Below are 57,166 nucleotides of genomic sequence, written 5' to 3' on the forward strand. Positions count from 1 at the left end.
AGCGAGGGACAGACGGCGCTGATGCGGATCCCGGGGTGGGCCGGGGCGAGCGACCGGACGAGCCCGACCAGGGCGTGCTTCGACGCGGCGTACACCGGGTCTGTCGGACTGCCGATGACTCCGGCCAGGCTCGACGTCACGACGACGGAGGCGCCGCCGGGCAGGCATGACCTCGTTAGTGCAGGCAGCGCGGCCGCGAACACCGACATGGCCGCCATGACGTTGGTGACCAGGACGTCCCGGGCGCGGTCGAGATCGAGGCCGTCGACCACCGGGCCGGGCCCTGCCCGGCCTGCGTTGAGGTGGAGGTGGTCGAGGGTCCCCGTCGGCGAGCTGGCCGCTCGGACCGCCTCGACGGCTCCCTCGGGTGTCGACACGTCCGCAACCACGCCGCGGGGACAGGTGCCAGCACGTCCGAGGTCGGCCACGGCTCCGGCGACGGCCTGGCTGTCGACATCGGCGATGGTGACCTCCATGCCTCGATCAGTCATCGACCGGGCCACGGCGAGACCGATCCCGGAAGCCCCGCCTGTCACGAGGGCGGACGCCCCCGCGGTCACGCCCCGACCCCCTTCCCGGGCTTGGCCGGGTAGTCCGCGGAGCCCGGGACCAGTCCCGCCGAGCGGCTGTAGAGGACGCTGACGAGCAGGAGCAGGACGATGAGCGCGCCGTACTGCACGGCGTTGACGACGGGCACGACGTCGACGGGCAGCGCGTAGGCGATGACGACCCTGACGGCCGCGTCGAGCATCATCCCGACGCCCCAGATCACGGTGTGGACGCGCATGCCGCGACGGAACGCGGGCGAGCGTCCCCAGCACTCCTCCCAGAGTCCGCGCTCGACCGCGCCCATGAAGGTGGTGCAGAAGGTGAAGATGAAGGGCCGGGCGTTCCGCAGGGTGACGAGGATCCAGATGCCGACCGCGAGCGTGATCACGGCGTCGCGTGCCAGCGCGAAGCGGGCGTCGCCGGTGATCAGCGACGTGGCGACGGTGAGCACGATGACCGACAGCGTGAGTCCAGCCAGGGCGTCGACCGCCCGGTGGCGGACGACGACGTACAGCCCGTGCGCAGCGGGCGCCACCCCGCCACCGAGGAGGGCGAGCACCTGACCCACCCCGACGGCTCGGAGCAGGTAGTAGATGACGACCGGTGCGACGAGATCGATGGCGACGGCCGCCCAGGTCGACTGGCCGCCGGCATCAGGGTGCTCCGGGGTCGAGGTGCGACTCATGCTGGGTCCTCCTGTCGGACGGGGTCGTGATGGAGCTGCTCACGCGACGACGGCACGGGTGAAGGTCTCCACCAGCTCGTCGGCGTAGGCAGCCATGTCGAGGTCGGGCTGCACGGCCAGCTGCGGCGTCACGGCGTCGATCGCGGCCCGGATCGTCCGGGCCATCACGCGGGGGTCGAAGTCGCGCAGCTCGTCCGCCGCCTGCCCCGCACGCAGCAGGGCCTCGAGCGGTCCGACGACGGAGCCGACCTGGGTCTCGTCGTAGGCGAGTCGGCCGTGCTCGTCGCGGAACGACACGAAGATCTCGTTGAGCACCTGCACCTGGTCACGTCGGTCGGCCAGGAACGCGAGGTTGCCGCGGACGTACGCCGCCAACCGCCCGACGTGGTCGGGAGCAGCCTCGACGAGCCGCGCGATCTCCTCGCCCGCACCGGTGTAGGTCTGCTCGACCACCGCACGGACGAGCGTGTCCTTGGTGCCGAAGTGGTAGAGCACTACGCCCTTGCTCACCCCGACCGCCTCGGCGATGCGCGCCACCGAGGCCCGGGCGAAGCCCACCTGCGCGATGGTCTCGACCGTCGCGTCCACGATCTGCTGCCGGCGCTCACGCTCGATCCTGCTCAGCCCGTTCTCTGACCGCATGGTCAGACTTTATCCGAGCGGTTAGGTTTTTATCAACCATCCTCGCGAGCTGTCGACCGACTCCCGACGTTCACGACCAGCGCGGCAGCTCCGGGAGCTCCATGCCGTCGGCTCCCTCTCCGTAGGCCAGCCAGCCGGCCAAGAGCTCGCGGGTGCCGTGCACGTTCCTCCCGCCACCGTGGACGGTCCAGTCGTCGCCCTCCACCGTGGTCAGGGTCAGGCCGGGGACACCGTCGGTGAAGTCGAGGCGCCGGACCAGGGCATCGAGCGCGTCGCGCACCGAGTCCGGGTCTGCCTCGTCCAGTGACCACAGCGAGCTGACCGCCTCGTTGGCCAGCACGACCTCGGCCACACGCTGCGGCACCACCTGGTGCGGTCGCAGGTCCATGCCCGCGTAGGTGACCACTGCGTCCGGTCCCAGGTCGCCGAGCTGCTTGGCCGCCTCGACGAATGCACGGTGCGAGGCGCGGAAGCGGGCGCGTTCGTCGCCGTCGTTCGGACCACGGTCCGGCGCCGGCTGATCGAGGGCGGCGTACATGGCGTCGGCGAGGGCCACACCCTTGTCGGCCAGCTGCCCGACCACCTCGCGCCGAGGTGTGCCGTGGGCCGTGTCTGCGTCGAGCCGCTCGTCGCCCATCATCGAGATGACCGTGTCCAACATGTCGGTCTCGCGGCCGAGCCGCGACAGTGTCGAGGGCAGCATGGACTGGTGGGTCGTCGACGTCATCGGTTCTCCTTGGTCGAGGTCATGGCGGGTCCTTTCACGCAGGTCAGGTGGGCAGCGCCGAGATCAGGGCCGGTCGAGCAACCGGGTCACCAGGAGCCCGGCGACGAGTCCCCAGAACGCCGCACCGATGTTGGCGACCTCCAGCCCGCTGACGGTGACCACGAAGCAGACGAGCGCGCCCGTCGGACGTGCGCCGGAGAACGCCGCCACGAAGGCACCCTCGAGGGCGCGCAGCATCGCGAGCCCGCCCAGGGCGGCCACGAATGCGGCTGGGGCACCGAGCATGAGCCCGACCGCGCCCGGCGCGAGGAGACCGAAGACCACCGCGAGGACGCCGCACCAGATCGCCGCCGCGTAGTGCCGCGAGCGCTCGCCGGAGGCGGTCAGGAGGGCGTTGGTCGGACCGGTCAGGCAGGTCGAGACCGCCCCCACCGCGGCCGCCGGGAACGACACGACCCCGCACGCGATGGTCACGACGTTCATCGGGGGTCGGTGCCCGGCGCCGGTCAGCACCGCGAGACCCTGCCCGTTCTGCACCACGAGCACGGTCACGACGAGCGGTACGACGAGCTGGCCCACCGCGGCCCAGCTGAAGTCGGGTGTCGTCACGACGGGCGACGCGAGCCAGCTGCCGGACACGCTGTCGGGTGACATCGCACCGGTCAGCAGCACGACGACGACACCGGTGACGAGGGCGCAGAGGATCGGGGGCACCACACGGCCGATAGCCGGCACGGCTGAAGCGAGGACGAAGGCGGCGACCATCGCGCCGGCCAGGAGCAGGTCGCCGTCGACGGCACCGACGAGTCCGGTGCCGAAGGGCAGGAAGACCCCGGCGACCATCGCCATGACGACGGGCATCGGCAGCAGCCGCATCACCTGGTCGACCCGGCCGGTCAACCCGAGGAGGAGCACGACGGTCGCCGAGACGACGTACGCCCCGATCACCTCGGGCCAGCTCAGCGTGGCGAGCGACTGACCGACCACGACGGTGCCGGGGATCGTCCAGAAGAAGGCGAGCGGCTGCCGGTAGACCCACGACACCACCGCCGTCAGCAGGCCGTTGAGCACGAAGACCCCGAACACCCAGGAGGCGATCTGCTCCTGCGAGAGTCCGCCCTGCCGGCCCGCCGCGAGGATGACCGCGAGGGGTCCCGTCGCAGAGAAGATGATCGCGACCAGTCCGTTGACGAGCTGATCGCGGCCGAGGTCGCGCAGGACCTGGCGGCCGGACGGCGGACGGCACTGCGGTCGCTCCACCCGCCCGGGCAGCGGGGCGGCCGACGTCTGCACGCTCATGCGTCATCCCTCCAGGTGTCCGGGGGGAGCGTCGCCAGCTCGACGCGCGAGCGCACCCCGAGCTTGGCGTACACGCGGGTGAGGTGGAACTGCACGGTCTTCTCCGACAAGAACAGCTCGGCGGCGACCTCGCGGTTGCGCAGCCCGGTGGCCACCATCCCCGCGACCGCGCGCTCCTGCGGTGTCAGCGACTCGGCGGGCCGGTCGCGGAGCACGGCGCGCACGCCGCCCGCCTTGAGCTCGCGCTCGCACCGCTGCACGTACGTCGTCGCACCGAGCGCCAGCCAGTCCTCCGCCGCGGCCGTGATCACGACGTCGGCCTCGCGACGCTTCCCGGCGCGGCGCAGGGTCTGGCCGTAGGCGAAGTTCACCCGCGCTCGGTCGTAGACGAGCGGCAGCGGCTGCAGCGCCTCGAGCGAGGCTTCGAACGCCTGGCGTGCGGCCCGCAGGTCGCCCTGGGCTCCGAGCAACCGACCTCGGGCGTAGCCGAGCCGCGCCCGGGTCGAGCGGTGGCCGCGGTCGCGGGCCACGCGCTCATGGCGGTCGAGGAAGTCAGCCGCGCCGTCGAGGTCGCCCTGGACGACCAGGGCGTTGGCATGGACGTCGGCCCAGGGCCAGAAGCCGGGCTCGGCCACGTCAGGCCCGAAGGTGCCCTGGGCGAGCGGCGCCAGCGCCGCAAGCACGCCCGCGTAGTCGGCTGCCGCCTCGCACAAGGCGGCGCGGCCGAGGCACGCCGGCACCCGTGACACGGCGTACTCCCCGGCACCGTCCGTCACGGCAGCGCGGGAGCTGTCACGGGCGCGGTCCCAGTCGCCGCGCAGGGCGTGCACCTGGGTGAGCGTCCAGCGCAGCAACGGTTGGAGCAGGCGCACGCCGACGTCGTCGGCGAGGCCGACCGCGGAGCCGGCGACCTCCACGGCGCGGTCCCACTCCCCCGTCAGGAAGTGCACCCGGGCGAGCCATGCCCGGGCCCACAACGAGATCCGGACGGAGCCACCGAGGTAGTCGGTCGGTACCGCTCGCGAGAGCTCGGCGCGAGCGACGTCGACCTCGTCGGCGACGAGGTGCAGCCAGCCGGCGCCCATGCCGACCCGCTGCCCGACCGACCCGCCGAGCGAACGGCCCAGGAGCTCCCGGTAGCTGGCGAGTGCCTCCTCGACGTGACCTGTCGCCCCGAGGCCCAGGCCGCGGATGGCCTGGGCCTCGATGGCGGTGGGGTGGTCCGGGCCGACGACGTCCACCGCACGGTCGGCCCACGTCACGATGGCGGCGCCGTCGCAGCCGGCAAGAGCATGCAGCACGTGGCGCTGGGCGACGGTCGCCGCGACGACGGGGTCGCGGCGCGCACTGACGAGCTGCCAGGCGCGGTCGAGACGCGAGACGGCCTCCCCTGCGCGGCCCCGGAGGATCGCGAGGTAGCCGATGACGGAGTTGCGCATCGCGGACTCGGGCAGGCTCTCCACCTCCGCGAGGTAGCCGCTGGCGGCGAGCACGTCCCCGGCCCCCACCAGGGCGTCGACGGCGAGCAGCAGCCGCTCCGCCGCCCGGCCCGGATGCGCAGAGCTGCGGCGTGCGAGGAGGTAGAGGTGTGCCGCGGTGGACCAGGCACCGGCACCTGCGTGTCGTTGAGCGAGCGCGTGCAGCTCGTCGGCCAGCGCCGCGTCGGGCTCCCACCTCGCGGCCACGGCGTGCTCCAACCGGGCGGCCTCGTCGTCCACCAGGGTCGCGGCCGCACGGTGCAGCTCGGAGCGTCGCTGCAGACCCATCAGGTCGCGCACCGCCGCCGACTCGATCGGTTCGGCGAAGCTGACGGTCGTCCCGACGCCCACTCCCGTCCGCAGGAGCAGGCCGATCTCGACCGCAGCGTCGACGGCGTCGAGTGGCCGCTCGGCGCGGGCGACCGCGGCGGCCAGCGCGAGCGGGGCCTCGGGTCCGAGCACGGCGACGGCCTCGACCAGCTCGCGTGCGTCGGGGGGCAGCCGCTCCAGCGCCCCCGCCGTACGTCGCTGCACCAACGCGGGCGCGGGCAGGTCGGGTGCGACCCCCTGCCAGACCGACCGCGGCGACGACGCGACGAGTGCCTCGACGTGGGCGGGGTTGCCGTCGGTGTGGCGCACGAGGTGAGCAGCCACCGTGGCGCTGAGGGCGACCCCCTGGCCCGCCGCCAGCTCGCGCACCTCTGCTGCGGTCATCGGCGCCAGCCGCAGCACCAAGCCCGCTGCCCGGTCGAGCACCTCGTTCGCGGCACCACGGCCGCCGATGGTGCGGGTCGCGACGACCAGGACCCGTGCCTCCGGGTGCAGCCGGGACCCGGTGGCGAGCACCTGGAGCGACTCGGGGTCGGCGAGGTCGGCGTCGTCGACCAGGAGGACGGTGGCGGACCCACCGGTGCCGTCGAGATCACGCCACAGGTCGACCGCCTTCTCGACGACGTCGCGACCGGCCAGGTCGGTGGCGAGGCCCGCGTGGCGGAGGGTGGCGAGCGGCGAGCCCGCCTCCCAAGGCACCCCTGAGGCACGCACGACCCGGCACGTCGTGAGTGCGCTCGCGACCCGGTCGAGCGTGGTGGTCCGCCCCGCTCCCCGAGCGCCCTCGATCACCACGACGCGGGGCGTGCCGTCCGGGCCGTCGCGGCCGACCACCAGCTCGGTGACCAGCCGCACGACGTCGTCGGGGCGAGCGAGCTGGGCGGTCACGAGCGCAGGCTAGACCCCGTGCCAGCGGTCTCGAGGTCCTCGAGTCGACGGTCCTCCGTGAAGATGGACCGGCCGCGGGCCACGCCGCGCACCGACAGGGTCACCACGGCTCCGACCAGGCTGACGGCGGCGAAGATCTGGAAGGCGGTGCTGCCGCCGACGCCGGCGCCGACGAGGACGCCACCCACGACGGGACCAAGGATGCCGCCGAGGCGGCCGAAGCCGGCGCACCAGGCGACGCCGGCGGCCCGGGCCGAGGTCGGGTAGTAGTTGGAGACCAGCCCGTAGATCAGCACCTGGGTGCCGATGGTCCCGACTCCGGCCACGGCCACAGCGGCGAGCAGCACACCGAAGGGCAGGGCCAGCGGCATCAGCAGCAGCGCCACCGCCGCGAGCACGAAGGTGGTGGCGACGACCTTCTGGGCACCGGTGCGGTCGGCGACGGCCGAGGCGAGCAGGCCGCCGATGATGGCGCCGAGGTTGAGCAGGAGCAGGAACGCCAGTGCGTAGTCCTTGCCGTAGCCCTTGTCGCCCATGATCTGCGGCAGCCAGGTGTTGAGGCCGTAGGTGAGCAGGAGGCCGGAGAAGCTCATCAGGCCGAGCAGCAGGGTCGGCAGTGCAAAGCGACGCGAGGCGAGGGCGGCGTACCCGACCTTCTCGGGCTGCGCGTCGGTGACGACCCCCGCGCGGGCCTGCAACCACATCGGGGACTCCGGCAGCTTGAACCAGGCGACCGGCAGCAGGAACAGGACCGGCAGGGCACCGATCGCGAAGAGACCGCGCCAGCCGGCGACGTCGTCGAGGGCGATCGCGGCCAAGGCGGCCATGACACCACCGGCCGGGATGCCGCTGTAGACGATCGCGTTGTAGCGGTTGCGTCGGTCGGCTGGGGCGAACTCCGCGACGAGGGCACCGACGGTCGCGACGAGCGCACCGACCCCGATGCCGGTCAGGAAGCGACCGATACCGAAGGCCAGGACGCTGCTCGTCAGGGCGGTGAAGCCCATGCCGAGCGAGAACCAGGCGACGTTGACGAGCATGACCTTGCGGCGGCCGATCCGGTCACCGACCGCGCCCGCGGTGAGTGCTCCGACCAGGACACCGATGAGCGCCCAGCTGCCCAGCGTGCCCGCCTGCGCGGGGGTGAGTGCGCCGATCTGGCTCGCGTCGGAGAGGAAGGTCGGGACGACGGTGCCGTAGACGACCAGGTCGTAGCCGTCGAAGAGGAGGGCGACGAACGAGATGCCGACGACCCAGGGCACGGCCCGACGGGCGGCCTCGTCGGCGCCATGGACAGAGGTGGTGGAAGCGGGCATGACGGGACCTCCCAGGTCCTGGGTGTGGGTGATGGGTGAGGAAGCTCGGGCGACGTGGGGCTCAGCCGAGGTCGCCGCCGGCGACCGGCAGCGTGGTGCCGGTGATGTACGACGCCTCGCGCGAGGCCAGGAAGCAGATCGCCGCGGCCTGCTCGTCGAGCGTGCCGTAGCGCTTCATCAGCGACGACTCGACGGTCTGGTCGACGATGCGCTGGTACCACTCCTGCTCCTGCTCCGACTCCGGCGCGGGGCCGCGCGGCACGCGTCGAGGCGGAGCGTCCGTCCCGCCGGGCGCGGTGGCGACGACCCGCACGCCGTGCGGGGCGAGCTCGAGGGCCAAGGTGGCGGTGATGGCGTTGACGCCGCCCTTCGCCGCGGCGTACGGCACCCGGTGGACGCCACGGGTCGCGACGGAGGAGACGTTGACGATGGTGCCGCTGCCCCGCTCGACCATGTGCGGTGCGACCGCGCGGCAGCCCCACAGGGTGGGGAAGAGCGAGCGCGAGATCTCGGCCTCGACCTGCTCGGGCGGGTACTCGACGTACGGCTTGGCCCAGATGGTGCCGCCGACGGTGTGGATCGCGACGTCGATGCGGCCGTGCTGCGCGAGCGCCTTGGCGACGACGTCCTCGCCGCCCTCCCAGGTCTCGAGGTCGGCGACGACGGCGCTGGCGCCCCCGGAGGCCTCGAGGTCGTCGAGCTCGGAGGCGAGCGTCTCCACGAGGTCGGAGCGGTCGGCGAGCACGAGGGTGCCGCCCTCGGCCGCGATGCGGCGGGCCGTGGTCTCGCCGATGCCCTGGGCCGCCCCGGTGAGCAGGACGACCTGGTCGGCGAAGCGACCGGCAGAGACGAAGACGGGTCGCTCGCGGGCGGCCGTCTCGCCCATGGCGCGCCGCATCGTGACCTTCGAGCGCTCGGCGTGCTCGGTGATGAGCCGCCGCGCGGTCTCGCGGTCCTGGGCCTCGATCGCGTCGACGATCTCGACGTGGTCGGTCGCGCAACGCGGGTCGCACCAGGTGGCGTTGCGCAGCGTCTCGGCCATCTGCCCCTTCACGCCGAGCGCCTGGTAGGCCTGCAGGAGGTGCTCGTTGCCGGTCTGGGTGAAGAGGTAGTCGTGGAAGGCCGCGTTGGTCTCGGTGTACGCCGCGGCGTCGACGAAGCGGTCGCCCTCGACGTACGACAGCGTGGTCTCGGCCAGCAGCCGGTAGCCGGCGAGCTGCTGCGAGGTCAGCGTCCCGAGGACGAGCTCCAGGGCCCCGAGCTCCAGTGCCCGGCGGGCCTCGAAGACAGCGTCGGACTCGTGGACGCCCGGGTGCTCCTCGCCGATCTCGTAGCCGGCGGAGGTGACCGGACCACTCGCAGGCTCCGGCTCGGGTGCTCGCGCCACGAGCGGCTCGAGGGATGACTCCGGCCACACGGTCTGCCCGGCGATGGCCCTCGCGGCGGGAGCCTCCACCAGACCAACAGGGGCGTCGAGGTCGACGGCGTCGCCCTCGATGCGGACGGGCAGCACCACCTGTCCGGCGATGCGGCGCAGCGTCGCGACCCGGTCGTCGTCGCGAGCGGCCTGGTGCAGCGGGGCCACCTCGCGGGACCCGAGCACCAGCTGGCCGGCGATCGAGCGCGCCGACGACCCGGCCTCGCGCAGCTCGGTCGGGCCCGCGGAGGACGTCGTCACCGCGACGGGTGCCTGCGCGGCGTCGCGCTCCGGCTCGTCCTCCTGGTCCGCGGTCTCGACGACCTCGGGCTCGGCGTCGGGCTCCTCGACGTCGACCTCGTCGTCGGCGTCGGGCTCGGGCGCCGCGGCTGAGGACGGGTTGAACTTCTCGTAGTAGAAGCCGGTGGGCGTGACGCCCTGCTCGCCGAAGTGCGAGCGCACGGCCTCGACCATCGGTGGCGGCCCGCACAGGTAGACGGCGACGTCGCCGCCGTGCAGGTGCTCGTCTCCGATGAGGCTCATGACGTAGCCCTTGTTGGCCGCTGCGCTCGCCTCGTCGGAGACGCAGTGGTCCCAGGTCAGGTTCGGCAGCTGCTCGGCCAGGTCCGCGAGCGTGTCCAGCTCGACGAGGTCGTCGTCGGTGCTGACCCCGTAGACGAGGTGCGCCTGCCGCTGGCTGTCCTCCGCGACCAGCTTGCGCAGGATCGCCAGTATCGGGGCCAGGCCAGTACCACCCGCGAGCAGCAGGGCGGGGCGCTCCGCCTCCCGCAGGAAGAAGCTGCCGTGCGGGCCGGTGAAGCTGACCTCGTCGCCCACGGCCGCCGCCTGGGTCAGCCAGGTCGACATCAGGCCACCGTCGATGACCTTGACGAGGAAGTCGAGCTCGTCGGCCCCCGGCGCGCTGCTGAAGGAGTACGAACGGGTCTCGTCGCTGCCCAGGACGGCGATGTTGACGTACTGGCCCGGCAGGTAGGTCAGCGGCTTGCCGCCCGTCGGCGCCGCGACCGACAGCTTGACCGTCGTCGGCGACAGCCGCCCGATGCCGGTGACGGTCGTGGTGTGGGTGGCCGCCGCTGTCTTGGCCACGGCCGAGGTGCTGGCGATCTGCAGCACCAGGTCGCTGCGGGGCTTCATGCTGCAGGGCAGGCAGAAGCCGTCCTCCGCCTCGTCGGCGGTCAGCGCGTCGTCGATGTAGGTGCCACCGTCGTACTCACCGGACTCGCAGACCGCCTTGCACGTCCCGCAGGCCCCGTCGCGGCAGTCCAGCGGGATGTTGATGCGCGCCCGGTACGACGCGTCGGCAACGGTCTGGTCGTCCTCGCAGGTGATGAACCTGGTGACGCCGTCCTCGAACGCGAGGGCGACCTGGTGGCTCATGACGGCCCCTCAGAAGTGGTAGATGTCGACGACGTGGTGGATGTAGTCGTTCTTCAGCACCACGGTCTTGCGGCGGATGAGCGGGGACTCCCCGGAGAAGTCGATCGTGTAGAACGACGTGCCGTAGTACGGGTCGACGGTCTTGTAGCGGAAGTACATGGTGTGCCAGTTGAAGCGCACGTCGACCAGGTCGCCGCGGCGCTCGATGACCTCGACGTTGCTGATGTTGTGGCTGGTCCGCGGCTCGGGGATGGAGGTCGCGCTCGAGCGCTCGGTGCGGATCCGGAAGACGCGGTCCTCGAGACCACCCTTGTTCTCGTAGTAGATCAACGAGATGTCGGTCTGGGGGTCCTCGCACAGCAGGTCGTCGTCGCCCCACGACGGCATCCAGTACTCGCAGTCGTCGGCGTAGCAGGTCAGCCACTGCTCGAACTCGCGGTCGTCGAGGTAGCGGGCCTCGCGGTAGAGGAACTGCTCGATGCTGGTCTGGTCGATCACGGGCTGGCCCGCGGCAGGGGTGGCTGCCGTGGGAGTCGCTGCGGTGTCGGGACGTTCGGTGACGGAAGCGCTCATGTCAGTGACCCTTCCCGTTCGAGGTGGCGGACGAGGTCGACGAGGTGGCGGCGGCCTTGGCCTGCTCCTTCTCGACCGCGGCGCGCATGGTGTCGAGCCAGTAGCCGTGCTGCACCGGGTAGAGCCCCTCGTCCTCGTTCTTGACGCCGGCAGAGATCACTCCGGGCATGTCGAGCGCCTCGGCCACCGGGTCGGGGCCGGTGAGCCAGTGCTCCGCGCCGCGGCTCATGTCGTTCCACGGCGCGTTGGTCGCCTGGAAGGTCAGCTGGCAGGAGCGGAACTCCTCGAGGTCGTCCGGGGTGGCCATGCCGGAGGCGTTGAAGAAGTCCTCGTACTGGCGGATGCGGTGCGACCGGGCGGCGGCGCTCTCACCCTTGGGTGCGATGCAGTAGATGGTGACCTCGGTCTTGTTCGGCGCGATCGGCCGGAAGTGGCGGATCTGGGTGCTGAACTGGTCCATCACGTAGACGTTCGGGTAGAGGCACAGGTTGCGGGAGCCCTTGACCATGAATTCGCCCTTGGCGTCGCCGTACTTCTCCTTGAGCCGGTCCATCTGGTCCCACAGCGGACGGTCCTGCGGGTTGGCGGCCCAGGTCCACAGGCACAGGTGGCCGTTGGGGTAGGACCAATAGCCGCCTCCGGACTTGCCCCAGCCGCCGGCGTCGAGGGCCTTGGTCGTGTTCTTCGACTCGCCGTTGTTGCGCCGCGAGGTGGTGGCGGCGTAGTTCCAGTGCGTCGCCGTCACGTGGTAGCCGTCGGCACCGTTCTCGGCCTGCACCTTCCAGTTGCCGTCGAAGGTGTACGTCGACGAGCCGCGCAGCACCTCGAGCCCCTCGGGCGACTGGTCGATGAGCATGTCGAGGACCTTGGTGGTGTCGCCGAGGTGCTCCTGCAGCGAGGTCACGTCGTCGTTGAGCGAGCCGAACAGGAAGCCGCGGTAGCTCTCGAACCGCGGGACCTTCGTCAGGTTGTGCGAACCATCCGTGTCGAAGGTCGCGGGGTAGCCCGCGTCGTCGGGGTCCTTGACCTTGAGCAGGGTGCCGTCGTTGCGGAACGTCCAGCCGTGGAACGGGCACGTGAGCGTCGTCCGGTTGTCGGTCTTGCGGCGGCAGATCATCGCGCCGCGGTGCGCGCAGGCGTTGATGAGGCAGTGCAGCTCGCCGTCCTTGTCGCGGGTGATGACGACGGGCTGGCGACCCATGTGGACCGTGAAGTAGTCGCCGGGGTTCGGCAGCTGGCTCTCGTGGGCGAGGTAGATCCAGTTGCCCTCGAAGATGTGCTTCATCTCCAGCTCGAAGATCTCCTCGTCGGTGAAGATCCGACGGTTGGCGCGGTAGACGCCGGCGTCACGGTCGTCGATGACGGCGTCGGCGAGGACGGCCTGGACGGGGTCGAGAATCTCGGTCACGGGTTCCTCCATGGGCTCGGTCCCGCCACCCTCGCAAAGGGTGGCGCCGGTCACACCAGGGCAACTCCCAGGCCTGACCCAGGGTGTGATTGATCGTTGCGAACGATCAATCGACGGTGAATACGTCTTTGTGGCCGATGGGAACGGCGCCTAGCGTGGCGCTCGTCACGCCCGTCGTGACGACCAGCTCGCACCGACGGAGGAGAGGGAGGCCGCCTCGTGGAGCTCCGGCACCTGCGCCACTTCCTCGCCGTCGCCGAGACCCGTCACTTCGGTCGGGCTGCGGAGCAGCTGCACATCGCCCAGCCCGCGCTCTCGCAGTCGATCCGGCAGCTCGAGGCCGAGCTCGGCGCGACCCTGCTGGCGCGCACGACGCGCCAGGTCAGCCTGACCCCTGCGGGCTCGTTCTTCCGCGCCGAGGCGCAGCGCGTCGTCGACGGACTCGAGGACACCGTGCGCGGTGTACGTCGCATCGCCGAGGGCCGCTCGGGACTGCTGCGGGTCGCCTTCACCGGCACCGCGGCCTTCGACCAGCTCCCGCGGATCGCCCGGATCGTGCAGCAGGACCTTCCCGGCATCGCGCTCGAGGTGGTCGCCGACCAGCTGACGCCCGCCCAGCTCGACGCCCTGCGCTCGGGCCACGTCGACCTCGGGCTGCTGCGTCCGCCAGTCGCCGGCGACGACGTCGAGGTGCGGATGGTGCTCCGCGAGCAGCTCGTCCTCGCCCTGCCCGTCGACCACCGCCTCGCCGACGAGGCCGGCCTCGAGGTCGCCGACGTCGCCCACGACGTGTTCGTGATGTACGCCGACGCCCACTCGGCCGTCAACGAGGCCATCGTCCGCAGCTGCCGTGCCGCAGGCTTCGCCCCGCGCCGCGAGCACGAGGCACCCAACACCTCGGTCCTGCTCGCGCTGGTCGCGGCCGGGCTCGGGGTGGCCCTGGTGCCCGAGTCGGCGCGCTCGCTGCCGCTGCGCGGCGTCGTCTTCCGCGACGTCGCCGGAGCGGCGTCGATCGACCTGGCCCTCGCGTGGATGCGCGAGCACCCCTCCCCCCTGGTGGCCACCCTCGTCGCCGCCCTGGAGTCCCACGACTACTTCCCGACCGCCGTCCCCGAGGAGAGCGCGTGAAGATCACCGCCGTCGACGCGATCCCCTACCGCATCGACTACCGCAAGCCGCTGCGCTTCGCCAGCGGCGAGGTCCACGCGGCCGAGCACGTGCTGGTCCGGGTCCACACCGACGACGGCGTCGTCGGCGTGGCCGACGCTCCCCCGCGACCCTTCACCTACGGCGAGACCCAGGCCGGCATACGAGCCGTCATCGGGGGCGTGTTCGGCCCCCAGGTGGTCGGCCTGACGTTGCTGGAGCGCGAGGCCGCCCAGCGTCGCCTCGCCCGAACCGTCGGCAACCCGGTCGCCAAGGCGGCCGTCGACATGGCCATGTGGGACGCCCTCGGCAAGACCCTCGACCTACCCGTGACCGAGCTTCTCGGCGGCTGGACCGACCGGATGCGCGTGTGCCACATGCTCGGCTTCGACACCCCCGCCGCGATGGTCGACGAGGCCCAGCGCATGCGCGACGTCCACGGCATCACCACCTTCAAGGTCAAGGTGGGCCGGCGTCCCGTCGACCTCGACGTCGCCGTCACCCGGGCGCTGCGCGAGCACCTCGGCGCGGGAGTCGAGCTGTACGTCGACGGCAACCGCGGCTGGACGGCCTCGGAGTCGTTGCGCGCGATGCGTGACATGGCCGACCTCGACCTCACCCTCGCCGAGGAGCTGTGCCCGGCCGACGACGTCATGGGGCGCCGCTGGCTCGTCGAGCGTCTCGACGTGCCGTTCGTCGCCGACGAGTCGGTCGTGACCCAGGCCGAGGTCACCCGCGAGGTCCTGGCCGGCGCCGCCAACGCGATCAGCATCAAGACCTCGCGAACCGGCTTCAGCCTCTCCGAGCGCACCCTGCACCTCGCCGAGGGTCTCGGCGTCGAGGTCGTCATGGGCAACCAGATCGACGGCCAGCTCGCTACCGCCTGCACCGTGGCCTTCGGCGCGGCGCACGAGCCGACGTCTCGCCGCGCGGGCGAGCTCTCGAACTTCCTCGACATGAGCGACGACCTGCTGACCGAGCCGCTCGAGATCCGCGAGGGCACCCTCGTCGTCCCCTCCGGTCCCGGCCTCGGCGTCGAGATCGACCCCGACAAGCTCGCCCGCCACCGCACCGACGCCTGAGGCGTCACCCCGACTTCCCGCACACCAGCCCACCCCTGAGGAGAACCGGCATGACCACCGACCAGTCCGCGCCCACCACCGCCAACGGGACCGCTACCGCGGCGGCCACCGGCGCCAACGCCACCCAGCGCTTCGCCAGTGACAAGCAGGTCGCGGCGCAGACCCCGCCCGAGCGCGTCAGCCTGCTGGCCCGCGAGGTGCTCTCCGCGATCCACGACACGATCGAGCGCCACGAGGTCACCTACGACGAGTACAACGCCCTCAAGGCGTGGCTGATCCAGGTCGGCGAGGACGGCGAGTGGCCGCTCTTCCTCGACGTCTGGGTCGAGCACGCCGTCGAGGAGGTCGCCGGCAAGTCCCGCGAGGGCAGCAAGGGCACCATCGAGGGCCCGTTCTACGTGCCCGGCGCCCCGACCTTCGAGGTCGAGGGCACGCTGCCGATGCGCGAGGACGAGCAGGGCACGCCGCTGCTGTTCCAGGGCCAGGTCACATCGGTCGACGGCACCCCGCTCGCCGGCGCGACGGTCGACATCTGGCACGCCGACGCCGACGGCTACTACTCGCAGTTCGCCCCCGACATCTCGGAGTGGAACCTCCGCGGCGTCGTGAAGGCCGACGACGAGGGCCGCTTCCACGTCCACACGATGCGCCCGGCGCCGTACCAGATCCCGACCGACGGCTCCTGCGGTGCGCTCATCCGCGCCGCCGGCTGGCACTCCTGGCGCCCCGCCCACCTGCACCTCAAGGTCAGCGCCGAGGGCCACCAGGAGGTCACCACGCAGCTCTACTTCCCGGGTGACGCCCACAACGAGGACGACGTCGCCTCGGCCGTCAAGCCCGAGCTGATGATGGACCCGCAGGCGGTCGACGGTGGCGAGCAGGTCACCTATGACTTCGCGCTCGCACCGACGCAGGGCTGACGCGGTGCTGTTCGCCGTCCGGATGGACGTCGCCCTCCCGCGGGACCTCGATCCCGCGGAGAGGGACGACGTCCTGGCGCGGGAGAAGGCTTACTCGCAGGACCTCCAGCGCGGAGGTGAGTGGGTGAGCATCTGGCGCTGCGTGGGCCAGTACTCCAACCTCAGCATCTTCGACGTCGCCGACAACGAGCGGCTGCACGAGATCCTCTGGAACCTGCCGCTGTTCTCCTACATGCAGGTCGAGGTGACTCCGCTGGCCGCGCACCCCTCGTCGATCTCGGCCGGCTGACGGCACGAGATGGCCCTCGAGATCGCCACCACCTGGCTCGCCCGCGGCGAGCAGCGTCCGTTGCTCGTCGTAGGGCCCTCGCTCGGCACCACCTCGACCCAGCTCTGGAGCGCCTGCCTGCAGGCGCTCGACCGTCCCCTCGACGTGCTCGCCTGGGACCTCCCCGGCGACCAAGGGCCCGGGGTGAAGTCGCGGACGATCACCTGATCGGGATCGGGTGGTAGTCAGACTGGTAGTCAAATGACGAACCGCAGGTCGGAGACGGTCACCGCTGTGCGGTGAAACTGCCTCTGACCTGCGGTTCCTCGGTCGGGCTGACAGGATTTGAACCTGCGACCCCTTGACCCCCAGGCCGTCTTGGCGAGATCTCCAGTTGTTGCCGCGGGATGCACTCGATGGCATATGAGCAGGTCAGGGCCGGGATGGCGCTGATCCGGCATCGTGCTGCAACGCCGAGCGAACTCGCGAATTCCTGTCCGATGGTAGTCAGATCGGCAGTCAGATTGTCGTGGTCGACGCGTCGGTTCCCGGCTGGCGCCGCCCGCAGCGACGACACCGCCTCCTCGACTAGGAGCGTCGTCGCGGGATCGACGAGCGTGCGGGCGCCCAGTTGCAGGCGCAGCGCCAGACCCAGCATCCAGCCCTGCAGCCCGTCGCGCAGGTCGTTGTGCAGTCGTCGCCGCTCGTCGGTGGCCGTTTCGTCGGCGCGGCGGGCCTGCCGCGCGAACCGCCGAGGTCGGCGTCGGCCTACTTCTTGTTGCTGGGCAGTGTCTTGGCGTCAGCGATCTTGCGAACTGACGAAGACACGTTGCGGCCGGTGACAGCACTACGCGAGACCATCGCCTTTGCTGCAGACTTCTGCGCACTGGACACGATCACTCGCTTAGCCATGGCCATCCCCTGGGTCGGAGGGTTCTTGTGTCGAGGATACGTCGGACCTAGGCCCAATCTGGAGAATGTTGTCGGCGTCGAGGTAGACCTCTACGGCCTCACCTCTGGCGCCCAGCTCGTCGAGCTGCTCCTCGGCGTCTTCGTAGACGGCGCTCAAAGCCGCCTCGACGAAGGTCTTCTCAGACTCCTCAAGAAGATCCGATCCCAGCAGCGCTTCGAGTTCCGCCACCCCGAGGCCTGCGAGTCGGTCTTCCCTGCTCGCGGAGAGCTCCGCTGCCCACCGCATGGTTCTCAGCGTTTCTTCCCGCTTGGACCGAGTCTCCAACTCTTGCGCGCCCTTGCGGCCGATGATCTGAGCAAGCAGAACGCCCAGGAACGCGAGCAGGGGCGAGCCGAAACTCACAACGAACACCGCCCAGAGCGGCAGGCTGACCACACGGACACACTAAAGCTCCGGCGCTCCGCCGTGCCGTCATCCAGCTCTGAGCGAGCCGCCCAGATGACCTCCCGACCTCGAGGCCGTCTCAGGCCATGCTTCTCACGAAAAAACGAGCTGGCCCCGGCAAAGCGCACTGGCCGCCGGCCAGAAGATCACCGGCCTCGAGAGCGCCCTCGCGACGCGACACATCGTCGGGATGGCCCAAGGCGTCATCATGAAGACGTACGGCGTCGACCCCGACACCGCCTTCAACGTCCTGGCCCGCCTCTCCTCGGCCCGCAACGAGAAGCTGCGCGACATCGCCCACGACATCTGCGAGAGCCTGCAGATTCCCCGTTGACGGGGCGGTCACCGGTGAGCAGCGTCCTGCTGCCCGTAGGCGGTCTCGGCCAGAGGAAGGTGTCGGGGGTGGCGGGGAGGTGTCGCACGCGCACCCCGGTGGCGCGCTGAGAGACGCCTCATCCGCTGCTCGGCCTGTCGTCGGGTGGCGATGGCACGGCTTTCAACACGGGGCGCACCGATCTGAGCTCCAACGAGCGGCGCCTCGTCGTGGCGCCGGCCGGGTCGCTGCCCAAGGGCCCCGGGCTCCAAGGCCCGACGAGCCAGGTCTTCGTGCTCGAGCCTGCTGCCGCGGCAGCACGGTCGTGGGCCGAGGCTCGTTGCTCAGGACCCTGCCCGCTGAACCGGGGCCACCGATGCCGCGGCCAGGGCCGAGCTGCCTGCAGCAGCCGCGACCTCAGGAAGTGTCGGGGTGGCCGGCAAGCTTCACAAGCGCGCACGGGGGGCTCCCGTGAGACGGCAGGCGGCATTGCCGACCGCGACGCCACACGGGAGCCAATTCGTCGGACACGTCAGGACCCCTCAAGCGAAGGTGGCGGCGTCGATGACGAAGCGGTAGCGCACGTCGGAGGCGAGCACGCGCTCGTAGGCATCGTTGACGTCCGTGGCGGCGATGACCTCGACCTCAGCGCCAATGCCGTGCTCTGCGCAGAAGTCGAGCATCTCCTGGGTGATCGGGATGCCGCCGATCATCGATCCGGTGACCTTGCGGCGGGCACCGAGGAGCATGCCGTTGACGGTGTACGGCGAGGGTGCGGCGCCGACGCTGACGATGGCGCCGTCGATGGCGAGCAGTCCGATGAAGGCGTTGAGGTCGATGTCGGCGCTGACCGTGTTGATGATGATGTCGAACCGGCCCGCCAGCTCCTCGAAGGTCGCCGGGTCAGAGGTGGCGTGGTACGCCGTGGCACCCAGCGCGAGTCCGTCGTCCTTCTTGCGCAGCGACTGCGACAGCACGGTGACTTCGGCGCCCATCGCGTGGGCGATCTTGACGGCCATGTGCCCGAGACCGCCGAGACCGACGACCGCGACCTGCTTGCCGGGGCCGGCTCCCCAGTACTTCAGCGGGTTGTAGGTCGTCACACCGGCGCACAGCAGCGGTGCGACCGAAGCAGGATCGAGCTTTTCGGAGACCGAGAGGACGAAGTCGGCGTCGACGACGACGTGGGTGGAGTAGCCGCCCTGGGTGCTGGTGCCGTCGCGGTCGGGGCTGGCGTAGGTGAAGACAGTGCCTCGGTGGCAGAACTGCTCGTCGCCGTTGGTGCACGCGGCGCACTCGCCGCAGGAGTTCACCATGCAACCCACGCCGACGCGATCACCCACGCTGTGGCGGGTGACCTCGTCGCCGACCTGGGTAACGGTGCCGACGATCTCGTGGCCGGGGACGACGGGGAAGGGTTGCGGGCCCCAGTCGCCGTTGACGGTGTGGATGTCGGAGTGACAGATGCCGGCGAAGAGGATCTCGATGAGGACGTCGTGGGCACCGACGTCGCGGCGCTCGATGGTGGTGGGGACGAGCTTCTCGCCGGCGGCGGGGGCGGCGTACGCGTTGACCTGCATGGGGGCTCCTGGGTGTGACGGTGTGGTGGCGTGGTCTGGAAGGGGATCAGCTGGACGGCTGGGTCGTGTATTCGTCGTCGGTTACGGGCGTCAGCCACTGCACGACGGCGTGGTCGTCGTCGGCCTCGTTGATGGCGAGGTGCACCATCAGGCGGTCCGGAGCGGCACCGTGCCAATGCTCCTCGTCGGCCTCGAAGAGGACGCGGTCGCCGGGCCGGATGACCTCGACGGGCCCTCCGCGGCGCTGGCACAGTCCGACGCCCTCGGTGACGAAGACGGTCTGGCTGAGCGGGTGGCGGTGCCAGTGGGTGCGTGCGCCCGGCATGAAGTGGACGAGGTTGGCTGAGACCCGCGACGGCGAGGGTGCGGCGGCGACGGCGTCGATGTAGACGTCACCGGTGAACCAGCCTGCTGGCCCCTTCACGGTTTCGGCGCTGCTGCGGGTGATCTGCATGTTGATGTCTTCCCCTCAGGAAGCAGTAGTTGATGGTGCTCACCAGGCGTAGGACTCGGGGGCGCGCCCAGGTCCGGGCCAGATGCGGTCGAGCTCGTCGAGCGTCGACTGGTTGAGGTCGACGTCGAGGGTGTCGATCGCGTCCTGGAGGTGCTGGGCGGTGCGGGAGCCGGCGATCACAGAGGAGACGACCGGCTGGTGCAGCAGCCACGCCTGGGCGACTGCGGCCTCGCTGTGACCGAGGTCGGCGCACAGGCCGCTGTAGGCGGAGAGCTGGTCGGCGAGAGTGTCGAACTGCTCGCTCATCGCAGCACGCCGCACCGTCTCTTCGTTTGGTCGCTTGCCGGCGAGGACGCCCATGGCCAGCGGGCTCCAGGGCAGCAGGCCAAGGCCGTGGTACTCCAGGGCAGGTACGAGCTCCTGCTCGATCGCGCGGTTGGTGAGGTTGTAGAGGCTCTGCTCGGAGACCAGGCCCAGCGCACCGCGGTGGGTCGCGACCGACTGCGCGGTGGCCACGTCCCAACCGGCGAAGTTGCTGCTGCCGACGTAGGTGATCTTGCCCTCCCGCTGCAGCTGCTCCATCGCCTGCCAGACCTCCTCCCACGGCGTTCCGCGGTCGACGTGGTGCATCTGGTAAAGGTCGATGTGGTCGGTCTGCAGCCGGCGTAGGCTCGCCTCGCAGGCGCGGCGCAGGTGGTACGCCGACAGGTGGCGGTCGTTGGGGCCCAGCCCCATCGGCTGGTAGGCCTTGGTCGCGAGGACCACGTCGTCACGCCGACCCGACGTGGCCAGCCACCGCCCGATGATCTCCTCGGAGGTGCCGTAACCCTGCTCCATGTCGGGCGACTGCGGCCCGCCGTAGACGTCGGCGGTGTCGATGAGATTGATGCCGCTGTCGACGGCGAGGTCGAGGATCGCGTGGCTGGCCTGCTCGTCGGTGGCGTCGCCGAAGTTCATGGTGCCGAGGGCGATGCGGGAGACCTTCAAGCCGCTGCGGCCGAGGTGGGTGTACTGCATGGCGGGGATCCGTTCTGGATGGGTCGGGACGTCGAATGGTGGTCTGGGCGGTCGCTGAGTCAGGCCCGGAGGACGGCGATGTCGACGTCGGCAGTGCCGAGGGCGGTGATCTTCATCGATTCCCCTTCTGAGCGACTCGCTCGATGGTCACGGGGCCGCGGTCGAGGCTGGCGACGTTCTCGGCGCCGTCGACGACACGACCGAGCGGGATGGTGTCGTCGGAGTGAGGCACGCTGCCGTCGTAGAAGACGGCGAGGTTGCCCCACGGGACGTAGTAGATGAGGTCACCGGGGCCAGGGGCGCTGCCGCCAGAGCCCTCGGTGGTCAGCGGCGCGTCGAGGTAGCTGATCTTCTCCGAGGTGTGAAAGTCCTCGAAGTCGACCGTCAGCGGCAGCCGGTCGATCAGGTCGCGCGCGGTCGGGTTCTCGTCGAGCGCGACGGTGACCGTTCCGTCCACGGTCGTAAACCGCACTCGGGTGCGGACGGCGGCCGCAGCGGCCGCGTCCGGCTGCCCGGACGACGTCGTGGGTCGGATGCGGTCAGGGCCGTTGCGAGCAGTGGAGGGTGCCGCGTCGTACGACGAACCAGAGGTCGCGCACGCCGCGACCAGCGGGCCAAGGGCGGCGAGGACCAGATACCTGCTCACGCGGCGGCCCCGATGACCTCGCGTGTGGCCGCGCGGGTGCTCGTGCGCGGGAGCAGCAGGCAGGCGGCGCCAGCGAGAACCGCGGCGACGGTGACGACGACGCCGAGCGGGACCGCAGTGGCGGCTCCCGCGATCCCGACGACGGGCGCGGTGACGCCGCCGAAGGCGAAGCGGGCCGAGCCGAGGAGGGCTGCGGCTGCGCCCGCCTGTTCCGGGTGGTCCTCCAGGGCCAGCGTCGTGGCGGGTGGGGTGCTCGTCGCAACGCCACTGACGAGGAGGAAGAGCGAGACCACCATGGCGGCGAGCGGTAGGTCGCCGAGGGCGGTGGCGAGGACGCCGACGGAGCCGATGAGCACCAGGGCGAGGCCGACCACGAGCGTCCCGCGCACGGACCAGAGGTCAGCCACTCGTGATCCGAGGAAGCCGAAGACCATGAAGCCCGCGGAGTTGAGTGCGAACGCGTAGGAATAGCCCTGCGGTGTCAGGCCGTAGATGTCCTGGAGCACGAAGGTCGCGCCGCTCAAGTAGGCGAACAGGGCGGCGTTGCTCAGGCCCGTCACGAGGACGGCTGCGACGAGCTTGCGGTCACGCAGCAGGTGGCCCATGGAGGAGACGCTCTCGACGACCCCACCGCCGCGGCGCCGGGACTCGGGAAGGGTCTCGCGGAGCAGCGCAGCGCTGGCCACGAGAAGCACCAGGCCCAGCAATGCGAGGAAGACGAACGTGCCGCGCCAATCGGTGACCCTCGCCAGCTGCCCACCGACGACGGGCCCGACGACGGCAGCGAGACCACCGAGGACGGTCAACCGGCCGTAGTAGCGCAACAGCCGGCTGCCGGTGTAGAGGTCACGACCGGCGGCCTGCGCGATCACGATCCCGACCGCGCCGGCAAGGCCCTGCACGAAGCGCGCCACGACGAGAGCCGTCACCGTCGGGGCGACGGCGCACAGCAGCGACGCCACGACGAAGGCGGCCACCCCGATCAGGAGTGGGCGGCGTCGACCGAACCGGTCCGACAGCGGACCGGCCACGAGCTGGCCGAGCGCGAGACCGATCAGGCAGGCGGTCACCGTCAGCTGGGCCGCCGACGTCGTGGCCCCGAGGTCAGCGGTGAGCGCGGGGAGAACCGGGAGGTACAGGTCCATCGAGATGGGCCCGAAGATGGTCAGGGCGCACAGCACGAGCGCCATCGGGGAGCTCGCGGTGACGACTCCATGGGGCCGTTCGTCGACCGGCGCTCCGGTGGGTGCGTCAACGGTGGTGGTCATAGGTGCTCCAAAAGGGGGCGGGCGGGTGTCCACCCGCCCGACGGTGGGCGGGGCGGGTGGTGGGATCGGTGCGTCAGGGCCGCAACAGGGTCTTGATGGCGCGGCGCTCGTCCATCGCGCGGTAGCCCTCCGCGGCGTCCTCGAGCCCGAGCTCGAGGTCGAAGACCTTCCCCGGCTCGAGCTGCCGGCTCAGGATCAGGTCGATCAGGTGGGGGAGGTAGTCGCGCACGGGAGCGGGCCCACCATGGAGGTGGACGTGCGAGAAGAACAGCTGCTCCCCCGGCAGCGTGACGTCGTGGGAGACGCCGACGTAGCCGACGTGGCCCCCGGGACGGGTCGACTCGATGGCCTGCAGCATCGACTCCTGCGTGCCGACGGCCTCGATGACCGAGTGGGCTCCGAGACCGTTGGTCAGCTCCTTGACGCGGGCCACGCCTTCGGTGCCGCGTTCAGCCACGATGTCGGTGGCGCCGAATTCGCGCGCGAGCCGCTGGCGCGACTCGTGGCGTGACATCGCGATGATGCGCTCGGCACCGAGCTGCTTGGCGGCGAGCACCCCGAGGAGGCCGACCGCGCCGTCGCCGACAACGGCCACGGTCTTGCCGGGTCCGGCCTGGGCTGCGACTGCGCCGAACCAGCCGGTACCGAGCACGTCGGACGCCGCGAGCAGGCTCGGGACCAGGTCGGCGTCAGGCATCTCGGGGGTGGCGACGAGGGTGCCATCAGCGAGCGGGACCCGCATGAGCTCGGCCTGGGCCCCGCCGACGAGCTCGCGGTGCACGCAGGACGACTGATATCCAGACCGGCAGATGTCGCAGACGTTGTCGGAGGCGAAGAAGGAGCCGACGACGAACTGTCCGACCTCGACCTCGCGGACCTCCGAGCCGACCTCCTCGACAATGCCCACGTACTCGTGGCCCATCGGCACGGAGTCCGTGGTGGCATCGACCCCGCGGTAGGGCCACAGGTCGGAGCCGCAGACGCACGCGGCCGAGAGCCGGACGATCGCGTCGGTCGGCTTGAGGATGGTGGGTCGGTCACGGTCCTCGACGCGGACGTCTCCGGGGCCGTGGAGGATGGTGGCGCGCATGGGTGGGCTCCTGCTCCCGCCTCGTGGGCGGCGTGGTCGGTGGCATTCGCCGGTCAAGACCGACCGGCACGACACCCATGCAAACGCGCCTCACGTGTGCGCAACAGGTCGCGTTTATGGGGGTACAAACGCCACCTGGCTCAGCGCGTTCGCGCGCCTACGCTGAGGGCATGACGCAGGACCCCAACGCCGACAGCCGCGCCGACATCCGCGACTTCCTCGCGACGCGTCGCGCCCGTCTCACCCCGGCCGACGTCGGCCTGCCCGCCGGCAACCGTCGCCGGGTGCCGGGCCTGCGCCGCGAAGAGGTCGCCGTCCTGGCCGGCGTCAGCACCGAGTGGTACACCAGGCTCGAGAAGGGCCACATCACCGGCGTCTCCGAGGACGTTCTCGACGCCGTCGCCACCGCACTTCGACTCTCCGACGCCGAGCACGCCTACCTCTTCGACCTCGCCCGCGCCGCGCGCCCGAAGCGCACCGCAGCCAAGCGGCAGACCACGGTGCCCGAGCCCGTGCGCTGGATGATCGACTCCATGCACGGCTCGGCCGCCATCGTGTGCAACGGCCGGCTCGACCTCATGGCCGTCAACCCGCTCGGCCGCGCGCTCTACTCGCCCATCTACGACGGACAGCCTGACAACGCGAACCCCAACATCGCCCGCTACCAGTTCCTCGACCCCAGCGCCGACGCCTACTACCCCGACTGGGCCGGAGCCGCCGACGTCACTGCGGCGATCCTCCGCACGGAGGCCGGCCGCGTCCCCGACGACCGCCGCCTCCGGACCCTCGTCGGCGAGCTCTCCACGATCAGCGAGGAGTTCCGCACCCGCTGGGTAAGCCACGACGTCCGTCTCCACCACGCCGGCGCGAAGACGTTCCACCACCCCGCCGTGGGACCGATGGAGCTCAACTACCACACCATGGACGTCTCGACCCGACGCGACCGCTCGCTCGTGGTCACCGTCTACACCCCCGAGCCGAGCACCGACTCTGAAGAACGCTTCGCGCTTCTCGCCTCCTGGGCTGCGACCGCCGGCGCTGTTCTAGCCTCCGGTAAAGGCGAGGCGCATTCCCGTGGATGATGCCCGGTGACACCTGGCGCGTGTGCCGGACCCGCGTGACCTGACGAGCACTGGTTCGCGGTGTGGCGGCGCTCAGCGTGGCGATCCATGACCGGCGCTGAGCGTCGTGGTGGACGTCAGCAGATCTGAGTAGCGAAGGCCCAGCCACTGCTTCGCTGCAGTGTTCCCCTCCGGAACGACGTGGTTCTCTGGCTGCGTCAACTGTCCTTCCGCTCCCCCAAGGAGATTACTGATGCCGTCGTGGACCGACCACGTGATGTGATGGCACGTCTATCCGCTCGGAGCAGTCGGCGCCCCGATCCGACCCGCCGCCGGCGACTCGCCGCTCGGCGGCCCCGACGAGCCGGTGGTACACCGGCTGGGCCGGATCGAAGCCTGGCTCGACCACGTGCTCGACCTAGGTCTCAACGGCTTGCTGCTCGGGCCGGTCTTCGCCTCGGCCACGCACGGGTACGACACGATCGACCACCGCCGCGTCGACCCCCGCCTCGGCGACGACGCCGACTTCGACCGCCTGGTCGCGGCCGCGCACGAACGAGGTCTGCGGGTCCTCCTCGACGGGGTCTTCAACCATGTCGGTCGGTCTCATCCTGCCTTCCAGCTTGTCGAAGCTGAGGGCCCGGCGGCCGCGACCGCGTCGCTGTTCCGAGTCGACTGGGACGGCTGGAGCCCCGGCGACCGCGTGCGAGCGAACGTCTTCGAGGGCCACGACTCCCTGGTCGCCCTCAACCACGGCTCCTCAGCGGTCGTCGAGTGGGTCGCTGACGTGATGGACCACTGGCTGGCCCGAGGTGTCGACGGATGGCGCCTCGACGCGGCGTACGCCGTTCCGCCGGCCTTCTGGGCGCAGGTGTTGCCGCTCGTGCGCGCGCAACACCCCGACGCCTGGTTTCTCGGCGAGGTGATCCATGGTGACGCCCCTCAGTTCGTGCGCGACTCCACCATCGACTCCCTCACCGCCTACGAGCTGTGGCAGGGCGTCTGGCACGGGATTGCTGACCAAAACCTCTTCGAGCTCGCCCACGCGGTCAAGCGACACTCGGCGCTGCTTTAGACCTCGGTGCCTGCCACCTTCGTCGGGCGACGACGTCGACCCACAGCAGGAAGAGCGCGCCGGCAAGGGCCGCGACGGGCAGCGCCGCGCGATGGCCTCCGCCCACGGCGATGCGGGCGAGGTGGGGCACCACCAGGCCGACGAAGCCGATGCCCCCGGAGACCGCGACCAGGATCCCGACGAGCGCCGAGGTCAGCACGAAGAGCCCGACGCGCAGCCCGCGCACCGGCACCCCGACGGCGGCCGCGGTGTCGTCGCCGGTCGAGAGCGCGTCGAGCCAGCCGTGCATGCCGAGCAGCACCGCCATCGAGACGGCGACCGCGACGAGCGGTGGCAGCAGCTGGACCCACGAGGCACCGGCGAGCGAGCCGAGCAGCCAGAACAGCACCGACTCGGTGGCCCGCGGCTCGTTGCTGGCGAAGACCAGGAAGCTCGAGACCGACGAGAACGCCGACGACATCACCACCCCGGTGAGCACGAGCCGCAGCGGGGTCAGCCCTCCTTGGGCGAGCGAGACACCGAAGACGAGCGTGGTCGCCGCGAGCGCCCCGATGAGCGCACCGGCCGAGAGCGCCCAGACCCCCAGCGAGCCCAGCACGCCGAGCGCGATGACCGCGGTCGCCCCGACCCCGGCGCCGGCCGAGACGCCCAGCAGGTAGGGGTCGGCCAACGGGTTGCGGACCAGGGTCTGCATGGCCGCGCCCGCCACGGCGAGGCCGGCGCCCACCACGAGCGACAGCAGCACCCGCGGAGCACGCAGGTCCCAGACGATGGCGTCGTAGACCGGGTCGGGGCCCGGCTCCCCCGACAGCAGCCGGGCACGCAGCACCTCGACCACGCCGCCCGGGCGCAGCGGCTCGGAGCCGAGGCCGAGGTAGACGACGACGGAGACGCCGATGGCCAGCAGCAGCAGGACTCCGAGCGTCCAGGGCTGGCCCCGGCGGGCTCGCAGGGGACGCTCGGGTGAGGGGAGGCGCGTGGACGCCAGGCCGGGTTGGGCCAACGGGCGCTCTCGTCTGTCGGGGACCCGATGCGCGCGGGCCGGCGGCTGAGGAACGAGCCAGCCGGTCTTCGGACTCGGGATCGACCCGGCGAGACACCTTCCCAGGACCGGAGTCCCAGTGGTCCAACGTCTCGCCAGTCACCCTCACCACTGCGCGTCAGCTCCGGACTCTCCCCGGATTCCCGCACACCTCTCGGCGTGTTCTGGCTCAGCGCCGAGGTTACACGGCGGGAGCTTGCTGAACGTTGTCCGGCTGCTGCTGCTGCGACACTTCGAAGAGGACCGTTCGCAGCGAGTCCGCACCCCGCGGGGAGGCCCGCGTCGGTTCGCCCGGCAGCCCCTACTCGCGGGCGACGACGAGTCCAGTCGCCGCTGGCTGCCTGCGACGCGGCGCCAGCGAGTCCCGGCGCCGTCGCGGACAGAACCGCAGTGCTGAGCGAACCAGCCACGACCTTGATCAAGCCCCTACAAGCCGGAGTAGGAGTGCAAGCCACCCACCCACATGTTGACGCCGACGAAGTTGAACAGGAAGGCGACGTAGCCGGCTAGTGCGAGCCAGGTCGCCTTCTTGCCTCGCCAGCCGCCGGTCGCTTGGGCGTGGAGGTAGGCGGCATAGAGGACCCAGGTGATGAAAGCCCAGGTCTCCTTGGGGTCCCAGCCCCAGTAGCGGCCCCAGGAGTTCTCGGCCCAGATCGCACCAGCGATCACGGCGAAGGTCCAGATGGGGAACGCGATCGTGTACGCCGTTTGGGCGATCTGGTCGAAGGTCTCGCTCGGCCAGCCCCTGGCTCGACCGGGTGTCCGTGCGGCTCGGCGCACGCTGATGAGGTACAGCACCGAGACGAGGGCTCCGACGGTGAAGAGGCCGCCGGCGATGATGGCTGCCGCGACGTGGATGACGAGCCAGGCCGAGTCAAGCACCGGGATCAGTCCGGCTGCTGGGGTGTAAAGCACGGTGATGGCTAGGCCGAGGAAGAGGGCTGCAGCGGTCGCGACCCAGACGCCGACGAGTCGTACGGGCCGCGTGTTCGGCCGGCTGGCCAGGAGGAGATACGCGGCGACGGTCGTGAGGGTTCCGACGACGGCGAACTCATACATGTTGCTCCACGGGACCCGACCGGCCGCGATGCCGCGGGTCGTGATGGCGAGCAGCAGGAGTACGACACCCAGGCCGAGCAGTCCGTGACCGGCACCATCGAGCTTGCCCGTGGCCGTGGGCGTGGTTCGGTCAGTGGTCGAGAGGTCGTCGCGTGGGGTCGTGGGAGCGGCGCTGCGAGGGAGCGCGTTCCCGGTCCCCGTGCGGTCCTCCGAGGCGGCTCGCGTTCCGTGACTGCGGGCCAGGACGTCCTCCTCGTGACCTGCCCGTGGCGTCGACCGGGTAGCGCTCGCGACGAGCAGACGAAGGCTGCTCGCTCGCGCTCTGTGGATCGCCAGCACGAGCATGGCTGCGGCGAACACGGCGATGGCGGTGAGGACCAGCCGGTCGCTGAGAACGGCGTAGGCGCTGGAAGTCATGTCACTGCTCCATGGGTGGACGGCTGCGGCTGATGCACATCGAGCGACGACTCCAGCGCGGAGGCGATGCGCTGGACCTCGTCCTGCATCGCGTGCTCGTCTGAACGTCGTCTGCTCAGAGCGAGGCCTCCGATCTCTAGCGAAACCAGACCGGAAGACACCTCGGGGTGTGGTGTGAGGCGGACCCATACGCGCCATCGGCGGACGGTGAGCGAGATGGTGAGACCGAGGAGGAGCATGATGCCGGCGACGAGTGCGATCTCCTTGCCGGGGTCGTAGGCGATCTGGAAGTTCGCGAAGCGACGCACCCCGTCGAACCGGATGGAGCCGAGCCCGTCACCGAGCTGCATGGTCTGGCCGGGGGCGAGCATCGTCCGGTCTTTGCCGCCGCCGATCTCGGTGAGGTTGCTGGTGTCGAGGGTGAAGATGTTCTGGGTCTCTCCGGTGTCCAGCCCGAGGTCGCCCGACCAGGCGGTAAGCAGCAGCCGGGGGTTCACCGGTGCGGGGAAGACCGACACGGGGGGCTGGCCGTCTTCCTGGGCGGCCGTGGGGAGGAACAGCCCTTGCAGGGCCAGCTGCTCTGGTCGAGCATCGGGCACCTTCACGACTCCGTCCGAGGCATAGCTGGAGTCGATGGGGTAGAAGATGGTGGGGCCGGAGAAGACGACATCGCCGCGGCCGTCGGTGACGGTGATCTCTGGTGCGTAGCCGTGGCCGGTCAAGAAGAACTTGGTCTCGTTGATGTCCAGCGGCGCGTTCGGGCGGACCACCTTGCGGCCCTCCTGGCCGTCGGGAGTCGACCAGTCGAGGGTGGCGTCGAAGCTGCGGGGTTCTCCACGCGAGGCGGCCTCGCCCGAGAAGGAGGCATCGAACTCGTCGAGGGTGAGGCTGAGCTGTTCGAGCCCATCGATGTCAGTGAGGGCCGAGGGGGAGAATTCGTCGTACTGGGAGACGGTGTTGGCGAAGCTCTGACCCTCGATGATGGCAACGCGTCCCTCGAAGCCTTGCAGCTTCCCAAGCGCGATGCCCAGGAGCAACACGAGAAGCGAGAGATGGAACAGCAGGTTGCCGATCTCTCGGATCTGCCCCCGTTCGGCTCGAACTTCGCCGCCGAGGAGCCTGACGCGTCGGTGGCGCTGGCTCAGGATGCTTCGGGCGGCGTCGAGGGCTGTTTGTTGGTCGGCTTCGACCAGTAGGTCACGTCCGCCTCTGGGACCGACGAGAGTGCGTGGTGCCGGTGGCGGTTCGGCCCTCGACTCACGCCACAGCGTGCGGCAGCGCGGCAGGACGCACCCGGTCATCGAAACGAGCAAGAGGATGTAGATGCCGGCGAACCATGCCGAGGCGTAGACGTCGAAGAGCCCCAGGCGATCGAGCCATGGGGCGATGGTCGGGTTCTCACGGTAGAAGCCCGGGACTGCGCCGGGGTCGCTCGCGACGTTGCGTTGCGGGAAAAGCGAGCCCGGGATCGCGGCCAGCGCCAGGAGCGCGAGGAGGATGACCGCGGTGCGCATCGTGGTGAGCCAGCGCCAACCCCAGACGGCCAGCGCGGGGATGGATCGTCGCTCGGCCACGAACCCGAGCGTACTACTACTTCAAATAGTAGTTGCGCTCGGCTGATCAGCCCGGCGTCGAGGGGATCGGCAGCGTGCAGCAGGCGTGAGCGAGGCCCTCGCCGCCCGGCAGCAGAGCGACGAAAATGGGCGCGAGGACGACCGCGCACGAAAGCGAGGCGATCGCGGCACGCGCGGAGACCGGGAGCGGAGCGGCGGGCCGCAGCAGCCGCCGGGCGCGGTCTGCGGTGTCACCACCCGCGTTCAAGACCCCGGCGGGCCCGAGAGCGAGGCACAACAAGGCCCGCGCCAGGTGGGGTCGGGCGCCGCGTCCTGCTGCGTCGTCGGCTTGCATCTCGACGAGGCGCGACACCTGGGCCGCACCGAGCCGGAGACTGGCCATCCAGGGGAAGGTGGTGGCAAGCATCTGCGCGAACGACACTGCGACATGGTGCCGCAGCCGCAGGTGCGCTCGTTCGTGAGCCAGCACGCTGTCGAGTTCTTCTGGGCTCAACAGACCCGTGGCGGCGCTGGTGGCGACGATGCGAGAGCCGCGACCCGGCACGCAGTAAACCGCCGGGGTCTCGTGTTCGATGATCATCAGGCCGCCGCTGCCGGGGGACCCGACGGCATCCAGGGTCGAGCGCTGGCGGCGCCTGCGTCCCCGGGCCCGGGCCTGGCTCAGCACGGTCAGCCACCCGAAGCGCAGAACCAGCCCCAGGACGAGCGCGGCACCGGCCAGCGCCGGCACTTGGACGAACGGCTCGTCGAGTCGCGAAACCACTTCGTCGGTGCACAGGCGTACGAGCTCGCCCAGGCTGGTCGCAGCGGTGGCGTGCGGCACGAGCAACGAGACGCCGGCAAGGATGACGCTGGTTGCCCACGCGAGGCTCAGGCTCTGCCAGGCGAGGACCCCGAGGCCTGGTGATCGAGTCGGCCACTGCGCCCTCGCCAGCGGACCGGCGAACACTGCGAGCATCCAGGCCAGTCCGACCAGCGCGGCGGCGGTCCAGAGCCCAGGCAGGTTCCCGACAGCACTGCTCACGGTTCGGGCGCTCCGTCGAGCATGCGGCGCAACTCGGCCTGCTCGGACGGATCGAGCCGCCCGACGAAGCGCATGAGCGTTCCCGACCGGTCCCCCGCGTCGCCTAGGACATCCTCCAGCAGGCCGGCGACGTGCGCCTCCCTGCTCTCGACGGCTTCGTACTGGAACGCTCGCCCCACCTTGACGCGACGAACCAGACCTTTGCGGTGCAGGTTGTCGAGCACCGTCATGACGGTGGTGTAGGCAATGTCGCGATCCCGCTCCAGATCGGTGACGACGTCACGTACGGACACACCACTACCCCACGCCCACAGGCGTTGCATGACGGCCGCTTCCAGCGTCCCGAGTTCGCGCACTCTCGCCTCCTTCGTCCAGCCCGCGCGCCGTGACCGTAACTCCTATCGGTCATAGTAGATATCGTCAGCTGCGCCGCCGCACCCCGAAGCGGTCGCGCATCGAGCTCCCGGGAGGACAAACCGATGCACGGCACCACCGCGCTTCTCGCCGTCGGTGACGGCAGCTGTCGACGACGGCCACAGTACCGTCGCTCAGCGGCTGTCGTGGCTTGCGCAGCGATCATCACCGCGCTGATGGCCTTCGGCGCCGGCTCGGCACAGGCGCACACGTCGTTCTTGGGGAGCGATCCCATTGACGGCGCCCGTCTGGCTACGGCCCCGGCCGAGATCGACCTCGAGTTCTCCGAGGTTCTGCAGCCCGAGCTCGTGGTGGTGAACCTGCGCGTAGCGGAAGGCAGTCCGACGCGGCTCGTCACCGACGTCGAGGGCGGGCGACTCGTGGCTCGGGTTCCGAGCGAGGCGCTGCAACCCGCCGAGAGCTCGAAGGTCTGGCGTGTCGACTTCAGGGTCGTGTCGCAGGACGGGCACCCGATTACCGGAACCAGCCGGTTCGCTGTGGCCCCGGCTCCGCAGACGGCGTCTGACGGGACTGATCCGACGGCTACGGCCGGGCAGACTCCCCCCGCGGATCGGGCTCAGGAACCGACGCCGCTGGAGTCCACCGATACGCCGGAACAGACACCCGCCGGCAGGGTCGCGGACTCCGAGCGAGGCCCTGCGTGGCTGTCGACCCTCGTCATCGGCGTCATCACGATCGTCGTGGTGGCGGGTGCCATCACGTTGATCTCGCGAGGCCGGACACGTCCGGAGTGACGACCAGACGCCTCCCCCGAGGAACCGACTCCCCCGACGTTCCGCGACGGCCAGATGCCTTGGGGTCACCAGCATGTGTCGGGCCAACCGACAAGACCGCTACCGGACCGCGGCCACCGAACGGTGGGGACTCCCGGTCAGCCGACTCAGACCACCACTGCCCAGGATCCGGTTCTCTTCGTCCCGTCGTCGGGGTCTTGGTGGTGACAGCGGTCGCATTCGCTCCCGTCGCCGCCATCCTCGGCGCTTGGCTGGTGGGCAGCCTGCGCCCGGACGTCGTCGAAGGCCTCCCGGACGCGGGACTCGCAACCGCGTGGGGTCTGCGAGTGTCACAGGTGATCCGCGACACCGCGGCGGCGACGACGCTCGGGTTCCTGGTCCTCGCCGCCTGCTGCGTCCCCAACCTCGGGTCGAAGCCGCACGAGGTCATCTCCGGCACGCGCGCTCGGCTCACCGTTGGGGCCTCAGCGGCAGCCATGCTGTGGAGCCTCACATGCCTCGCCCTCATCGCGTTCTCCTGGTCCGACGCAGTCGGCTGGTCGTTGACGACACCGGGTGCACTGCAGCAAGTCGCGTGGTTCGCGGTCGACTTCGAGCTCGGCCGTGCCCTGCTCCTCAGCGCTGCGATCGCCTCGTGCGTGGCGATCGGTGCCATCTGGCTTCGCCGTACAACGGGTCTGGCGGTGCTCGTCGCACTTGCAGTGCTAGCACTGTGGCCTCTGGCCACGGTGGGCCATTCCGCCGGCGACCTCAACCACGACTGGGGCGTCAACTCGCTGTTCGCCCACCTCGTGGGGATGAGTGTCTGGGTCGGCGGGATCATCGGCCTGGTGTGCGTCGCTCGGCGCTCACCGTCGACCTTGGCGGCTTCTGCCCGGCACTTCTCCCCCATCGCGGGCGCCTGCTACATCGCGGTCGCGTTGTCCGGGACCGCCGCGGCCCTGCTGAGTGTGTCGAGTCCCGCAGACCTCGTCAGCGCCTACGGCTCGCTGCTCGTCGCGAAGGCGGTGCTCCTGCTGCTCCTGGGCTCGGCGGGATGGTGGCACCGCCGACGGTCCCTCGCTCGCCTCGAGGCCGGCGACACGACTGCATTCACGTGGCTCGTCGCGGGCGAGGTGGCACTGCTGTGCCTCGCCATGGCACTAGGAGTAGCGCTCGCACGCACTGATCCTCCGGACGCGTCACAAGTGCTCAGCGCCTCGCAGGCGCTGCTCGGCTACGACTTGCCACCCGAGCTGACACCGCTGAGGTGGTTCTCTGCTTGGCGCGTCGACTCGTTCTTCGTACCGGTCGCGATCGTGGCGACGTGGACGTACCTACGTCAGGTGCGTCGGCTGCAGAAGCGAGGAGATCGTTGGTCCCCGGGGCGCACGATCGCTTGGGTCGCCGGCTGGGCGGTGCTGGTGTGGGCGACGAGTGGCGCACCCGGCGTCTACGGCCGGGTCCTGTTCAGCATGCACATGGTGCAGCACATGACCATCGCGACCGCTGTTCCCGCCTTGCTCGTCCTCGCGGCCCCCGTGACGTTGTTCCTACGCTCGGTGCCCCGACGTCGCGACGGTACGCGCGGCCCTCGGGAGTGGTTGCTCGCGCTGGTCCACCACCGGATCGCGCGATTGCTCGCGCACCCCTTGGTCGCGGCCCCGATGTTCGTCGGGAGCCTCGTGGTGTTCTACAGCACCGGCCTGTTCGAGTTGTCGCTGCGCTCACACACCGCCCACGTGGTGATGGTGCTGCACTTCCTCATCACGGGCTACCTCTTTGCGTCCGGGTTGATCGGGATCGACCCCGGGGTAACCCGACCCGCCTTCCACTACCGGATGCTCCTGCTGATGGTGACGTTCGGCGCACACGCGTTCTACTCCGTGTCCCTCATGGCCAGCACCACCGTCCTCGCCGAGAGCTGGTTCGACGCCCTCGGGCGCACCTGGGGAGCGACCCTCGCCCGGGACCAGTACACCGGGGCCTCCATCGGCTGGGCGCTCGGCGACTACCCCCTGCTGATCGTGGGCGCGGCACTGATCGTGCAGTGGGTCAAGGCGGACCACCGTGAGCAGCGACGACTCGACCGGCGAGCCGACCGCGACGGAGACGCCGATCGGACTGCCTACAACGCCTACCTGACCTCGCTGTCGAGACATGACAACCGAGGCTGACCACGCGGCGCGGCCGCGGCACTCAACCGGCCGGACCCATTGCCGCAGCGAACACCGACACCCTCGTGCCGCGGGGCGGGGTGGCGTGCCGACGACCCGGCACACCCATACCAGGGCCTGACGGCCGGCACGGCTCGACCAGTAATGATCACCTGAGGAGAACCAGATGATGTCTCGACACGGTCAAGCCGGTGGCGCCAGCGACCGGGCCCGCCGCGCAGAACAGGTGCGGGCACAGCAACGGCGGCGCGAACGCACTCGTACCACCGTCTTGTGGGCCGCGGTGGCCGTGGCATTGGCGCTCATCGTCGGGGCGACGGCCTATGGGCTGCGGTCCGTGAGCGTCGAGAAAGAGGCGTTGGCGACAGGCGTCGAGGACTTCGAGGTCGTGACCGACCACGTCGCCGGACCGGTGCGGTACGCACAAGACCCCCCGGCGGGCGGCAAGCACAACGGGATCTGGCTCAACTGCGGCACCTACACCGAACCGGTGCAGAGCGAGAACGCCGTCCACTCGATGGAGCACGGAGCCAGCTGGGTGACCTACGACCCATCGCTGCCGGAAGCCGATGTCCGACGACTTGCGGACGCCATGCCCTCCACCTACGCCATCTTGTCGCCCCGTGAGGACCTACCGGCCCCTGTCGTGGCTTCGAGCTGGGGCCACCAGATCGAGCTCGATGGTGTCGACGACCCTCGTCTTGGCCGCTTTCTCCGCGACTACACCCTGGCCGACGACGTGCCGGAGCCCGGTGCCGCGTGCACCAGCGGCACCGACACCGCAGTACCGCTGCAGGGCGAGCCCGTCGAGGGCTGACCGATGACAGACCGCGATGCCGATGACCCCTCGTTCGACTACACCCAGATGTCGGCCCGGACGGGTCACTGCGCCAGCTCGCGAGCTGGCGACCCGCGGATCCGGACTTCCCGGCGGCGAGCAGTACAGGTGGTGCTCGTCGCGCTCCTGGTCGCGGCAGCACTGCTCGTCGGGTCCAAGTTCGGCGCTCCCGAGTCCCCCGACGACGAGAGTGCCGCGGCAGGGTTCCTGCGTGACATGCAGGTCCACCATGCGCAGGCCGTCGAGATGTCCATGCTGGTGCGAGACCGATCGACTGACCCGGCGATACGCCGGCTTGCTTACGACATCGCCCTGGGACAACAACAGCAGTCCGGGCAGATGTTCGCCCTCTTGCGGTCCTGGGGCCTGTCGCAGGTTGCGGCCCCCGGGCGCACCATGGAGTGGACGAACGGCATGAGCGGCATGAGCGGCAGCTCCGCTGACGGCACGGCCGAGATGACCGACGCCAGAGTCGAGAGCACCGCTTCGAGGTCGATGCCAGGGATGGCCGAGCCCGCGCAGATGCGTCGTCTGCGAGCCAGTGACGGTGTGCCCGCCGAACGGCTGTTCCTGCGCCTGATGATCGATCACCACCGTGCCGGGGTCGCGATGGCCGACGCAGCGGTGGGGCTCGTCGAAAACACACAGACCAAGCGACTGGCGCAATCCATGCGAGAGAGTCAGCGTTCCGAGATCGCTGTGCTGCAGGATCTCCTGGACCGCCGCTGATGGACCCGTCAGCGCGATTCGGCTGCGGCCGCTTCGCGTCCGACGACCGCTAGCTCGAGCATCAGCAGCACCGAGACGACGGTGCAGACAAAGCCGATGACGGCGGCATTGTCCTGGTCGCCCGTGACCGAGGGACCCCACGCTCGATCGACTGCGACGAACCAGTCCCACGCCCGGGGCGTGACTTGGTTGACGAGCGACAGCCAGTAGGCCGCCAGCACGACCGCGACCGTGAGGAGTATCAACGACCGGCGCCGGACCGAGCAACGAGGCGTGACGGAACGCGTGACGCCGGTCGCCAACAGTCCGCCTGTCGCGAGGGCCACGCACAGCGTCACGTAGTGAACCGTTCTCGATTCCAGATTCGCGACGACGACCGGGGTAGAGGTCGCGACGAACACGAGGCACGACACACCGACCGCCGACATCTCCAGCGGCAGGCGTTCACGAACCCGGACCACCACGTCGGCGATCCTCTGCGTGACCCCAGTGGACCTCGACGACGCCCCTGCGTGCCCTCGCAGGAGTGCCACCGGTCGACCGAGCGTGAGGAGAGCCGGAACCAGGAGTCCGACCAGCACCAGCTGCGTCGTGTACATGCTGAAGAGGGTCGTTCTGAGCGCTTGCGGGGTCCCGTTGGTAGCCCACACCGCCACAACACAGCCAGAGACCCACCATGCGGTGGTGCGAGGTGGCCATCGTTCGTCCAAGGGTCTGCGCCGGACGAGGTACGTGTAGCCGAGGAGCATCAGTGCGGCGACCGCCATCGTGACAGGGTCGGGCTCCCACAACAGCAGCCAGTCTGAGCCGCCGAACGATCCGGGTGCGTCCACCGCTCGAGCATCCACCAGGTCTTCTCGCTTCCGCCTACCGCTGAGAGTCCGGGATCGGGACACGCCACGGACAGCAATTACTACGCCGTATAGTAGTCACCGGCCCTCCCCACTCCGGCCCTGGCTGCTCAACCGCGTTCTCTGCCGCGGGCGAGTCCCGGCAGCAGCCACGACACCTAGACGACCCGGCGACGCAACTGCCCCCAGCGAGCCACGAGAGCGAGCCGACACGTGCGCAACGAACCACCTGCGGATACCGCGATGCAGGGACGGTACGGCCGCATCGGGAAGCGCAAGCGCCGGTGGCCGACCGTGCTCCTCGCGGTCGTCGTCTGGTCCGTCGGGCTGGCCTGGCTCGCGTGGGTGATCGCCGACCAGAGCTCCCCAGTCGTCCAGTCACAAATGCAAACTTTCAGTGTCGACGCAGACGGCAGGCAAGCGCGAGCCAGCGTGACGGTGCAGCTCGACGACCCACGCGTTCGGGCGTCGTGCCTCATCCGTGCCACCGCCGCCGACAGCAGCGCCGTCGGCGAAGAGAGTTTCATCGCCACGGGCTTCGAGGGCACTCGCAGGTTCGAGGTGGTCGTGAGGACCGAGCGAGAAGCGTCGAGCGTCGTCTCGGTCGGATGCACCGCGCCGGGACAGCCCCGCCCGCGCTGACCACTTGGCGACGAGGATCGGGGCGTGACGGGCTGCAACCGGCCTGAAGAGTGCGATCGAGTGGCGGCTTCCCGGGCCATCTGCTCTACTACTTTGAATAGTAGGACAGGTGATGCCCGCCCGCTCCCTTCTGGCCGCGCACGTCATCGCCGCCCCCCACACGGAAGATGGTGGCTCTCGCATGAACCATGCACGTCCTCGCCGTTACGCGAAAAGACTGCACCGACAGGTTACGGCGGCGGCGATCGTCGTCGTTGTCATCGCGCTCACGGTCGCTGGTCTCGTGAATGTGGTTGGCAATCCAACGACGAACGATTCGGGAACTACCGCCCCGCTCCAGGCACCCGAGAACCTCGCGGCACGGTCGGCGCCGCCCCCGACCCCGGGACCGTCGACGGGAGGTTTGAGCCGATCGTCGGGCGGATCGGCGGTTGCGTCCGACCGCGAACGATCCGCCAGCCGCTCCACTGTTCGGGGCGCGGTCCGGCCGCTGGTCCCCGCGGTGAAGCGGAAGCTGTGGACCACGGCCCCCCTCAAGCTGCGATACCGCCCGCAACCGGACTCCCGGTCGCGTGGTGTCGTCGATGACGGCGAACGCGTCGGGGCCACCGGGACACGCCGCAACGGGTTTGCCCTCGTCGTGGTCGACCGGCGTGCGCACTGGGTCACCGCCCGCTACCTGAGCCGGTCGAAGCCCGTGAAGACTCCGCCCGCCGCGGCGATCGGCGCCGGGCCGTGCGCGAACGGCGTCGCTGCGTCCGGCGGCCTCGCCCCGGCTGCGCAACGAGTGATGAACGCCGTGTGCGCCCGTTTCCCGGAGATCACCACCTATGGCGGTCGAGCCGGGCGCGGCGAGCACAGCGCCGGGCTCGCGATCGACATCATGGTGTCCGGTACGCGGGGGGTACAGGTTCGCGACTATCTCTATTCGCTACGCAACGAGCTCGGGTTGTCGAACGTCATCCATGCTCGTCAGATCTGGTCTGCCGCGCGCGACGGTGAGGGTTTCCGTGGGATGGAGGACCGAGGTTCGGTCACACAGAATCACTACGACCACGTCCACGTCTTGGCTCTGTGAGGACGCAGACCGGAGACGCCACGTGTGTGCGACGCGCGACATAGGCAACCCTTCCGCGAGTCGTGCCGGGGGGGTGTCCTGGGTCGCGCTCGCTGGCCTCGTCGCCTACACGGGGCCTACTCGGTGGGGTGCGAAGGAGATGTGGTCGGCAGGCTCGGGTGCTGTCACGGCTTTAGTGACGATTCAGGAGGAGGTTCAGCAGACATGGGTGCAGGACATGATCACGGCCCGTCGGCCAGCGATAGCGGCACCTCTAACCGGCGTCGACTCTGGGTCGCGTTTGCGATCACTGCGGTCATCGTGGTGGCTCAAGCGGTCGGTGCGGTGGTCACGGGCAGTCTCGCTCTGCTCACGGACACTGCTCACGCTCTGACCGATGCCAGCGGACTGCTCGTGGCTCTGGTGGCGGCAACGCTGATGGCCCGCCCGGCGACGAGTCGGCGGACCTACGGCTTCCGCCGCATCGAGGTCATCGCCGCGCTCGGCCAGGCCACTTTGCTGCTCGTCGTCGGGACCTATGCGGCCGTCGAGGGTGTACGACGGCTCTTCGAGCCCCCCGAGGTGCCGGCGACCGAGCTGCTCGTCTTCGGTGTCATCGGGCTTGTCGCCAACATCGCCGCCATTGCCGTGCTCGCTTCGAGCCGCTCGTCGAACTTCAACATGCGGGCGGCGTTCCTGGAGGTCCTCAACGACGCGCTCGGTTCCGTCGGCGTGATCGTGGCTGCCGTCGTGATCGCGACGACAGGCTTCTTGCAGGCCGACGCGCTGGCCGGGCTTCTGATCGCTGCCCTGATCGTTCCGCGAGCGGTCACCCTGATGCGGGAGACCACGAGTGTGCTGATGGAGTTCACTCCCCACGGCCTCGACCTCGACGAGGTGCGCCGACACCTCCTGGGTCAGCCCCACGTCCGCGATGTGCATGACTTGCATGCATCGACGGTCGCGACTGGCCTACCGACCCTGACGGCGCACGTCGTCGTCGACGACGAGTGCTTCAACGACGGCCACGCACTGGAGACCCTGGCGAACGTGCGCGCCTGCGTCGCCGAGCACTTCGACGTCGCGATCCACCACAGCACGTTCCAGCTGGAGAGCGAGGCCGTCCGGCGACGCGAGATCGCCCATCCCGACGCGCTGCACGAATGAGTTCTTTCGACTGCTCCGGGCCACCTCAGCTCTACAGGGCAGCCGCAGACACGAACAGGTCACGCGACCCCGCGGTCCTGACCTCACCAGTACCGCGCGAATGCTGTCGCGACGCCATGCTCCTGCGCGCGCTGGCCGTCCTCACTAACCCCCGGCGCCCCGACCCGGCGGCGCGCCTCCGTGATGCGTGAGATCACCTGGATCGGATTCATGGCCGGTGTTGGGTCACATGAATGGGCGTCAGTGGCGTCGCCGCGATGCGGGCAGCGCGTACGCCGTTGAGGATGACCAGCACTTCGGCGGCCTCGTGCACGAGCACCACCTGCGCGAGACCCATGACTCCGAAGAGTGCGAGCGGGACGAGCACGACGATGATGGCGAGAGCAAACCCGATATTCCCGGTCATCAGTCGCCGTCCCCGACGGGTGTGCTCGAGCGAGCGCGGGATGAGCCGCAGGTCGGAGCCCGTGAACGCGACGTCGGCCGACTCGATCGCCGCGGCCGACCCCGTCACCCCCATGGCGATGCCCACCGTGGCGCCGGCAAGGGCCGGGGCGTCGTTGATCCCGTCGCCCACCATCGCCGTGGGACGCTGCCCGACCAGCTCCTCGATCGCGGCCGCCTTGTCGGCCGGAAGCATCTCGGCACGGACGTCGTCGATGCCCACCTCGGCCGCGAGGGCGCGGGCAGTGCGCTCGTTGTCGCCGGTCAGCATCGTGACGTGCATCCCGCGGGCACGTAGCTGCCGGACTGTCTCGACCGCCTCCGGCTTGAGCTCGTCGCGGATGCCCAGCAACCCGGCCACCTGGCCGTCGACCTCCACCACGACGAGGCTCATCCCGCGACCAGACATCTCGTGGGCCGCCTCCTGCAGCGGACCGGCGGGCACCCAGCGCGGGCTGCCGACGCGGACGGCGTGACCGTCCACCGTGCCCCGGAGACCGTGGCCGGCGACCTCCTCGACATCGCTGGCGCGCGGGCGGTCGGACGCCGCTCGCAGCAAGGCCGCTGCGAGCGGGTGGGTGCTCTCGGCCTCGACCGCGGCCGCGAGCCGCAGCACGGTCGCTTCGTCGAAGTCGACCGCCGTCACCACCGCGACCACCTCGGGCTCGTTGCGTGTCAGCGTCCCGGTCTTGTCGAAGGCCACCCCCCGCACCGTGCCGAGCTGCTCGAACGCCTCGCCCGACTTGATGACGACGCCGAGCCGGCTGGCCGAACCGATCGCCGAGATCACCGTGACCGGTACCGCGATGGCGAGCGCGCACGGCGACGCCGCCACGAGCACGACCAGCGCACGCTCGAGCCACAGCAACGAGTCGCTGGTGAGCAGCCCGAACGCCGCCACGACAGCAGCGAGGCCGAGGATGGCCGGGACCAGCGGGCGTGCGATCCGGTCCGCCAGGCGGGCACGTTCGCCCTTGCGGGCGTACGCCTCCTCCACGAGGCGCACGATCGTCGTCAAGGAGTTGTCGGAACCAGGCGCGGTGGCGCGCACCCTCAGGCTCCCGGCGCCGTTGACGGATCCGGCGAGGACCTCGTCGCCGGGCCCGACCTCGACGGGTATCGACTCGCCCGTGACCGCGGAGGTGTCTAGGCCCGACCGCCCGCTGACGACAACGCCGTCGGTGCTGACCCGCTCGCCTGCGGCGACGAGGAGCACGTCGTCCACCTGCAACTCGGCGACCGGGAGGGTCTGCTCCTGCGGGCTGCGCTCGACCCGCGCGGTCTGGGGGATCAGGTCGAGCAGCGCCCGCAAGCCACGTTGCGCCCCGGCCATCGCCCGGTGCTCCAAGGCCTCGGCGATCGAGAACAAGAACGCCAGCGCGGCCGCCTCAGCAACCCGACCGAGCGCCACCGCACCGACCGCGGCGATCGTCATCAGCAGCCCGACACCGAGCCGCCTGTGGCGCAACCTGACCAGAGCGCCCGGCACGAACGTCGCTCCGCCGGCCAGCAGCGCGCCCCAGTCGAGGACGAGACCTGCCGGCTCCGAGACCCGCCACCCGACGATCAGGCCCGCCACGACGAGGACGCCCGAGATCGCCGGGAGCAGGAGCGTGCGGTCGCGCCACCACGGCAGGTGCTCGGCCCGCGCCAGCGGATCGCTGGGCGGCGCGGGGGGCGCGCAACAGTCGTCGGCGACCTGTTCCGTCGCTGCGACCGGAGTTGCGGTCTCCGGTGCGCAGCAGTCGTCGACCTGGAGCGCGTGGATGCGGAGGCTGCGCGTGAGTGTTGCGCGGGCGCCAGAGACGGGCGGGCCCTGCTGAGGTGTCGACTCGTGCGCGCAGGTGCAGGCGCCGTCGCGGTCGTCGGAGCAGCATCCCCCGCTCATCGACCCGTCTCCTCGCGCACCTCGGTGCAGCACCCAGGCACCTTGCACGCCGCGTCGGCGCACGGGGAGCCGTCGCGCACGGCGAGCACGACCGACATCAGGTCCTCGAGGGCGCGGGTCAGGTGGGGGTCGCTGATCTCGTAGCGCACCTGCCGTCCCTGCGGTTCGGCCACGACAAGCCCACAACCACGCAGACAGCCGAGGTGGTTGGACACGTTGGGCCGGGTGAGGTCGAGTGCCTCGGCGATGTCGCCGGGAAAGGCGGGCCCGTCCAGCAGGTGCAGCAGGATGCGGCAGCGGGTCGGATCGACCATCGCCCGGCCGAGCCGCGACATGGTGTCGAGACGATCGTGAAGTGTCAGCACAGACTGAACTGTACACTTGCTGCTGAATGCTGCGCTCGCGGCTCAGATTGGCGGTTGCCAGGCCAGCAGGGTGCCCTGGAGCGACGCGATCAGGGCTGACCACACCCCGGTCACCTGCGTCAGCCCGACCACGACGAGCACCACGCCGCCGCCGACCGTCAGCCACCGGGTACGGCGCCGCACCCAGGCAAAGACACGCATGGCTCTGGTCAACGACAGCGCGGCGAGCACGAAGGGGATCCCTAGGCCTAGGGCGTAGACGAAGCTGAGGGCCGCACCGCGGCCCGCCGTGCTCGCCGACGTCGCCAGGGCAAGCACAGCCGCGAGCGCAGGCCCGATGCACGGCGTCCACCCCACACCGAAGGCGGCGCCCAGCAGGGGTGCGCCCAGTAGACCGGCCCGCGGCGCAGCGATGACCCGGATGGTGCGTCCGAGGACAGGCAATCGTTGCCCGAGCCCGGCGAACAGCAGCCCCATGGCGATCGTCAGCACGCCCGAAACTCGGATGACGGTGTCCTGGTGGGCCACCAGGACGGCCCCGACCGCGCCGAAGAGCGCGCCGTAAACGGTGAAGACGGCGGCGAACCCACCCACGAACAAGACGGCCCCGAGAACGACACGCGCCCGTTGTCGCCGGGGTACTGCGTCGCCACGGAGCTCGGCGGTGACCGGGGACCCGTCGGCCCCGGCCATGCCGGCCACGTAGGACAGGTAACCCGGCACGAGCGGCAGCGAGCACGGCGTGAAGAACGAGAGCACCCCGGCCAAGGCCGCGACGGGGACCGCGGCCAGGAGCGGACCGGACAGGACAACCTCCTGCAAACCCTCCACGCTCAGCGCGCCAGCGCCTCGTCGATGGCGTCGTAGAAGTCCTGAGCCGTGCGGAGCTGCAACGGCTCGCCGTCGACGTAGAAGGTGGGCGTGCCCTGGACCCCGAGCGCTAGCCCATCCTCGACGTCGCGCTGGACCCGTGCGGCGACCTTGTCGGAGGCGTAGTCGGCGTCGTAGCGCTGCAGATCGAGGCCGACATCGGCTGCGAACGTGCGGAACACGTCATCCAGGGGCACCTGCTGCTCCCCCCACTCCGCCTGCGTCTCGTACATTCGCTGGTACATCGCCTCGAACTCCCCCTGCCGTGCCGCCGACTCGACCGCACGCGCAGCCCGCTCGGCGTTGAAGTGGCTCGGCAGGGGGAAGTACCGCGCCACGAAAGTGACCTCCCCCGCATACCGCTGGCGCAGATCTTCGACCAGCGGATAGGCGGCCCGACACCCCTCGCACTCGAAGTCCAAGAACTCGACAACGATGACGTCGCTGCTGCCCTTCTTCCCCATCACGCGACTGTCGTCTCGGACCAGACGCGTCCCCGCCTCGCTCGACGGCCTCGCCAACACCGGCTCATCGTCGCGCGACATCACCAGCCCAATCGCGATCGTTCCAACGATCAAGACGAGCACCGCGCCGAGGAACACCGCGATCTTGGTCTGGACGGTCACCAACTACCTCCGAAAGTTTGTTGCTACTAGATGCGATAGTAGTGTGCGAGTCGTGACGACCTCGGCGAGGACCGGCCGTCGAGCCTTCCTCTTTCTCGCGACCGGCCCGACCTTGGCGACCTTGGCCGGGTGCGTCGGCGGCTCAAGCACGCCGACGCCCTCAGTCATCCTCGACGGCTCCGACGATGGCGTCATCGAAGAGTTCGACGCCGCCAGCCGAGTGTCGGTCGACAACTTCTCCGCGCGCCTACTCAACGGTCGTCGGGTCGACGCCTCACGTCTGGACGGTGTCGTCACCGTGGTCAACGTCTGGGGATCATGGTGCGCGCCGTGCCGAGCAGAGGCACCTGCGCTCCGTGCCGTCGCCAACGCATACCGCAACCGCGACGTCCGCTTCCTCGGTCTCAACGTTCGCGACAACCCCGCCGCAGCTAAAGCGTTCGAGCGAAGGTTCGACGTCCCCTACCCCAGCGTCCACCCCGACGACGCTGCCCAAGTGTCCCTGGCGTTCGGCGGCACGCTCACCACCACCGCAGTCCCGACCACAGTGGTCATCGACCGCCGGCGCCGCGTCTCGTCACGCGTCGTGGGCGAAGTCACCCGCCCAACCCTCCGGGCGCTCGTCGAGAGCGCGCTCGCCACGTGAGCCCACCCGGTGCACCGCTCCCCCGAAAACGCCACGTGATCACTCCCGTGGTTCTCGCCTCGGTCGCGCTGTCGGCGTACGCACACGGCGACGCCTCGGCACCTGCAGGCCAGGCGAAAAGCGAGAACAACTGGCGCACCAGCGGGCTCATCACAACGGACGTCGAAGCGCGACGGGCCGCCGTGAGTCGTGACGCCGCACGAAGCGCGACCGCCGCCCCGGATGCCTCGGCCACACCGTCGGCAGCCGACGTTGCAGCACGCGTCGCCGCACAAGAACGCACAGCTCGGCGGGCCGCACGTCGAGCCTCCGAGCTCGAGGCAGACCAGTGGGTGGCGCCGCTGCTCACCTACCGCGTCACAGCGACCTTCGGCGAGTCGGGTTCAAACTGGGCCGCAGGCCACACCGGCGTGGACCTCGCCGCGGCCAGCAGGACGCCCATCCGGTCAGTGAGCGATGGCACAGTGGTCAGCAGTGGCTGGTCCGGCGCCTACGGACTGCGCACGGTCATTCGCCTCGATGACGGCACCGAGCTCTGGTACGCCCACCAGTCCACCACGATGGTCTCGCCAGGTGCGCCAGTGCAACCGGGTGACGTCATCGGCACCGTCGGCGCCACTGGGAACGTCACCGGTCCACACCTCCACCTCGAAGCACGCTCAGACCCAGACGTGACCGTTGACCCGCGAACAGTGCTCCGAGACAAGGGCGTCGACTTGTGAGACCCAGTTCGTCGCACGCCCTAGCGAGACTTTCCCACCCTGCAACAGCCTCGGCGAGCCCCGACTCGTCCACGCCGCGGCCGGCCCGATGAGCGAATCCAGATTCCAGCTCGCCGAGCTCATCACCACCGCGCTCCTCGAACTGGGAATTTACGAGGAGCAAGTGGCTCCGGGCCCCGGAGCAGGACCTACGGATCGACCTGATCCGCGCGACAGGCCGGCACGTCGCCCGCCACCGAGGCTGGCACGTAGAGACCTCCATCTCGCCCAAACGGCGCAGCGCCACCGACGTAGCTGTCGTGCGAATCGCGGCGGTGGGCGGGATGGGACCACTTCGCGAGCAACTACACCTCGCCAGACGCGCGCGCACTGTGCGAGAAGCCCTGAAGCAGGCGCGCACACCACCGCCTCCTCCACCACCACCACCACCACCACCACCACCACCACGATGGTCGAGATGACCACGACGAAGCTGATGACTCGAACGGGCTGAGCGGACATCTGCTGGCCGGATTTGACCCGCGGCAGTCCTATGACGCCGACTCAAACCAGCGACCCCGTGACGCCGAGTCACGGACGCTGGTCCCACCCGACGTGGCAGGTCGAGCCGACAGCGCCGACGGCCGTTGAGCAACTCCAGTCGCGAAGCGTCACGCACGCCCGCTCAGCTGGCTTCAGTTCGTCGCCACCGCAGGCGCCACCCACACGTCGACTCGCACCCAGATCGCCACTGCGACGTTCAATCTGGATGGGAGCGTTCATCCCATCCAGCGTCGTTTTGCTGCGTCGACGACTCAGTCGGCTGGCCCGACCATGTAGAGGGCGAAACCTCGCCCACTGTCAGGGTATCCTTGACGCAAGAGGGTGTCCTAGCCACTCCTAAGCCGCCTGGCGACCTGACTGTCCTGTCGTATCGCGGGTCACCGTTCGATGAATTGCTAGCGAGGAGATGTCCGTAGACTTTGATGTCCGGAACAAGGTGTGCTCGTTCTGCGGCAAACGCGGCATCCCGGAGGAGAAGCTCGCCGGGGGCCTCGGCGCGATGATCTGCAAGACGTGCGCCGCTCACTGCGCAGCTGTCCTCGACTCCAATCCGACCCCCGTCAGCGACGCGATGCCGCCCTGGGGCGACGCTGACGACACCGCCCTCCTCGGCAACCTCACGCTCATTGCCGCCAACGCCGAGCAGAGCCACCTGTTCCTCGTCGAGTGGGTCGACCTGCTTCGCACCCGCGGCGTCTCGTGGGCGGCGATAGGGGCAGCGCTCGGGGTGTCACGCCAGGCGGCGTGGGAGAGGTTCTCGGCCAAGGTCGACCGGCTGCGGGCCGTCCGCCATGCCTGACACCGCCGGACCTGCAGCCACGGGCAGCTCGCCGTCGACTCTGAAGCTGGACGGACTGAGGTTCGCCTACGGGCGCCGGGGCCCAGCCGTCCTCGACGACGTCTCGGCCACCTTCCGCAGTCGCTCCATCGCCGTCCTGGGCCCCAACGGGGCCGGGAAGTCGACCCTGTTCTCGATCCTCTCGACGGCCCGCACCGCCAAGGCTGGAACGTTCGCTGTCGACGGCGAACCCCTCGGTCACGGCATAAGCGCCCGCCGGACCTACCGCGCCGGGTTCGGGATCGTCCCCCAACGGCTCCGTATCACCCCGGGCTACACGTGCACCGAGTTTCTCCGCTACGTCGCCTGGCTCAAGAACGTGCCCGCCGACCGCATCGCCAACCGCATCGCGACGGTGCTCGACCAAGTCGACCTCACCGACCGTGCCGCCGCCCGCGTCGGCACCCTCTCCGGCGGCATGCACCAGAGGCTCTGCCTCGCCGCCGGGCTCATCAACCAGCCACGCCTCCTGCTGCTCGACGAACCCACCGCCGGCCTGGACCCGATGCAGCGCTCCGACCTCCTCGCGCACCTCGCATCGTCACCCAGACGACGACCCTGGTCATGGCAACCCACCTCGTCGAGGACGTCTCCACCCTGGCCGACGAAGTCCTCGTCCTCACCAAGGGCCGAGCCGTGTTCGCGGGCGACATCACCGTAATGTGCGGAAAGGACCGGGAGAACGTCACCGGTGGCGACGTCGAGGCTGCCTACCGCCGCCTCGCCCACCCCAGCAACCAGACTGGTGGAGCACCGCAGTGAACCCCGGATTCTCGCTGCTGTCGTTGCGTTCCGCCGTCGCGGTCTACTGGGTCGCGACTCTCAAGTCACCCGCCCGGTGGGTCGGGTGGGTCAGCTGCGTCTCGGCCTTCGCTCTTGCGACGACACCAGACACGTCGTCGTTGTTGCCCGGGTTGGCGGATCCGCTGAACCTCGCTCTGACGAGCGTTGTCTACCTCGCTCCGCTCGCTGCTGGCGGTGCGGCACTAAACGCCGCATCCCTCCGCAACGGCGGGATGACGCTGGTGGCGTCGTCGTCGCAGCGAGGGATCGGTGCCGCGGGTTGCGCCTTGGGCCTGGATCATCAGCACTGACCTGGCCTCGCCCGGTGTCGTCGCTAGCCTCGGTCTGGCGACCGTTGGTTCAGCACTCTGGTACAGGAGTCTGACCAGTGCGGACGGTCCCGCATGAACCGGGCAAGACGCTCCCGCGACGTCGCCGATCCCACCCCCTCGACCGCAGGGATCACCGCTGCGTGGTGGGTGCCTTCCGGGGCCGCGCTCGGGCCCTCCGGGGTCGCCGCTCAGGACTGTTGTGCGTCGTCCAGGAGGTCCGACAGTGTTGTCAGGCTGGACACCTCACCCACGACCACGGCGGCGACCCGAGCGTCCTTGCCCAAGATGACGGTGGTGGGGACCGCCGAGTAGGGGATCTTGCCGGTGAAGGCGAGGAGCAGGTCACCGTCGGGGTCGTAGAAGGACGGGCAGTCGATGTCGATAGTCGCCGACCGTCGTCAAGCCTCTAACACTGAGTCATGACCGGCGGAGATGCCCCACGTTGCCGGCGAAGGAGCGACGAGACGCCGGACAGCTTTCGTAGCGCGATGGCCCGCTGGGACACCCAGCCCACCGGCACGTGTCACTGGAGTTGCCGTCGTGTCCCTCGACTGGAGGCTGAGAGTGGGCGATCCGCGCTAGCACGCGTCATCGGCCTAGTCGTATCCCCCAGCTATGCGCGGAGCGAGGTCGCGTGGCGGGCAGAACTGCCAGGGTGAGCCGGTAGAGACCGAGTGCGGCTACCGCGAGGCTCGAGACGAAGCAACTCGTGACGGCGGCCGTCGAGGTCACCTCGATCGACGCCGGTACGTTCTCGTAGCGGTCCACGTAGTCGAAGGCCAGGCCCCAGGTAACCCCGTAGACCACGAAGGCACAGGCTGTGACGCCGGACAGAGCGAACGCCACCGCCGAGACCCACCGGGGGTGTCGAGTGCCGCCGATCGAGATGCACGCGACGATCGCCAGCGGAACCGTGATCAGCGCCCCGGTGAACCCAACCGTCTCAAGCGTCTCCATATGCACATTGTGCGGGACGCCTCAGACAGATGCTGGCGATCCGCCCACTCATCACCCGCGGGCAGAATCTTGATTGGCCATCTCGGCCGCAAGTCGCAGCTCCAGTTCGCTTTCATTCCGGCTGAGACCGTGATCGCGCAGCGCATCCGTCCAACTATTCCGATCGTGGATCGTGGCAACCCACCGGAGAATTGGGCTTCTGGAGGCGCCTCTGCCTGTACTCGAGAAGCGTTCAACGTGCGGCTACGGCTTCCTCGAACGGGTCCGTTGCTAATGCTCTTGCCTTGCTGTAGTTCGCCAACATCCGTCTCACTTCAGCCGCCAGGCGTGCCTGAGCGGTGGTGTGAGCCTCCTCCAGGACACCCAGCTCGATCGCAATGCCGTCGAAAGATGCCTCACTCAATGTTGTGACGTCGTAGAAGCCCTCTACGGCCTGCATTTGCCACGCCGCTGCTGTTTGGCACATGTTCCGGTGAAGCGCTCGGAGTAGACGCGTCCTGGAGGGCCGCGTCGAGTTTGCCTCAATCCTCGACATCAGCCAAAAAAGTTCTTTCATTGACCGAGTCATATCGTCAGACGCGTCATCGAGATTCCGATGCGCCAGTTCGAATCGAGCCTGCCATTTGTGCGGTTTCGCAGTATGGTCCCACCGGTCTAACGCCTTCTGCAGCTTCCGCATATCGCGCCAGTCCAGATCCCAGGTTTCACGGGCCTTCAGTACTCGATTCTGCCGCCAGGCCAGATTCCGCGCCACTGAGTCGTGCTCCCGCACCAGCCACTCGCCCAAGTCTGTAAGTGAGGTCAGCCAGCGCTCAGCGCGCCGCCTGCGGTAATCAACGGCTGGCACTACCGCCAGCTGAACGAGGAGGGTCCCAAGAAGTGTCAAGAGTGCGCCCAAAAAGAGATTCTGCAATCTTTCTCCCTCCTATCGCACGGCTCGGTGTACGACAACGGATCGGGCGCGTCATCAAGGGCACCTTAGGCAACGCGACTGACAGAGTTGCTGACTATAGAGGTACGCATCGCAGCCAACGTCCGCACCACGGACGGCTCCGAGACAGTTGCCATCGCGCTTGACGGACTTATGCCGTGAAGCCATCTGAGCCGCGAGCCGTCTCGTCTCAGAAGCCTCTTCCAAACGGGTTCCCGGGGTCAATCGTGCTCAGACGACTCTTCAGCTCCTCTAAGTACCGGGTCTCCGACAACGACGCCGCGGTCAGCCCCCCTAGCGGGCTCGTGGCTTTCTTCTCCATCGCGATGATTTCCCGCTCAAGGCGCTCAACGTGGCGTCGTGGATTCACGAGGTCTCGCAGGTCGTCTTGGTCGCTGCGACTGCGACTCGGGGCGCTTCGAACAGCCTTCGGAACTGCCGTCGTGATGTGCCAAGAGCCGTCGTCATTCCACTGGATGTCTGGCACGAGCGGCTCAGACCCCGACGCACCAACGTCGTATCCCCACGCCGCACTCTTCTGAACGATGCTCTCAATGCTGTCTCGTGTACTTGCAGCCCGCCGATCCGCCGAGCGCAGGGAGCCGCGCAGGCTTTTCATGACGAGGCGTCGGCCCAACTGCGGCTCGCTGAGCAGTTTCTGTCGCCAAGCCTCGGCCTCGCGAGGCGTCCCAGCGGCTATAGCCAGATCGACCAGATCCTCAACGTGCTGGTCACTCAACTCCTGTTGCAGGCGAAGCGGAGGTCGGGGCGCCCCTTTGCCGGCTACTACCCGTTGAGGCTCTTCCTCACGTTCGACAGGCGGCTCGCTCGTCACCGCGGGTTGCTCCAAAGCGGCGGTATCCGCGTCCGTGACATCCGCCTGAACGTCTTCTTCGTCAAGGGAGGTCAACTGTTCAACGTCGCGCCGCAGATCGTCCTCGAGCTGCTGGGGTCCGAACTCAACAGCGCCGCCCAACCCCTCGACGCGCAACAGCTGAGCGAACTTGCGCTGGATTGGCTCGCGGAACGTGAAGACCGTGACAAGCACAACGGCAGGCCAGAGCAGCGCCCTGATGTAGGAAAGCAGTAGCTCTGCATCGGTGATGATGAACTTGAAGGCCACCCAGAGGGCTAAGACCCCGAGGCACGCACTCACTGCGACCAACCACCCGGGTCCCTTGCGGGTAACACCTGAAGCCATGAGCGGACCGTACGCGGCCCCTATACATCAGGTCAGCGCCATCTCGGCTTCGAAGCGCGTTCCGCAACACACCTGCACCTCACAGCCGGCCAGTGTGAGCGTCACCGACTTCGGCGAGCCACTACAGGTCCGGATCGATAAGAGGCAGGTCTTGCAGCGTGCAGGTGAGGAACCAGGTGTTCAGCATGCTCTGCGACTCGTGCCAGCCGGCCGCGGCGGGGTTGCCGAGCTCGAGGAGGAAGTCGACCCGGTACTTCGCCCAGGCGCGACCTCCTCGGCGGTCTCGCGAGGCACGCCCGACTTGAGCGTGAGCCACGTGTCCCATGTGTCAGGCGCGATCTCACGAGCGGCGAGCTGCCCGTACTGGTGCTCGTCGTAGATCACGTTCGCGTCCGGGTCGACAAACACGGCGAGGGTGCCGTCGGAGAGCTCGTGGATGGGTTCGAGGCCGCTCATGGCAGCCATCGTCAGGCCAGCCCGAAGGATCCGCCACCACACTGCCGCGTGATAACTAGCAGGACTGTCTGGATTTGCTTGCCGACCGCGCTGGGGTCGAGTGCTCCGTCGACCTTGATAATGATGGGCTGTGCGTTGCCTCCGGTCGTGCGGCGGGTTCCGGACTAGCGCACGATGCGGCCGCTGTTGGAGGGCACGAACAGTTCAGGTCCGATCTCGCCACCAGGAAGGTCCGGCAGGCCCCACCGGGCTACCGCGGGCTCGCTGATGAGGCCAGCAGGTTTCCGCCGCTGGCCATGCCGCGAATGATCTGCCGTCGACCTTGACGGTGACCGATTTTTCTTGACTCGCAAATCCCGCCTCGAGCTCCCTGGCATCGCGGGCAGCACCGGCCATTCGTTCAGCAGCGATCTTCGCCCACCCGAACCCGGGGATCTTTCCGAGGGCCCGCAGCATTCCGGCCTACATGTCCAACAGGTTTGCGACCCCGCGGACGATGGGCCGCAGCGCCGACGCGAGAGTTTGTTCCACAGCCACGTCGCCGTCCAGCCCACGGCACCAGGGCCCTTGGCGAGCGCCCCACCACTTTGAACCGTCCCCGATTCAGTGATTGGTGAGTTTGACCCGAGAGCGGCTGCTTCATCTAGCCGACGAACCGTCACCCACTCCCCTGCTGGACGCTTTTCGCCCTCGCCCGCCAGCGGGCCTGGGTGCTAGCCCGGCTGCTTGCCCGACTCGACCGGGGGTGTGACCGCGAGACGTCGCAGTCGGGTCACTTCTCGGCTGGACAACGTGCCCCCGCACCAGTCCACGGCCTCCCCCAGCGAGAGACCTTCCTGCTCGGTCATCTCCCGTAGCGCCTCGCCCGCGCGTCGTTCGGCCGCAGCGACCATCGCGTCGCGCTCGCCGAGCGCGACCATCACCTGCTCGACCAGACCGACGACGCGCCTCTCGCGGCCGGCGCGCTCGCGCCGCCGACGCTCGGCCATCTCACGTGCTATCCGCCGCGCCCGCTGCTTGATTGTCTGCTGACTCATCTTGCCTCGCTCGTCTAGGAACCGACCACGTCAGCCACCTATGACAACCGGAACCCCCGCACCGATCACCGACCGGCGGATCCGTCCCGGCGCGCCGTCGGTGACAACGTCCGCCGCACCCCGGACCAAGACGACCGGGACGCCGTACGCCACCGAAAAGACCCGACGCAGCCGCATCTGAATCCGAAGCTGACCCCGACAGCCATCACGACTGCAACGACCCACCGCGTCCCCCCATCAAGATCGAACCGTCGAAGTGCCACACACCTCTTGCATTCTCGGTGTGTCGAACAGAGAGAACACGCGCAGCAAGGTGCGCTGTCGTGACCGCCCCGGGCCTCGAAATGACCTAGGAGGGCGTGACCATGAGCATCCACAAGCTCACCGCCGGCTCGGGGTACGACTACCTGACCCGGCAGGTCGCCGCTCTCGATGCCACCGACAAGGGACACGTCGGACTCGCGACCTACTACACCGAGAAGGGCGAGACCCCGGGTGTATGGGTCGGCTCCGGCATGGCAAGCCTGGACGGTCTCGACGTCGGCGACGTGGTCACCGCCGAGCAGATGCAGAGCCTCTTCGGCTCCGGCCACCACCCGCTAGCAGCCGAACGGGAGCGCACCCTCAACGCGGGTCCGCGCCAGCCGCATCAAGCCCCCCCTACAGCGGCTGAACTCAGGCACGCAACGCGGCTCGGGACCCCCTACAAGGTCTACGACAACGACGTCTCAGCGTTCCGGATCGAGGTCGCGAAGCGGATCGAGGCCGTCAACCGCACCGCAGGACTGCCTGGAGACTGGGCGGTCCCCGCCCACGAACGTGCCTGGATCCGCACCGAGGTCGCTACCGAGCTGTTCCGCGCCGAGCACGGCCGCGACCCGGCTGACGCCCGCGAGCTGGCCGCTACCATCGCCAAGCACTCGCGCCCGCGCACTAACGCCGTGGCCGGCTACGACCTGACGTTCTCCCCGGTGAAGAGCGTCTCGGTGCTGTGGGCGATCTCCGACTCCAAGACCGCCGCGGTGATCGAGCGTGCCCACCGGGCCGCGATCAGAGACGCGGTCGGCTTCATCGAGTCCAAGGCGTTGTGGACCCGACGGGGCACCAACGGCGTGCGCCAGGTCGACGTCGAGGGCTTGATCGGGACCCTATTCACCCACCGCGACTCCCGCGCCGGCGATCCCGATCTGCACACGCATTTGGCCATCTCGAACAAGGTCAAGACGCTGGACGGAGCTTGGCTGGCCATCGACGGGCGGCCGCTGCACAAGGCGGTCGTTTCGGCCTCGGAGACCTACAACACCTCCCTGGAGCGGCACCTGGTCGACGCTCTCGGGGTGCGGTTCGCCGAGCGCCCCAACGAGGACGCCCGCAGGCGGCCGGTGCGCGAGATCGTCGGCGTCGATCCCGACCTCAACCGCCGGTTCTCCAAGCGCCGCGTCAGCGTCGAGGATCGCCGCAAGGTCCTTGCCGCGGCGTTCCAGGCCACCCATGGCCGCCCGCCCACGCCGGTCGAGACCATCCAGCTGTCCCAGCAGGCGACCTTGGAGACCCGCGAGGCCAAGCACGAGCCGCGGTCGCAGGCCGAGCAGCGCGAGGCGTGGCACCGCGAGGCCGTCGAGGTGCTCGGCACCCCGCAGCGCGTCAAGCAGATGGTCCACGGCGCCCTCAACCCCAACCTCAACCAACGCGGAGCCACCCGGTCGCTGGCCGACTCTGCGTGGTTCGCAACATGGATCGAAGGGGCCACCGACCGGATCGTGGCCACGATGGAGGGCAGCCGCAGCACGTGGCAGTACTGGCACGTCTACGCCGAGGCGCAGCGCCAGGTCCGTGGCGCCGAGGTCCCCACCAAACAGGTCGCGCAGGTGGTCGACCTGCTCGTGGGAGAGGTGCTCGACGGACGCTCAATGAGCATGGCGCGGTCGTGGGACACCACCAGCGAACCGGTCGAGCTGCGTCGGGCCGATGGCGCCTCGGTCTACACCCAGGCCGGCTCCGACATGTTCACCTCGAGCAGGGTCCTCGCCGCCGAGCGGCGCCTCGTCGACGTCGCCGGCCAGCACGACGGGTACGCCGTCGAGGCGTCGTCGGTCGACCTCGCACTACTGGAGTCGACGGCCAACGGCGTCACGCTCAACGCCGGGCAGGCCACGCTGGTCCGCGAGATGGCGACCTCGGGTGCACGCCTCCAGCTGGCGATCGCGCCCGCCGGTTCCGGCAAGACCACCGCCATGCGCGCGCTCGCCATGGCGTGGGCTGACGGCGGCGGCGCCGTCGTGGGCCTGGCTCCCTCAGCGGCGGCGGCCGACGCACTGCGCTCGTCGATGGGGGCGCAGACCGACAGGCAGATAGACACCCTGGCCAACCTGACTCACTCCCTGCAGCAGGCGCGCGCGTCCGGCACCGGTGAGTACGTGGGGCTCCCGGGCTGGGTGGCCGGCATTGATTCATCCACCCTCGTCGTCATCGACGAGGCCGGCATGGCCGACACCCTCTCGCTGGATGCTGCGGTCTCATACATTGTCGGGCGCGGCGGCAGCGTCCGCCTGGTCGGGGACGACCAGCAGCTCTCCGCCATCGGCGCCGGCGGCGTGCTGCGCGACATCCAGGCCACCCATGGTGCGCTGCAGCTCAGCGAGCTGGTGCGGTTCAAGGACCCCGCCGAGGGTGGCGCCTCGCTAGCGCTCCGCGAGGGCAAGCCCGAGGCGCTGGGCTTCTACCTCGACCGCGGCCGCGTGCACGTGGGCGACCTCGCCACTATGACCGAGGGTGTCTTCGGCGCCTGGCAGGCCGACCGCGCCGCCGGGCTGGACTCGATCATGCTCGCCCCCACTCGCGACCTGGTCAGCGAGCTGAACCAGCAGGCTCGTGCCCACCGCCTGGCGCAAGAGAGCGTCACCGGCGGTTGCGATCCGGGCCGCGTGCGCCGCCTCTCCGACGGCAACGAGGCCACGCTCGGCGAGCTCATCATCACCCGCGAGAACGATCGCCGGCTGCGTGCCTCGGCGACCGACTGGGTCAAGAACGGCGACCGCTGGAGCGTCCTGAAGATCCACGACGACGGCGACCTGACCGTCCAGCACACCCGCCACGGCCGCACGGTCAGGCTGCCCAGCGATTACGTCGCGCAGGCCACCGAGCTGGGGTACGCCTGCACCGTCCACACAGCCCAGGGCGTCACGGCCGACAGCATGCACGGCCTGGCCACCGGCACCGAGTCGCGCCAACAGCTCTACACGATGATGAGCCGCGGTGCCCATGCCAACCACGTCTACCTCGAAGTTGTCGGCGACGGTGACCCCCACTCGGTCATCCACCCGACGCTGGTGCGCCCCCTCACCTCGACCGACATCCTCGAATCGATCCTGGCCCGCGACGACGCCGCGCGATCGGCGAGCAGCCTCCTCCGCGAGCAGGCCGACGCCGCCACCCGGCTCGGCGAAGCAGCCCAGCGCTACCTCGACAGCCTCTACGTCGCGGCCGAGAGTTTGCTGCGCCACGACACCACACGGTCCGTCGACGGCACCGAGACGAGCCTCGTCGGCGCGCTGGACCTCGCCGTCGATCAGCTGGCACCCGGTCTGTCGGACGAGGCTGCGTGGCCCACGCTGCGCGCTCATCTGCTCCTGCTCGGAGCCGCAGGTGAGAACCCCGTCGAGGCGCTACGGGCCGCAGCCGGCGACCGCGAGCTCGACACCGCGCGCGACCGCGCCGCCGTCCTCGACTGGCGTCTGGACGCCTCCGGACTCCGCAACGCCGGCGCCGGCCCACTGCCCTGGATGCCCGGCGTCCCGACCCGATTGGCCGACGACCCGCACTGGGGTGGCTACCTGACCCAGCGCGCACAGCTGGTCGATGAGATCGCCGGCGAGGTCCGCCGCCGCGCCAGCGACCAAGCAGACGGGGGCGGTCTGCCGGCGTGGGCACAGAACGGCCTGCGCCCGACCGACACCACGGTGGCCGACGTCGAGGTCTGGCGCGCGGCCATGCAAGTCCCCGCCGATGACCGCCGGCCTACCGGTGCCCCGCAACTGCAGAAGGCCTCCGCGATCTGGCAGCGACGCCTCAACCGCGCCGTCACCGGCGACCACACGCCCGCGCTCGAGGAGTGGCGCCACCTGCTCCACTCCCTGGCTCCGCAGGTCCGCGACGACGAGTTCACCCCGCTGGCTTCCGGTGGAGTGCCCATTCCGTCTCGGGACGGACCTCGCGTGTCATCGACTCAGCGCAGGCCGGGCACCACTCGGCGTCGTAGGACACGCGCCCGACTCGCTTCGGGACATTGCCCGAAATGTCTTCGCCGCACTCGAGCTCCGTCGCCGCGCGCGGCGACGGCGGTCCGCCTGCGATCAGGTGGATCAGCTCATCCGCTGTGGCAGCCAGCCCGCCTTGCTCCAGAATCCTCCAGCGGTTTGCGGATCGTTGGTAGGAGGTCATGGCGACCCGTACCTCGCCCGACCTTGCACTCAGGAGCGGCCATGAACCGCGTCGCCGGGCGAGTTCTTCGATATGGCGCAGTTCGCTGCTGACGTCACGAGCCGCCAGTCGTCCCCAGAACCCGCCGTAGCGCAGGAAGAGCAGGGCCCCGTTGCTTGTCTGAGGGTGCCACGGCTGCCCGATGGCGCGCTCGCTCATGTTGCCTACGGCTTCGACAAGCTCCTGGTCCGCAGCTGTCAGCTCGCGTAGATCGTCCTGTGCGATGTCACATTCAGACATTGTCACTCCCTTAATTCAGTGGCTGCTGGGCGCCAAGCGGATCACGCCTGGAGCCGTTGTGTCGCGTCGAGGATCGGAGGAGCTCTGGCCCTCCTG

At 69.6% G+C, this 57,166-nt stretch carries 53 protein-coding genes, 1 pseudogene and 1 riboswitch (1 of these 55 running past the window's edge); of the genes and pseudogenes, 21 read left to right on the forward strand and 33 right to left on the reverse strand.

Features of this window, described 5'->3' with window-relative positions:
- The 10 genes from ACYU8I_RS09005 to benA all read right to left on the reverse strand — a co-directional run.
- Positions 1–560, reverse strand: the 5' portion of a protein-coding gene (locus ACYU8I_RS09005; protein ID WP_460839742.1) for an SDR family NAD(P)-dependent oxidoreductase. Its footprint begins 199 nt before the window's first position; the window shows 560 of its 759 coding nt (coding positions 1–560); it begins with the start codon at positions 558–560; its stop codon lies beyond the left edge, outside the window.
- A complete protein-coding gene (locus tag ACYU8I_RS09010) occupies positions 557–1,234 on the reverse strand; it encodes a VC0807 family protein (protein WP_460839744.1) in 678 nt (225 codons plus the stop codon). Before ACYU8I_RS09010 ends, ACYU8I_RS09005 begins: the two co-directional genes overlap by 4 nt.
- Positions 1,235–1,273: 39 nt before the next feature.
- A complete protein-coding gene (locus ACYU8I_RS09015) occupies positions 1,274–1,876 on the reverse strand; it encodes a TetR/AcrR family transcriptional regulator (protein ID WP_460839746.1) in 603 nt (200 codons plus the stop codon).
- Positions 1,877–1,946: 70 nt separating this feature from the next.
- Positions 1,947–2,603: a hypothetical protein gene (locus ACYU8I_RS09020; RefSeq protein ID WP_460839749.1), complete on the reverse strand. Its 657-nt coding sequence runs from the start codon at positions 2,601–2,603 to the stop codon at positions 1,947–1,949.
- Positions 2,604–2,666: 63 nt separating this feature from the next.
- A complete protein-coding gene (locus ACYU8I_RS09025) occupies positions 2,667–3,902 on the reverse strand; it encodes a benzoate/H(+) symporter BenE family transporter (protein WP_460839752.1) in 1,236 nt (411 codons plus the stop codon).
- Positions 3,899–6,598, reverse strand: a complete 2,700-nt coding sequence (locus ACYU8I_RS09030; RefSeq protein ID WP_460839754.1) for a helix-turn-helix transcriptional regulator — start codon at positions 6,596–6,598, stop codon at positions 3,899–3,901. Before ACYU8I_RS09030 ends, ACYU8I_RS09025 begins: the two co-directional genes overlap by 4 nt.
- Positions 6,595–7,914 (reverse strand): MFS transporter, encoded by a 1,320-nt coding sequence (locus tag ACYU8I_RS09035; RefSeq protein ID WP_460839756.1) that lies wholly within the window; start codon positions 7,912–7,914, stop codon positions 6,595–6,597. The genes ACYU8I_RS09030 and ACYU8I_RS09035 overlap by 4 nt, the downstream gene beginning before the upstream one ends.
- 61 nt (positions 7,915–7,975) lie before the next feature.
- Positions 7,976–10,729: a benzoate 1,2-dioxygenase electron transfer component BenC gene (gene benC, locus ACYU8I_RS09040; RefSeq protein WP_460839759.1), complete on the reverse strand. Its 2,754-nt coding sequence runs from the start codon at positions 10,727–10,729 to the stop codon at positions 7,976–7,978.
- 9 nt (positions 10,730–10,738) lie between these two features.
- Positions 10,739–11,302 carry a benzoate 1,2-dioxygenase small subunit gene (gene benB / locus ACYU8I_RS09045; protein ID WP_460839762.1) on the reverse strand — a complete coding sequence of 188 codons (564 nt, stop codon included), beginning with the start codon at positions 11,300–11,302 and terminating at the stop codon, positions 10,739–10,741.
- 1 nt (position 11,303) lies between these two features.
- Positions 11,304–12,710, reverse strand: a complete 1,407-nt coding sequence (benA, locus tag ACYU8I_RS09050; protein ID WP_460839764.1) for a benzoate 1,2-dioxygenase large subunit — start codon at positions 12,708–12,710, stop codon at positions 11,304–11,306.
- Between the two features lie 219 nt (positions 12,711–12,929).
- Here benA and ACYU8I_RS09055 point away from each other — a divergent pair, with 219 nt between their 5' ends.
- From ACYU8I_RS09055 to ACYU8I_RS09075, 5 genes are read left to right on the forward strand one after another with little or no spacing between them, the layout of a single operon-like run.
- Positions 12,930–13,838, forward strand: coding sequence for a LysR substrate-binding domain-containing protein (locus ACYU8I_RS09055; protein ID WP_460839766.1), 909 nt, complete (start codon positions 12,930–12,932; stop codon positions 13,836–13,838).
- Positions 13,835–14,938, forward strand: coding sequence for a mandelate racemase/muconate lactonizing enzyme family protein (locus ACYU8I_RS09060; protein WP_460839768.1), 1,104 nt, complete (start codon positions 13,835–13,837; stop codon positions 14,936–14,938). The genes ACYU8I_RS09055 and ACYU8I_RS09060 overlap by 4 nt, the downstream gene beginning before the upstream one ends.
- A 50-nt stretch (positions 14,939–14,988) precedes the next feature.
- Positions 14,989–15,858: a catechol 1,2-dioxygenase gene (gene catA, locus ACYU8I_RS09065; RefSeq protein ID WP_460839770.1), complete on the forward strand. Its 870-nt coding sequence runs from the start codon at positions 14,989–14,991 to the stop codon at positions 15,856–15,858.
- On the forward strand, positions 15,827–16,147 hold the full coding sequence (catC, locus tag ACYU8I_RS09070) for a muconolactone Delta-isomerase (protein WP_460839773.1): 321 nt from the start codon (positions 15,827–15,829) through the stop codon (positions 16,145–16,147). Before catA ends, catC begins: the two co-directional genes overlap by 32 nt.
- 9 nt (positions 16,148–16,156) lie before the next feature.
- The gene (locus tag ACYU8I_RS09075; protein ID WP_460839775.1) at positions 16,157–16,354 is read left to right on the forward strand and encodes a hypothetical protein; all 198 of its coding nucleotides are present in this window, start codon (positions 16,157–16,159) and stop codon (positions 16,352–16,354) included.
- Positions 16,355–16,412: 58 nt separating this feature from the next.
- Here the strand turns inward: ACYU8I_RS09075 and ACYU8I_RS09080 are convergent, their stop codons facing one another.
- Positions 16,413–16,784 carry a hypothetical protein gene (locus tag ACYU8I_RS09080; RefSeq protein ID WP_460839777.1) on the reverse strand — a complete coding sequence of 124 codons (372 nt, stop codon included), beginning with the start codon at positions 16,782–16,784 and terminating at the stop codon, positions 16,413–16,415.
- A gap of 246 nt (positions 16,785–17,030) precedes the next feature.
- On the reverse strand, positions 17,031–17,474 hold the full coding sequence (locus ACYU8I_RS09085; RefSeq protein ID WP_460839779.1) for a hypothetical protein: 444 nt from the start codon (positions 17,472–17,474) through the stop codon (positions 17,031–17,033).
- Between the two features lie 154 nt (positions 17,475–17,628).
- Here ACYU8I_RS09085 and ACYU8I_RS09090 point away from each other — a divergent pair, with 154 nt between their 5' ends.
- Entirely contained in the window at positions 17,629–17,817 is a 189-nt protein-coding gene (locus tag ACYU8I_RS09090; protein WP_460839920.1) for an ANTAR domain-containing protein, read from the forward strand.
- Between the two features lie 521 nt (positions 17,818–18,338).
- Here the strand turns inward: ACYU8I_RS09090 and ACYU8I_RS09095 are convergent.
- From ACYU8I_RS09095 to ACYU8I_RS09120, 6 genes are all read right to left on the reverse strand, one after another.
- The gene (locus ACYU8I_RS09095) at positions 18,339–19,376 is read right to left on the reverse strand and encodes an NAD(P)-dependent alcohol dehydrogenase (RefSeq protein WP_460839781.1); all 1,038 of its coding nucleotides are present in this window, start codon (positions 19,374–19,376) and stop codon (positions 18,339–18,341) included.
- 46 nt (positions 19,377–19,422) lie between these two features.
- Positions 19,423–19,830, reverse strand: a complete 408-nt coding sequence (locus ACYU8I_RS09100; protein ID WP_460839783.1) for a (R)-mandelonitrile lyase — start codon at positions 19,828–19,830, stop codon at positions 19,423–19,425.
- 39 nt (positions 19,831–19,869) lie between these two features.
- The gene (locus tag ACYU8I_RS09105) at positions 19,870–20,847 is read right to left on the reverse strand and encodes an aldo/keto reductase (protein ID WP_460839785.1); all 978 of its coding nucleotides are present in this window, start codon (positions 20,845–20,847) and stop codon (positions 19,870–19,872) included.
- 112 nt (positions 20,848–20,959) lie between these two features.
- Positions 20,960–21,304, reverse strand: a complete 345-nt coding sequence (locus ACYU8I_RS09110; RefSeq protein WP_460839787.1) for a cyclophilin-like fold protein — start codon at positions 21,302–21,304, stop codon at positions 20,960–20,962.
- 185 nt (positions 21,305–21,489) lie between these two features.
- Complete coding sequence (locus ACYU8I_RS09115; RefSeq protein WP_460839788.1) at positions 21,490–22,761, reverse strand: multidrug effflux MFS transporter; 1,272 nt, start codon at positions 22,759–22,761, stop codon at positions 21,490–21,492.
- A 73-nt stretch (positions 22,762–22,834) separates the two neighbouring features.
- Positions 22,835–23,851: a zinc-dependent alcohol dehydrogenase family protein gene (locus tag ACYU8I_RS09120; RefSeq protein WP_460839790.1), complete on the reverse strand. Its 1,017-nt coding sequence runs from the start codon at positions 23,849–23,851 to the stop codon at positions 22,835–22,837.
- 170 nt (positions 23,852–24,021) lie between these two features.
- On the opposite strand from ACYU8I_RS09120, the gene ACYU8I_RS09125 reads away from it, so the two are divergent.
- Positions 24,022–24,933, forward strand: a complete 912-nt coding sequence (locus ACYU8I_RS09125; RefSeq protein WP_460839791.1) for a helix-turn-helix transcriptional regulator — start codon at positions 24,022–24,024, stop codon at positions 24,931–24,933.
- Between the two features lie 346 nt (positions 24,934–25,279).
- Entirely contained in the window at positions 25,280–25,987 is a 708-nt protein-coding gene (locus ACYU8I_RS09130; RefSeq protein ID WP_460839793.1) for an alpha-amylase family glycosyl hydrolase, read from the forward strand.
- A gap of 22 nt (positions 25,988–26,009) precedes the next feature.
- Here ACYU8I_RS09130 and ACYU8I_RS09135 read toward each other — a convergent pair.
- The 5 genes and pseudogenes from ACYU8I_RS09135 to ACYU8I_RS09155 all read right to left on the reverse strand — a co-directional run.
- A pseudogene (locus tag ACYU8I_RS09135) lies at positions 26,010–26,939 on the reverse strand (FecCD family ABC transporter permease); the annotation flags it as partial.
- 93 nt (positions 26,940–27,032) lie between these two features.
- A riboswitch (cobalamin riboswitch) is annotated at positions 27,033–27,213 on the reverse strand.
- Between the two features lie 242 nt (positions 27,214–27,455).
- Entirely contained in the window at positions 27,456–28,433 is a 978-nt protein-coding gene (ccsB, locus tag ACYU8I_RS09140; protein WP_460839795.1) for a c-type cytochrome biogenesis protein CcsB, read from the reverse strand.
- A gap of 68 nt (positions 28,434–28,501) precedes the next feature.
- Positions 28,502–30,079 (reverse strand): cytochrome c biogenesis protein ResB, encoded by a 1,578-nt coding sequence (gene resB / locus ACYU8I_RS09145; protein ID WP_460839797.1) that lies wholly within the window; start codon positions 30,077–30,079, stop codon positions 28,502–28,504.
- A gap of 46 nt (positions 30,080–30,125) precedes the next feature.
- Positions 30,126–31,103, reverse strand: a complete 978-nt coding sequence (locus ACYU8I_RS09150) for a M56 family metallopeptidase (RefSeq protein ID WP_460839799.1) — start codon at positions 31,101–31,103, stop codon at positions 30,126–30,128.
- On the reverse strand, positions 31,100–31,459 hold the full coding sequence (locus tag ACYU8I_RS09155; protein WP_460839801.1) for a BlaI/MecI/CopY family transcriptional regulator: 360 nt from the start codon (positions 31,457–31,459) through the stop codon (positions 31,100–31,102). The genes ACYU8I_RS09150 and ACYU8I_RS09155 overlap by 4 nt, the downstream gene beginning before the upstream one ends.
- A 123-nt stretch (positions 31,460–31,582) precedes the next feature.
- On the opposite strand from ACYU8I_RS09155, the gene ACYU8I_RS09160 reads away from it, so the two are divergent.
- From ACYU8I_RS09160 to ACYU8I_RS09175, 4 genes are all read left to right on the forward strand, one after another.
- A complete protein-coding gene (locus tag ACYU8I_RS09160) occupies positions 31,583–32,272 on the forward strand; it encodes a copper resistance CopC family protein (RefSeq protein WP_460839803.1) in 690 nt (229 codons plus the stop codon).
- Positions 32,273–32,607: 335 nt separating this feature from the next.
- A complete protein-coding gene (locus ACYU8I_RS09165; RefSeq protein ID WP_460839805.1) occupies positions 32,608–34,428 on the forward strand; it encodes a cytochrome c oxidase assembly protein in 1,821 nt (606 codons plus the stop codon).
- A gap of 166 nt (positions 34,429–34,594) precedes the next feature.
- Positions 34,595–35,245 (forward strand): DUF3105 domain-containing protein, encoded by a 651-nt coding sequence (locus tag ACYU8I_RS09170; RefSeq protein WP_460839807.1) that lies wholly within the window; start codon positions 34,595–34,597, stop codon positions 35,243–35,245.
- Positions 35,246–35,374: 129 nt separating this feature from the next.
- Positions 35,375–35,995: a DUF305 domain-containing protein gene (locus ACYU8I_RS09175; RefSeq protein ID WP_460839809.1), complete on the forward strand. Its 621-nt coding sequence runs from the start codon at positions 35,375–35,377 to the stop codon at positions 35,993–35,995.
- A gap of 8 nt (positions 35,996–36,003) precedes the next feature.
- Here ACYU8I_RS09175 and ACYU8I_RS09180 read toward each other — a convergent pair whose 3' ends face one another.
- Positions 36,004–36,762, reverse strand: a complete 759-nt coding sequence (locus tag ACYU8I_RS09180; RefSeq protein ID WP_460839922.1) for a cytochrome c oxidase assembly protein — start codon at positions 36,760–36,762, stop codon at positions 36,004–36,006.
- Positions 36,763–37,089: 327 nt separating this feature from the next.
- On the opposite strand from ACYU8I_RS09180, the gene ACYU8I_RS09185 reads away from it, so the two are divergent.
- The 3 genes from ACYU8I_RS09185 to ACYU8I_RS09195 all read left to right on the forward strand — a co-directional run bounded on the left by ACYU8I_RS09185 (position 37,090) and on the right by ACYU8I_RS09195 (position 39,712).
- Entirely contained in the window at positions 37,090–37,488 is a 399-nt protein-coding gene (locus tag ACYU8I_RS09185) for a DUF4307 domain-containing protein (RefSeq protein ID WP_460839811.1), read from the forward strand.
- 112 nt (positions 37,489–37,600) lie between these two features.
- A complete protein-coding gene (locus ACYU8I_RS09190; RefSeq protein WP_460839813.1) occupies positions 37,601–38,566 on the forward strand; it encodes a hypothetical protein in 966 nt (321 codons plus the stop codon).
- A gap of 204 nt (positions 38,567–38,770) precedes the next feature.
- Positions 38,771–39,712 (forward strand): cation diffusion facilitator family transporter, encoded by a 942-nt coding sequence (locus ACYU8I_RS09195; RefSeq protein WP_460839815.1) that lies wholly within the window; start codon positions 38,771–38,773, stop codon positions 39,710–39,712.
- A 208-nt stretch (positions 39,713–39,920) separates the two neighbouring features.
- Here ACYU8I_RS09195 and ACYU8I_RS09200 read toward each other — a convergent pair whose 3' ends face one another.
- The 4 genes from ACYU8I_RS09200 to ACYU8I_RS09215 are packed head-to-tail and all read right to left on the reverse strand — an operon-like array spanning position 39,921 to position 43,905.
- Positions 39,921–42,044 carry a heavy metal translocating P-type ATPase gene (locus tag ACYU8I_RS09200; protein ID WP_460839817.1) on the reverse strand — a complete coding sequence of 708 codons (2,124 nt, stop codon included), beginning with the start codon at positions 42,042–42,044 and terminating at the stop codon, positions 39,921–39,923.
- Positions 42,041–42,409 (reverse strand): Cd(II)/Pb(II)-sensing metalloregulatory transcriptional regulator CmtR, encoded by a 369-nt coding sequence (gene cmtR / locus ACYU8I_RS09205; protein WP_460839820.1) that lies wholly within the window; start codon positions 42,407–42,409, stop codon positions 42,041–42,043. Before cmtR ends, ACYU8I_RS09200 begins: the two co-directional genes overlap by 4 nt.
- A 42-nt stretch (positions 42,410–42,451) precedes the next feature.
- A complete protein-coding gene (locus tag ACYU8I_RS09210; RefSeq protein WP_460839823.1) occupies positions 42,452–43,240 on the reverse strand; it encodes a cytochrome c biogenesis CcdA family protein in 789 nt (262 codons plus the stop codon).
- 2 nt (positions 43,241–43,242) lie between these two features.
- Entirely contained in the window at positions 43,243–43,905 is a 663-nt protein-coding gene (locus ACYU8I_RS09215) for a DsbA family protein (protein ID WP_460839826.1), read from the reverse strand.
- Between the two features lie 52 nt (positions 43,906–43,957).
- Between ACYU8I_RS09215 and ACYU8I_RS09220 the strand changes: the two genes are divergently transcribed.
- From ACYU8I_RS09220 to ACYU8I_RS09240, 5 genes are all read left to right on the forward strand, one after another.
- Entirely contained in the window at positions 43,958–44,551 is a 594-nt protein-coding gene (locus ACYU8I_RS09220; RefSeq protein ID WP_460839828.1) for a TlpA family protein disulfide reductase, read from the forward strand.
- 35 nt (positions 44,552–44,586) lie between these two features.
- The gene (locus ACYU8I_RS09225; protein ID WP_460839830.1) at positions 44,587–45,273 is read left to right on the forward strand and encodes a M23 family metallopeptidase; all 687 of its coding nucleotides are present in this window, start codon (positions 44,587–44,589) and stop codon (positions 45,271–45,273) included.
- Between the two features lie 949 nt (positions 45,274–46,222).
- The gene (locus tag ACYU8I_RS09230; RefSeq protein WP_460839832.1) at positions 46,223–46,615 is read left to right on the forward strand and encodes a ClpX C4-type zinc finger protein; all 393 of its coding nucleotides are present in this window, start codon (positions 46,223–46,225) and stop codon (positions 46,613–46,615) included.
- Positions 46,608–47,315, forward strand: coding sequence for an ATP-binding cassette domain-containing protein (locus ACYU8I_RS09235; protein ID WP_460839835.1), 708 nt, complete (start codon positions 46,608–46,610; stop codon positions 47,313–47,315). The genes ACYU8I_RS09230 and ACYU8I_RS09235 overlap by 8 nt, the downstream gene beginning before the upstream one ends.
- Before the next feature lie 97 nt (positions 47,316–47,412).
- The gene (locus tag ACYU8I_RS09240; RefSeq protein ID WP_460839837.1) at positions 47,413–47,748 is read left to right on the forward strand and encodes a hypothetical protein; all 336 of its coding nucleotides are present in this window, start codon (positions 47,413–47,415) and stop codon (positions 47,746–47,748) included.
- A gap of 609 nt (positions 47,749–48,357) precedes the next feature.
- Here ACYU8I_RS09240 and ACYU8I_RS09245 read toward each other — a convergent pair.
- The 5 genes from ACYU8I_RS09245 to ACYU8I_RS09265 all read right to left on the reverse strand — a co-directional run bounded on the left by ACYU8I_RS09245 (position 48,358) and on the right by ACYU8I_RS09265 (position 52,351).
- Positions 48,358–48,726 carry a hypothetical protein gene (locus tag ACYU8I_RS09245; RefSeq protein WP_460839839.1) on the reverse strand — a complete coding sequence of 123 codons (369 nt, stop codon included), beginning with the start codon at positions 48,724–48,726 and terminating at the stop codon, positions 48,358–48,360.
- A 232-nt stretch (positions 48,727–48,958) separates the two neighbouring features.
- Positions 48,959–49,624, reverse strand: coding sequence for a hypothetical protein (locus ACYU8I_RS09250; RefSeq protein ID WP_460839841.1), 666 nt, complete (start codon positions 49,622–49,624; stop codon positions 48,959–48,961).
- A 223-nt stretch (positions 49,625–49,847) separates the two neighbouring features.
- On the reverse strand, positions 49,848–50,780 hold the full coding sequence (locus tag ACYU8I_RS09255; RefSeq protein ID WP_460839844.1) for a hypothetical protein: 933 nt from the start codon (positions 50,778–50,780) through the stop codon (positions 49,848–49,850).
- A 258-nt stretch (positions 50,781–51,038) separates the two neighbouring features.
- Positions 51,039–51,314 (reverse strand): hypothetical protein, encoded by a 276-nt coding sequence (locus ACYU8I_RS09260; protein WP_460839847.1) that lies wholly within the window; start codon positions 51,312–51,314, stop codon positions 51,039–51,041.
- Between the two features lie 713 nt (positions 51,315–52,027).
- The gene (locus ACYU8I_RS09265; protein ID WP_460839849.1) at positions 52,028–52,351 is read right to left on the reverse strand and encodes a hypothetical protein; all 324 of its coding nucleotides are present in this window, start codon (positions 52,349–52,351) and stop codon (positions 52,028–52,030) included.
- A 365-nt stretch (positions 52,352–52,716) separates the two neighbouring features.
- Between ACYU8I_RS09265 and mobF the strand changes: the two genes are divergently transcribed.
- The gene (mobF, locus tag ACYU8I_RS09270) at positions 52,717–56,883 is read left to right on the forward strand and encodes a MobF family relaxase (RefSeq protein ID WP_460839851.1); all 4,167 of its coding nucleotides are present in this window, start codon (positions 52,717–52,719) and stop codon (positions 56,881–56,883) included.
- The last annotated feature ends 283 nt before the right edge of the window (positions 56,884–57,166 follow it).

Source organism: Nocardioides marmoraquaticus (assembly GCF_054777915.1).

Bases quoted from the DNA above. Each gene is read 5' to 3' on its own strand.
- ACYU8I_RS09010 (WP_460839744.1), bottom strand. From the start codon at position 1,234: ATGAGTCGCACCTCGACCCCGGAGCACCCTGATGCCGGCGGCCAGTCG.
- ACYU8I_RS09015 (WP_460839746.1), bottom strand. From the start codon at position 1,876: ATGCGGTCAGAGAACGGGCTGAGCAGGATCGAGCGTGAGCGCCGGCAG.
- ACYU8I_RS09020 (WP_460839749.1), bottom strand. From the start codon at position 2,603: ATGACGTCGACGACCCACCAGTCCATGCTGCCCTCGACACTGTCGCGG.
- ACYU8I_RS09025 (WP_460839752.1), bottom strand. From the start codon at position 3,902: ATGAGCGTGCAGACGTCGGCCGCCCCGCTGCCCGGGCGGGTGGAGCGA.
- ACYU8I_RS09035 (WP_460839756.1), bottom strand. From the start codon at position 7,914: ATGCCCGCTTCCACCACCTCTGTCCATGGCGCCGACGAGGCCGCCCGT.
- benC (WP_460839759.1), bottom strand. From the start codon at position 10,729: ATGAGCCACCAGGTCGCCCTCGCGTTCGAGGACGGCGTCACCAGGTTC.
- benB (WP_460839762.1), bottom strand. From the start codon at position 11,302: ATGAGCGCTTCCGTCACCGAACGTCCCGACACCGCAGCGACTCCCACG.
- catA (WP_460839770.1), top strand. From the start codon at position 14,989: ATGACCACCGACCAGTCCGCGCCCACCACCGCCAACGGGACCGCTACC.
- catC (WP_460839773.1), top strand. From the start codon at position 15,827: ATGACTTCGCGCTCGCACCGACGCAGGGCTGACGCGGTGCTGTTCGCC.
- ACYU8I_RS09075 (WP_460839775.1), top strand. From the start codon at position 16,157: ATGGCCCTCGAGATCGCCACCACCTGGCTCGCCCGCGGCGAGCAGCGT.
- ACYU8I_RS09080 (WP_460839777.1), bottom strand. From the start codon at position 16,784: ATGCTGGGTCTGGCGCTGCGCCTGCAACTGGGCGCCCGCACGCTCGTC.
- ACYU8I_RS09095 (WP_460839781.1), bottom strand. From the start codon at position 19,376: ATGCAGGTCAACGCGTACGCCGCCCCCGCCGCCGGCGAGAAGCTCGTC.
- ACYU8I_RS09100 (WP_460839783.1), bottom strand. From the start codon at position 19,830: ATGCAGATCACCCGCAGCAGCGCCGAAACCGTGAAGGGGCCAGCAGGC.
- ACYU8I_RS09105 (WP_460839785.1), bottom strand. From the start codon at position 20,847: ATGCAGTACACCCACCTCGGCCGCAGCGGCTTGAAGGTCTCCCGCATC.
- ACYU8I_RS09115 (WP_460839788.1), bottom strand. From the start codon at position 22,761: ATGACCACCACCGTTGACGCACCCACCGGAGCGCCGGTCGACGAACGG.
- ACYU8I_RS09120 (WP_460839790.1), bottom strand. From the start codon at position 23,851: ATGCGCGCCACCATCCTCCACGGCCCCGGAGACGTCCGCGTCGAGGAC.
- ACYU8I_RS09125 (WP_460839791.1), top strand. From the start codon at position 24,022: ATGACGCAGGACCCCAACGCCGACAGCCGCGCCGACATCCGCGACTTC.
- ccsB (WP_460839795.1), bottom strand. From the start codon at position 28,433: ATGCTCGTGCTGGCGATCCACAGAGCGCGAGCGAGCAGCCTTCGTCTG.
- ACYU8I_RS09160 (WP_460839803.1), top strand. From the start codon at position 31,583: ATGCACGGCACCACCGCGCTTCTCGCCGTCGGTGACGGCAGCTGTCGA.
- ACYU8I_RS09170 (WP_460839807.1), top strand. From the start codon at position 34,595: ATGATGTCTCGACACGGTCAAGCCGGTGGCGCCAGCGACCGGGCCCGC.
- ACYU8I_RS09180 (WP_460839922.1), bottom strand. From the start codon at position 36,762: ATGGCGGTCGCCGCACTGATGCTCCTCGGCTACACGTACCTCGTCCGG.
- ACYU8I_RS09185 (WP_460839811.1), top strand. From the start codon at position 37,090: ATGCAGGGACGGTACGGCCGCATCGGGAAGCGCAAGCGCCGGTGGCCG.
- ACYU8I_RS09190 (WP_460839813.1), top strand. From the start codon at position 37,601: ATGCCCGCCCGCTCCCTTCTGGCCGCGCACGTCATCGCCGCCCCCCAC.
- ACYU8I_RS09195 (WP_460839815.1), top strand. From the start codon at position 38,771: ATGGGTGCAGGACATGATCACGGCCCGTCGGCCAGCGATAGCGGCACC.
- ACYU8I_RS09200 (WP_460839817.1), bottom strand. From the start codon at position 42,044: ATGAGCGGGGGATGCTGCTCCGACGACCGCGACGGCGCCTGCACCTGC.
- ACYU8I_RS09230 (WP_460839832.1), top strand. From the start codon at position 46,223: ATGTCCGTAGACTTTGATGTCCGGAACAAGGTGTGCTCGTTCTGCGGC.
- ACYU8I_RS09235 (WP_460839835.1), top strand. From the start codon at position 46,608: ATGCCTGACACCGCCGGACCTGCAGCCACGGGCAGCTCGCCGTCGACT.
- ACYU8I_RS09245 (WP_460839839.1), bottom strand. From the start codon at position 48,726: ATGGAGACGCTTGAGACGGTTGGGTTCACCGGGGCGCTGATCACGGTT.
- ACYU8I_RS09260 (WP_460839847.1), bottom strand. From the start codon at position 51,314: ATGAGCGGCCTCGAACCCATCCACGAGCTCTCCGACGGCACCCTCGCC.
- ACYU8I_RS09265 (WP_460839849.1), bottom strand. From the start codon at position 52,351: ATGAGTCAGCAGACAATCAAGCAGCGGGCGCGGCGGATAGCACGTGAG.
- mobF (WP_460839851.1), top strand. From the start codon at position 52,717: ATGAGCATCCACAAGCTCACCGCCGGCTCGGGGTACGACTACCTGACC.